Annotated in this window: 54 protein-coding genes; 23 read left to right on the forward strand and 31 right to left on the reverse strand. The window is 71.4% G+C overall.

Going from position 1 to position 51,788, the window contains the following annotated elements; all coding sequences use genetic code 11:
- Positions 1-760 (forward strand): DUF1275 family protein (locus Vgi01_RS26215; RefSeq protein WP_308441816.1); only part of this gene is annotated, 760 nt, incomplete at its 5' end.
- A gap of 79 nt (positions 761-839) precedes the next feature.
- On the opposite strand, the gene Vgi01_RS26220 is transcribed toward Vgi01_RS26215, so the two are convergent.
- Positions 840-1,487: a hypothetical protein gene (locus tag Vgi01_RS26220; RefSeq protein ID WP_102659170.1), complete on the reverse strand. Its 648-nt coding sequence runs from the start codon at positions 1,485-1,487 to the stop codon at positions 840-842.
- Between the two features lie 56 nt (positions 1,488-1,543).
- Entirely contained in the window at positions 1,544-2,872 is a 1,329-nt protein-coding gene (locus Vgi01_RS26225; RefSeq protein WP_204292864.1) for a M20/M25/M40 family metallo-hydrolase, read from the reverse strand.
- A 153-nt stretch (positions 2,873-3,025) separates the two neighbouring features.
- Between Vgi01_RS26225 and Vgi01_RS26230 the strand changes: the two genes are divergently transcribed.
- The 3 genes from Vgi01_RS26230 (at position 3,026) to Vgi01_RS26240 (ending at position 4,957) form a co-directional block, all read left to right on the forward strand.
- Positions 3,026-3,625 (forward strand): hemerythrin domain-containing protein, encoded by a 600-nt coding sequence (locus Vgi01_RS26230; RefSeq protein ID WP_102659169.1) that lies wholly within the window; start codon positions 3,026-3,028, stop codon positions 3,623-3,625.
- A gap of 77 nt (positions 3,626-3,702) precedes the next feature.
- Complete coding sequence (locus Vgi01_RS26235; protein ID WP_102659168.1) at positions 3,703-4,701, forward strand: LysR family transcriptional regulator; 999 nt, start codon at positions 3,703-3,705, stop codon at positions 4,699-4,701.
- Positions 4,702-4,720: 19 nt separating this feature from the next.
- Positions 4,721-4,957: a hypothetical protein gene (locus Vgi01_RS26240; RefSeq protein WP_102659167.1), complete on the forward strand. Its 237-nt coding sequence runs from the start codon at positions 4,721-4,723 to the stop codon at positions 4,955-4,957.
- Between the two features lie 57 nt (positions 4,958-5,014).
- Here the strand turns inward: Vgi01_RS26240 and Vgi01_RS26245 are convergent, their stop codons facing one another.
- From Vgi01_RS26245 to Vgi01_RS26255, 3 genes are read right to left on the reverse strand one after another with little or no spacing between them, the layout of a single operon-like run.
- Positions 5,015-5,365, reverse strand: a complete 351-nt coding sequence (locus Vgi01_RS26245) for a DUF3140 domain-containing protein (protein ID WP_013734360.1) — start codon at positions 5,363-5,365, stop codon at positions 5,015-5,017.
- Positions 5,365-5,529 carry a hypothetical protein gene (locus Vgi01_RS26250; RefSeq protein ID WP_199180256.1) on the reverse strand — a complete coding sequence of 55 codons (165 nt, stop codon included), beginning with the start codon at positions 5,527-5,529 and terminating at the stop codon, positions 5,365-5,367. Before Vgi01_RS26250 ends, Vgi01_RS26245 begins: the two co-directional genes overlap by 1 nt.
- Positions 5,530-5,560: 31 nt before the next feature.
- Complete coding sequence (locus Vgi01_RS26255; RefSeq protein ID WP_102659166.1) at positions 5,561-8,116, reverse strand: ATP-dependent Clp protease ATP-binding subunit; 2,556 nt, start codon at positions 8,114-8,116, stop codon at positions 5,561-5,563.
- 304 nt (positions 8,117-8,420) lie between these two features.
- On the opposite strand from Vgi01_RS26255, the gene Vgi01_RS26260 reads away from it, so the two are divergent.
- From Vgi01_RS26260 to Vgi01_RS26285, 6 genes are all read left to right on the forward strand, one after another.
- Positions 8,421-8,798, forward strand: a complete 378-nt coding sequence (locus Vgi01_RS26260; RefSeq protein ID WP_102659165.1) for a hypothetical protein — start codon at positions 8,421-8,423, stop codon at positions 8,796-8,798.
- A gap of 240 nt (positions 8,799-9,038) precedes the next feature.
- On the forward strand, positions 9,039-9,299 hold the full coding sequence (locus Vgi01_RS26265) for a hypothetical protein (RefSeq protein ID WP_013734364.1): 261 nt from the start codon (positions 9,039-9,041) through the stop codon (positions 9,297-9,299).
- Between the two features lie 9 nt (positions 9,300-9,308).
- On the forward strand, positions 9,309-10,298 hold the full coding sequence (locus Vgi01_RS26270) for a hypothetical protein (RefSeq protein WP_204292865.1): 990 nt from the start codon (positions 9,309-9,311) through the stop codon (positions 10,296-10,298).
- Positions 10,291-12,954 carry an FtsK/SpoIIIE domain-containing protein gene (locus Vgi01_RS26275; protein ID WP_102659163.1) on the forward strand — a complete coding sequence of 888 codons (2,664 nt, stop codon included), beginning with the start codon at positions 10,291-10,293 and terminating at the stop codon, positions 12,952-12,954. The genes Vgi01_RS26270 and Vgi01_RS26275 overlap by 8 nt, the downstream gene beginning before the upstream one ends.
- Complete coding sequence (locus Vgi01_RS26280) at positions 12,951-13,610, forward strand: hypothetical protein (protein ID WP_102659162.1); 660 nt, start codon at positions 12,951-12,953, stop codon at positions 13,608-13,610. The genes Vgi01_RS26275 and Vgi01_RS26280 overlap by 4 nt, the downstream gene beginning before the upstream one ends.
- Before the next feature lie 171 nt (positions 13,611-13,781).
- Positions 13,782-13,976, forward strand: a complete 195-nt coding sequence (locus Vgi01_RS26285) for a hypothetical protein (protein ID WP_239089169.1) — start codon at positions 13,782-13,784, stop codon at positions 13,974-13,976.
- Here Vgi01_RS26285 and Vgi01_RS26290 read toward each other — a convergent pair.
- Both Vgi01_RS26290 and Vgi01_RS26295 read right to left on the reverse strand, forming a co-directional pair.
- On the reverse strand, positions 13,973-15,235 hold the full coding sequence (locus Vgi01_RS26290; protein ID WP_204292866.1) for a cupin domain-containing protein: 1,263 nt from the start codon (positions 15,233-15,235) through the stop codon (positions 13,973-13,975). The genes Vgi01_RS26285 and Vgi01_RS26290 overlap by 4 nt on opposite strands.
- 9 nt (positions 15,236-15,244) lie before the next feature.
- Entirely contained in the window at positions 15,245-15,487 is a 243-nt protein-coding gene (locus tag Vgi01_RS26295; RefSeq protein ID WP_126710797.1) for a hypothetical protein, read from the reverse strand.
- 252 nt (positions 15,488-15,739) lie between these two features.
- Between Vgi01_RS26295 and Vgi01_RS26300 the strand changes: the two genes are divergently transcribed.
- Positions 15,740-16,486, forward strand: coding sequence for a PIG-L deacetylase family protein (locus Vgi01_RS26300; RefSeq protein ID WP_102660566.1), 747 nt, complete (start codon positions 15,740-15,742; stop codon positions 16,484-16,486).
- Between the two features lie 84 nt (positions 16,487-16,570).
- On the opposite strand, the gene Vgi01_RS26305 is transcribed toward Vgi01_RS26300, so the two are convergent.
- From Vgi01_RS26305 to Vgi01_RS26340, 8 genes are all read right to left on the reverse strand, one after another.
- The gene (locus Vgi01_RS26305; RefSeq protein ID WP_013734372.1) at positions 16,571-16,999 is read right to left on the reverse strand and encodes a DUF2267 domain-containing protein; all 429 of its coding nucleotides are present in this window, start codon (positions 16,997-16,999) and stop codon (positions 16,571-16,573) included.
- A gap of 316 nt (positions 17,000-17,315) precedes the next feature.
- Positions 17,316-18,191: a DUF72 domain-containing protein gene (locus Vgi01_RS26310; protein WP_204292867.1), complete on the reverse strand. Its 876-nt coding sequence runs from the start codon at positions 18,189-18,191 to the stop codon at positions 17,316-17,318.
- 43 nt (positions 18,192-18,234) lie between these two features.
- Positions 18,235-18,633 carry a TraR/DksA family transcriptional regulator gene (locus Vgi01_RS26315; protein WP_102660563.1) on the reverse strand — a complete coding sequence of 133 codons (399 nt, stop codon included), beginning with the start codon at positions 18,631-18,633 and terminating at the stop codon, positions 18,235-18,237.
- Positions 18,634-18,755: 122 nt separating this feature from the next.
- Complete coding sequence (locus Vgi01_RS26320) at positions 18,756-19,397, reverse strand: nucleoside/nucleotide kinase family protein (protein ID WP_204292868.1); 642 nt, start codon at positions 19,395-19,397, stop codon at positions 18,756-18,758.
- A 75-nt stretch (positions 19,398-19,472) separates the two neighbouring features.
- On the reverse strand, positions 19,473-20,084 hold the full coding sequence (locus tag Vgi01_RS26325; RefSeq protein ID WP_102660561.1) for a winged helix-turn-helix domain-containing protein: 612 nt from the start codon (positions 20,082-20,084) through the stop codon (positions 19,473-19,475).
- A 260-nt stretch (positions 20,085-20,344) separates the two neighbouring features.
- On the reverse strand, positions 20,345-20,785 hold the full coding sequence (locus Vgi01_RS26330; protein ID WP_199180346.1) for a winged helix-turn-helix domain-containing protein: 441 nt from the start codon (positions 20,783-20,785) through the stop codon (positions 20,345-20,347).
- 132 nt (positions 20,786-20,917) lie between these two features.
- Positions 20,918-21,409 (reverse strand): rhodanese-like domain-containing protein, encoded by a 492-nt coding sequence (locus Vgi01_RS26335; protein WP_102660559.1) that lies wholly within the window; start codon positions 21,407-21,409, stop codon positions 20,918-20,920.
- A gap of 37 nt (positions 21,410-21,446) precedes the next feature.
- A complete protein-coding gene (locus Vgi01_RS26340; protein WP_204292869.1) occupies positions 21,447-21,911 on the reverse strand; it encodes a cysteine dioxygenase in 465 nt (154 codons plus the stop codon).
- A 224-nt stretch (positions 21,912-22,135) separates the two neighbouring features.
- Between Vgi01_RS26340 and Vgi01_RS26345 the strand changes: the two genes are divergently transcribed.
- Complete coding sequence (locus Vgi01_RS26345) at positions 22,136-22,528, forward strand: ankyrin repeat domain-containing protein (protein WP_102660557.1); 393 nt, start codon at positions 22,136-22,138, stop codon at positions 22,526-22,528.
- A gap of 74 nt (positions 22,529-22,602) precedes the next feature.
- On the opposite strand, the gene Vgi01_RS26350 is transcribed toward Vgi01_RS26345, so the two are convergent.
- The 4 genes from Vgi01_RS26350 to secA2 all read right to left on the reverse strand — a co-directional run bounded on the left by Vgi01_RS26350 (position 22,603) and on the right by secA2 (position 27,342).
- Positions 22,603-23,358 (reverse strand): class I SAM-dependent methyltransferase, encoded by a 756-nt coding sequence (locus tag Vgi01_RS26350; RefSeq protein WP_204292870.1) that lies wholly within the window; start codon positions 23,356-23,358, stop codon positions 22,603-22,605.
- 110 nt (positions 23,359-23,468) lie between these two features.
- On the reverse strand, positions 23,469-24,023 hold the full coding sequence (locus Vgi01_RS26355; protein WP_204292871.1) for a DUF2231 domain-containing protein: 555 nt from the start codon (positions 24,021-24,023) through the stop codon (positions 23,469-23,471).
- Between the two features lie 77 nt (positions 24,024-24,100).
- Positions 24,101-24,841, reverse strand: coding sequence for a GAF and ANTAR domain-containing protein (locus Vgi01_RS26360; RefSeq protein ID WP_102660554.1), 741 nt, complete (start codon positions 24,839-24,841; stop codon positions 24,101-24,103).
- 206 nt (positions 24,842-25,047) lie between these two features.
- Positions 25,048-27,342, reverse strand: a complete 2,295-nt coding sequence (secA2, locus tag Vgi01_RS26365) for an accessory Sec system translocase SecA2 (RefSeq protein WP_204292872.1) — start codon at positions 27,340-27,342, stop codon at positions 25,048-25,050.
- 301 nt (positions 27,343-27,643) lie between these two features.
- Between secA2 and Vgi01_RS26370 the strand changes: the two genes are divergently transcribed.
- The 3 genes from Vgi01_RS26370 (at position 27,644) to ctaD (ending at position 31,563) form a co-directional block, all read left to right on the forward strand.
- On the forward strand, positions 27,644-28,660 hold the full coding sequence (locus tag Vgi01_RS26370) for a glucosyl-3-phosphoglycerate synthase (RefSeq protein ID WP_239089170.1): 1,017 nt from the start codon (positions 27,644-27,646) through the stop codon (positions 28,658-28,660).
- A gap of 81 nt (positions 28,661-28,741) precedes the next feature.
- Positions 28,742-29,470, forward strand: a complete 729-nt coding sequence (locus Vgi01_RS26375; RefSeq protein WP_204292873.1) for an ATP-binding protein — start codon at positions 28,742-28,744, stop codon at positions 29,468-29,470.
- Between the two features lie 86 nt (positions 29,471-29,556).
- On the forward strand, positions 29,557-31,563 hold the full coding sequence (gene ctaD / locus Vgi01_RS26380; RefSeq protein ID WP_102660550.1) for an aa3-type cytochrome oxidase subunit I: 2,007 nt from the start codon (positions 29,557-29,559) through the stop codon (positions 31,561-31,563).
- 118 nt (positions 31,564-31,681) lie between these two features.
- Here ctaD and Vgi01_RS26385 read toward each other — a convergent pair whose 3' ends face one another.
- From Vgi01_RS26385 to Vgi01_RS26400, 4 genes are all read right to left on the reverse strand, one after another.
- Positions 31,682-32,560, reverse strand: a complete 879-nt coding sequence (locus Vgi01_RS26385; RefSeq protein WP_204292874.1) for a SigB/SigF/SigG family RNA polymerase sigma factor — start codon at positions 32,558-32,560, stop codon at positions 31,682-31,684.
- Between the two features lie 224 nt (positions 32,561-32,784).
- Entirely contained in the window at positions 32,785-34,197 is a 1,413-nt protein-coding gene (locus Vgi01_RS26390) for a hypothetical protein (RefSeq protein WP_239089171.1), read from the reverse strand.
- A gap of 340 nt (positions 34,198-34,537) precedes the next feature.
- Positions 34,538-35,770 carry a thiamine pyrophosphate-binding protein gene (locus Vgi01_RS26395; protein ID WP_204292875.1) on the reverse strand — a complete coding sequence of 411 codons (1,233 nt, stop codon included), beginning with the start codon at positions 35,768-35,770 and terminating at the stop codon, positions 34,538-34,540.
- Between the two features lie 52 nt (positions 35,771-35,822).
- Entirely contained in the window at positions 35,823-36,941 is a 1,119-nt protein-coding gene (locus Vgi01_RS26400) for a baeRF2 domain-containing protein (RefSeq protein ID WP_204292876.1), read from the reverse strand.
- Between the two features lie 148 nt (positions 36,942-37,089).
- Between Vgi01_RS26400 and Vgi01_RS26405 the strand changes: the two genes are divergently transcribed.
- Positions 37,090-37,629, forward strand: coding sequence for a hypothetical protein (locus tag Vgi01_RS26405; protein ID WP_204292877.1), 540 nt, complete (start codon positions 37,090-37,092; stop codon positions 37,627-37,629).
- A gap of 46 nt (positions 37,630-37,675) precedes the next feature.
- Here the strand turns inward: Vgi01_RS26405 and Vgi01_RS26410 are convergent, their stop codons facing one another.
- Entirely contained in the window at positions 37,676-38,020 is a 345-nt protein-coding gene (locus tag Vgi01_RS26410; RefSeq protein ID WP_102656389.1) for a DUF3817 domain-containing protein, read from the reverse strand.
- Between the two features lie 153 nt (positions 38,021-38,173).
- Between Vgi01_RS26410 and Vgi01_RS26415 the strand changes: the two genes are divergently transcribed.
- Both Vgi01_RS26415 and Vgi01_RS26420 read left to right on the forward strand, forming a co-directional pair.
- Complete coding sequence (locus Vgi01_RS26415; RefSeq protein ID WP_204292878.1) at positions 38,174-39,652, forward strand: glutamate-cysteine ligase family protein; 1,479 nt, start codon at positions 38,174-38,176, stop codon at positions 39,650-39,652.
- 85 nt (positions 39,653-39,737) lie between these two features.
- On the forward strand, positions 39,738-40,859 hold the full coding sequence (locus Vgi01_RS26420; protein WP_204292879.1) for a carboxypeptidase-like regulatory domain-containing protein: 1,122 nt from the start codon (positions 39,738-39,740) through the stop codon (positions 40,857-40,859).
- 8 nt (positions 40,860-40,867) lie between these two features.
- Here Vgi01_RS26420 and bla read toward each other — a convergent pair whose 3' ends face one another.
- Entirely contained in the window at positions 40,868-41,800 is a 933-nt protein-coding gene (gene bla / locus Vgi01_RS26425) for a class A beta-lactamase (RefSeq protein ID WP_373307048.1), read from the reverse strand.
- 35 nt (positions 41,801-41,835) lie between these two features.
- Positions 41,836-42,327, reverse strand: coding sequence for an FBP domain-containing protein (locus tag Vgi01_RS26430; protein ID WP_102656386.1), 492 nt, complete (start codon positions 42,325-42,327; stop codon positions 41,836-41,838).
- Between the two features lie 76 nt (positions 42,328-42,403).
- On the opposite strand from Vgi01_RS26430, the gene Vgi01_RS26435 reads away from it, so the two are divergent.
- The gene (locus Vgi01_RS26435) at positions 42,404-42,991 is read left to right on the forward strand and encodes a TetR/AcrR family transcriptional regulator (protein ID WP_204292881.1); all 588 of its coding nucleotides are present in this window, start codon (positions 42,404-42,406) and stop codon (positions 42,989-42,991) included.
- Between the two features lie 78 nt (positions 42,992-43,069).
- Here the strand turns inward: Vgi01_RS26435 and Vgi01_RS31200 are convergent, their stop codons facing one another.
- The 3 genes from Vgi01_RS31200 to Vgi01_RS26450 are packed head-to-tail and all read right to left on the reverse strand — an operon-like array spanning position 43,070 to position 46,384.
- Entirely contained in the window at positions 43,070-44,788 is a 1,719-nt protein-coding gene (locus Vgi01_RS31200) for a CotH kinase family protein (RefSeq protein ID WP_204292882.1), read from the reverse strand.
- Entirely contained in the window at positions 44,788-45,462 is a 675-nt protein-coding gene (locus Vgi01_RS26445) for a DUF4956 domain-containing protein (protein ID WP_102656383.1), read from the reverse strand. The genes Vgi01_RS31200 and Vgi01_RS26445 overlap by 1 nt, the downstream gene beginning before the upstream one ends.
- 4 nt (positions 45,463-45,466) lie before the next feature.
- Entirely contained in the window at positions 45,467-46,384 is a 918-nt protein-coding gene (locus Vgi01_RS26450) for a polyphosphate polymerase domain-containing protein (protein WP_204292883.1), read from the reverse strand.
- A 226-nt stretch (positions 46,385-46,610) separates the two neighbouring features.
- Here Vgi01_RS26450 and Vgi01_RS26455 point away from each other — a divergent pair, with 226 nt between their 5' ends.
- Genes Vgi01_RS26455 through Vgi01_RS26465 form a run of 3 tightly spaced genes read left to right on the forward strand, consistent with a single transcriptional unit; the run spans position 46,611 to position 48,240 of the window.
- The gene (locus Vgi01_RS26455; protein ID WP_204292884.1) at positions 46,611-47,039 is read left to right on the forward strand and encodes a hypothetical protein; all 429 of its coding nucleotides are present in this window, start codon (positions 46,611-46,613) and stop codon (positions 47,037-47,039) included.
- Positions 47,033-47,266: a helix-turn-helix transcriptional regulator gene (locus tag Vgi01_RS26460; RefSeq protein ID WP_204292885.1), complete on the forward strand. Its 234-nt coding sequence runs from the start codon at positions 47,033-47,035 to the stop codon at positions 47,264-47,266. Before Vgi01_RS26455 ends, Vgi01_RS26460 begins: the two co-directional genes overlap by 7 nt.
- Positions 47,263-48,240, forward strand: a complete 978-nt coding sequence (locus tag Vgi01_RS26465; RefSeq protein ID WP_204292886.1) for an NAD(P)-dependent alcohol dehydrogenase — start codon at positions 47,263-47,265, stop codon at positions 48,238-48,240. Before Vgi01_RS26460 ends, Vgi01_RS26465 begins: the two co-directional genes overlap by 4 nt.
- Before the next feature lie 77 nt (positions 48,241-48,317).
- Here Vgi01_RS26465 and argG read toward each other — a convergent pair whose 3' ends face one another.
- Positions 48,318-49,769, reverse strand: coding sequence for an argininosuccinate synthase (gene argG / locus Vgi01_RS26470; RefSeq protein ID WP_204292887.1), 1,452 nt, complete (start codon positions 49,767-49,769; stop codon positions 48,318-48,320).
- Positions 49,770-49,948: 179 nt separating this feature from the next.
- On the opposite strand from argG, the gene Vgi01_RS26475 reads away from it, so the two are divergent.
- A complete protein-coding gene (locus tag Vgi01_RS26475; protein WP_102656378.1) occupies positions 49,949-50,947 on the forward strand; it encodes a sulfite exporter TauE/SafE family protein in 999 nt (332 codons plus the stop codon).
- Between the two features lie 120 nt (positions 50,948-51,067).
- Here Vgi01_RS26475 and Vgi01_RS26480 read toward each other — a convergent pair whose 3' ends face one another.
- On the reverse strand, positions 51,068-51,655 hold the full coding sequence (locus Vgi01_RS26480) for a hemerythrin domain-containing protein (RefSeq protein ID WP_102656377.1): 588 nt from the start codon (positions 51,653-51,655) through the stop codon (positions 51,068-51,070).
- Between the last annotated feature and the right edge of the window lie 133 nt (positions 51,656-51,788).

Consider the following 51,788-nt stretch of genomic DNA (forward strand, 5'->3'; position numbering starts at 1 on the left):
AGTGTGCGCAATGTCCAGTCGCCAGAACAGAACCGGACCATCGGGCCGGCAGTCACCACAACGGTGGAACCGCACGCAACTCGACTTCCGGTATCCGCTGTTCGCTCTGATGCTGGGCACGGGTCTGGCGGGCGTGGTCGACGCCTTCGCGTTTCTGCGGTACAAGGTGTTCGTCGGGATCCAGACCGGCAATGTGGCCTTCGTCGGCATGGGGCTGGCCGGGCACCTGCCGGCGTGGCCGTCCGCAGTGGCGTCGCTCGTCGCATTCGGCCTGGGCGGTCTGCTCGGTGCCGGGCTGCGGAAGTTCCCCTCGATCGGTCCGCTGCGGCCACCCGGCTGGGAACTGCTCGCGATGCTGGCCCTGCTGGTCCTCTGGGGCCTGGTCGACCGGTCCCTCGACTCGGGTCGGGACTCGTTGACCGAACGCACGATCCTGACCGCCCTGTGCGCCTTCCCCGTCGGCATCCTCGGTGGCCTCGTCACCCGTACCTTCGGGGTGCAGACCGCCACGTCGTTCCAGACCGGCACGGTGCTGCGGACCACCCGGGGTCTCGCCGACTGGATCTTCGAACGCGGCGACACCAGCGGTGCCCGACGCATCGCCGGTCTCGGCCTGCTGTGTCTGGCGAGCTACGCGATCGGCGGCTACGTCGGCGCGGCCAGCGAGCAACGCCCGATCGTCACCTACGTGATCGCCTGGGCGCTGATCGTGGTGATGTTCGTCCTGGCGCTGTTGAAGCGACAGTCGCGAACGTCGTGAATCCCGTACCGCCGGGACGCCCTACCGACGCCGAGCCGACGCCGTCCTCGCGGACGACGCCGGCTCGGTGGTGTCGGTGTCAGTGCGCGTGCTCGGCCTCGTCGTCGAGGAACGGGTGCTCGTCGAGACGCCCGACGAGCCGGTCGTCGGCGGCCGGCTGGAACGGGCCGACCGGGTCGTCGTCGTCGAACGACTCCAGGTCGACCGGGGTGCCGACCTCGCTGACCATGACGACGCCGTCGAGCGGCTCCAACTCGGGCACGTCAAGCGCGGACAGCGAGCCGTCGCCGCTCTGCAGCAGCTCCAGCACCGCCTCGCCGACGCCCTCCACCGGCGGCACCTCCTCCTCGGCGGGGATGCCCTCGCGCCGGGCCGCCTCGGCGACGCGGATCAGCGCGGAGACGCTCGGCACCCGGTAGTCACGCCGCTGGCGTACCGAGATCACCTGGGGGTGCGGGTCGGTGGGCTCGACCCCGTCGGCCCCGGCGATGCGCTGGTCGACCTCGTCCGGGTCGATCGACTCGACATCCCACGGGGTGACCTCGCCGAAGGCGTCCATGAGTTGCTCGTCGTAGGCGAAGGACGCGTTGTTCAGCGCGACGTACGCCCGCCAGACGTCGTCATCGTCGATCCGGCCCTGCGCGGCGCGGACGGCGGCCAGGTGGTGACGGGCCGCTTCGATCACGCGCTCGAGAGCGGCATCCAGCTCACCGTGCTGGTCGGTCATAGGAGGCGTCCCTTTCAGGCTGTTTCCGTGATGTCCTGCCCGAACCGGGCGTGACATCAGCAGGTACGCAGGAACCGGTCGAGAACCCGCACGCCGAACTGTAGTCCGTCCACCGGAACCCGCTCGTCGATGCCATGGAACAACGCCGAGAAGTTCAGGTCGGCCGGCAGTCGCAGCGGCGCGAAGCCGAAGCAGCGGATGCCCAGTTGCGAGAACGCCTTGGCGTCGGTGCCGCCGGAGAGCATGTACGGCACCGGATGCGCTCCCGGGTCCTCGGCGCGCAGCGCGGCCGACATGGCCTCGACCAGCGCGCCGTCGAAGGTGGTCTCCAGCGCCGGCTGGCGTTGGATGTACTCGATCGCGATGTCCGGGCCGATCAGCTCCCGCAGCTGCCGCTCCAGCAGCTCCGACTGCCCGGGCAGGCTGCGGCAGTCGATGGTGGCGCTGGCTCTGCCGGGGATGACGTTCTCCTTGTACCCGGCGGCGAGCCGGGTGGGGTTGGCCGTGTTGCGGATGGTGGCGCCGATGATGTTGGCGATCGGGCCGAGCTTGGCGATCGCCGTCTCCGGGTCCTCCGGGTCCAGCTCGATGCCGAGCAGTTCGGAGACCTCCTCCAGGAAGGCCCGGACGGTGTCGGTGACGACCACCGGGAAGCGGTGTCGCCCGATCCGGGCCACCGCCTCGGCCAGCGCGGTGACCGCGTTGTCGTCGTGCACCATCGAGCCGTGCCCGGGTCGGCCCTTGGCGTGCAGCCGCAGCCAGTCGATGCCCTTCTCGGCGGTCTCGATCAGATACAGCCGCCGTGACTCGTCCACCGAGTACGAGAAGCCGCCGACCTCGCCGATGGCCTCGGTGCAGCCGTCGAACAGCTCCCGGTGCCGGCTGGTGAGGAAGTGCGCGCCGTAGTCGCTGCCCGCCTCCTCGTCGGCGGTGTACGCCAGCACGATGTCGCGCGGCGGACGCACGCCGGTGCGCTGCCAGTGGCGTACCACCGCCAGGACCATCGCGTCGAAGTCCTTCATGTCGATGGCGCCCCGACCCCACAGGTAGCCGTCGCGCAGTTCGCCGGAGAAGGGGTGCACCGACCACTCGGCGGGGTCGGCCGGCACGACGTCCAGGTGGCCGTGGACGAGCAACGCTCCCCGGCTGGGATCGGTGCCGGGGATCCGGGCGATCACGTTTGCCCGGCCCGGCGCGGACTCGTGCAGCACCGAGTCGACGCCGACCTCCGCCAGCTTCTCTGCGACGTACTCGGCGGCAAGCCGCTCGCCCGTACTTGTGGCGTTGTCGCCCGTGTTCGTGGTGTCGATACGCAGCAGGTCCCGGCAGAGGTCGACGACCTCGTCGGTCGGCGCGGGAAGGGCGGGGCGGGCGTCACTCGTCATCGCCTCTTCATACCAGCCGCAGGTCACGCCCATGCAGCGCCGGTCCAGCCCGGACCCCTGGGCGGGACGGTTTCGCATCCGACGGGTGCGGGTACTGCCCCGCGCCGAGATTGCCATATCATCGGCGCTCCACCCGCCCGCCGAGGAGGGACCGTGTCCGTCCACCTGCCGCCGCTACCCCCCACTCCCGGCGACGGCTACCAGCCCGCCGGGCGTAGCATCGCCGCCACCATCGCCGAGGAGCACCAGCAGCTGCTGGAGTTGACCCACCGGCTGGTCGAGCCCGGCCCCGACCCGGCGCACGGGCGGGAGATCCTCGTCGCCGCCCTGTCCCGGCACCTGTCGGCCGAGGAGCAGTACCTGCTGCCCGCCGTCCGCCAGGCGCTGCCCGACGCCGACGGGCCGGTCGCCGAGGTGCTGGCCGGTGACACCGCCCTGCTGATGGCGCTGCGGGGGCTTACCGACGACCGGCTGGCGATGGTCGCCCAACTGGTCGAGGCGCACGTGACGGCGGTCGACGCGCTGGTGCAGCGGTTGTGTGACGCCGCCACCGAGGAGGAGCTGGTCCGGCTCGGCAACCGGCTGGAGATCGCCGAGGAGGCCGCGCCCACCCGCCCGCACCCCGGCGTCCCGCACACCCCGCCGTGGAACCGCATCGTCGAGCCGGCGGTGGCGCTTGTCGACAAGCTCCGCGACGCGGTCACCGGTCGACACACACAGCTGAGCGAGCTGAAGGATCTGCCGCCACGCTGAGTGAGCCACGACATGTTCATGGTCGTTGATTCGTCCAGGCACTACCGCCAACTGCTCCGTGGCCCTACCGTCACGCTATGAATCTGGAGTTGCGCCACCTGCGGGTGGTCTGCGCGATCGCGGAGACCGGGAGCGTGACCAAGGCGGCCTCGACTCTCGGCCTGGCTCAACCGGCGCTCACCGCCCAGCTCCAGCGCATCGAACGGACCCTGGGCGGACCGCTGTTCGAACGGGACCGTCGGGGGGCCCGGCCCACCGCGCTCGGCGAGCTGGTGCTGGCCCGGGCCCGGGTGCTGCTGCCGGCGATGAAGGGCCTGCAGGACGAGGCGGCCCGACTGGCCGGCGCGGGGGACGCGCCGCGCCGCTACCGCTTCGGCGGGGTGAACAGCCCGATCCTGGGCCGGCTGGTGCATCGGCTCGCCGCCGAGCAGCCACAGGCCCAGATCACCACGTACGCGTCGTGGTCGGTGGACGAGTTGGCCCAACTGGTCGCCGGTGGGCGGTTGGACTACGCGTTGACCGGGGTGTGCGGCGATTCCACCCCGTCGGCCGACTACGGGCTGAGCTGGCGGGAGGTCGCCGTCGACCCGGTGATGGTGCTGCTGCCGGAGACGCACGCGCTTGCCGACCGGGACGAGGTGGCGCTTGCCGACCTGCGCCACGAGCAGTGGGTGGCGGCGCCGGGGGACGGTTGCTTCGGGGACTGCTTCGCCGCCGCCTGCGCCCGCGCCGGCTTCACCCCCCGCAAGGTGTACGAGGCCGACGTGCGCGGCTGCATCGACCTGGTGGACGCCGGTGAGGCGGTGGCGTTGTGCCAGGCCACGTTCCGGCCGGTGGCCGGGTTGGTGACCCGGCGGTTGGCCGGTACGCCGCTGCGCTGGCGGCTGATGCTGGGCTGGCATCCCGAGTCCCCGGCCGCCCGGATGGCCGACCTGGTGTTGGAGACGGCGCTGACCTCGTACACCGACTCGCTGGCCCCGCATCCGGCGTACCTGGCCTGGTTGTTGCGCAACCCGTCGTTCGGTTTGCGGTCGACGGTGCCGGTGGTGGTCGAACCGGGGGTGCGAACGGCCTGATGGTGGGTAAAGGGCGGCCATGACCGACCTCTACCCCGCCGCCGACGACCGCGAGGTCCTCCGCGAGGCGGCCGCGCGGCACACCACCGCCGTGCGGGACGTGGAAGCGTTCCTCCGCCGGCTGCCGGAGGTGCCCGACCCGGCCGACCTGACCGAGTACGCCAACCTGATCACCCGCGAGGAGCAGGCCCGCGTCGACCGGCAGGCCGCCGCGGACGCCGCCGGGCTGGACTTCCCCAGCCTGGGCACCGAGTAGCGCCGACGCCGCCGTCGCGGCCCGAGAGGGGCCGTGACGGCGGCGTCGTGGGTCGACCTACCGCTCGACGAGTACGTCGTGTCCGAGGTCCAGCAGGGAGTGCCGCCACTCGTCGTCGGCGTTGCCCCGGCTGGGTCTGGCCGCGGTCAGGTCCCGGATGCGGTCCACCGCCTCGCGCATCACCTCGATGTCCTCCGGCGTCAGGTCGACCTTGCGCTTGCGCAGCACGGCGAGGATCTGCCGGCCCGGTTCGGGCAGGTCCAGGTCCGGGTTCGGGCCGAACGCCTCCTCGCCGGAGCCGCGGGTCAGCAGCCACTGCCGCAGCTGTTCGGACGGCACGTTGACCTCGGCGTGGAAGTCCTCCCAGAGCACTTCCACCTCGGGGTCGAGTCGCTGTTCGCGTACCATCAGCCCTCCTCTGCCGACGGCGACCCGGGTGTTTCCGGGTGCCCTTTGTCGATCCGGCCGTCCGGCCCCTCCGCCGGCACCTGCACCCGGGCGGGGTTCGCCGTCGGCGGCGCCACGATCGGGTCGGCACGGTCGTCGTCGCGGGTCTCCTCCGGTTCGGTCATCTGTACCCTCCCGGTCCAGGGACATTCCGTCTCAGCGCGGATGGGTGGTCGAGGCAGCCGTGTGGGCGCGCGACCCGCTCGACACGTCGAAGCTGAGCTGGCCGTCCTGGGCGTCGACGGTGATCTTCTGACCCGGGGAGAGTTGCTGTTCCAGCAGCATCCGGGAGAGCTGGTTGTCCACCTCGCGCTGGATGACCCGACGTAGTGGCCGGGCACCGAACTCCGGCTGGTAGCCGTGCTCGGCGAGCCAGTCGACACCGGCGGTGGTGAAGTCCACCTCGATGTCCTGGGCGTGCAACCGGCGGCGGGTCTCCTCCAGCAGCAGCCCGGTGATCTGGCGCAGCTGCGCGGCCTCCAACCGCCGGAAGATGATCACTTCGTCGATGCGGTTGAGGAACTCCGGACGGAAGTTCTCCTGCAACCGGCGCATCAGGCGTTCCCGCAGCTCGTCGCTCTCCTGATCGCTGCCGGGCGCGCCGGCACCGAAGCCGACGGATCGCTGACTACCGGTGATCAGCTCGGAACCGAGGTTGCTCGTCATGATCAGAACGGTGTTCTTGAAGTTGACAGTCCGACCCTGACTGTCGGTGAGCCGCCCGTCGTCGAGGACCTGCAACAGGATGTTGAACACGTCGGGGTGCGCCTTCTCGATCTCGTCGAGCAGCACCACCGCGTACGGGCGGCGGCGCACCGCCTCGGTGAGCTGGCCGGCCTCCTCGTACCCGACGTAGCCGGGTGGGGCGCCGACCAGCCGGCTGACCGTGTGGCGTTCCTGGAACTCGCTCATGTCCACCCGGACCATCCGGTCCGCCTCGCCGAACAACGCCTCGGCGAGGGCACGGGCCAGCTCGGTCTTGCCCACGCCGGTGGGTCCGAGGAACAGGAAGCTGCCCATCGGGCGCTGCGGGTCGGCCAGCCCGGTACGCGACCTGCGCACCGCCTCGGCCACCGCGTTGACCGCGTCGTCCTGCCCGATGACCTTCTCGTGCAGGTGGCCCTCCAGGCGCAGCAGCCGGTCCCGTTCCTCCTCGGTGAGTTGGCTGGCGGGGATGCCGGTGGCCCGGGAGACCACCTCGGCGATCTCCTCCGGCCCCACCTCGGGCACCTGGCTGCCGTTACCTTCGTCGCCGCGGGCGCGGCCGACCTGCTCCTCCAACTCGGCGACCCGGTCGCGCAGGGAGGAGGCGCGCTCGTACTGCTCGTCGGCGACCGCCTGCTCCTTGTCCCGGCGTACCTCTTCGAGCTGCTGTTCCAGGTCGCGGACGTCGGCGGCGGGGGTGCGGGTACGCAGCCGGACCCGGGCGCCGGCCTGGTCGATCAGGTCGATCGCCTTGTCCGGCAGGAAGCGGTCGGTGATGTAGCGGTCGGAGAGTTCGGCGGCGGCGACCAGCGCCTCGTCGGTGAACCGCACCTGGTGGTGCGCCTCGTAACGGTCCCGCAGGCCACGCAGGATGGCCACGGTGTCCTCGCCGCTGGGCTCGGGCACGAACACCGGCTGGAAGCGCCGGGCCAGCGCGGCGTCCTTCTCGATGCTGCGCCGGTACTCGTCGAGGGTGGTCGCGCCGATCACCCGCAACTCGCCCCGGGCCAGGGCCGGTTTGAGCATGTTCGAGGCGTCCATGCCGCCCTCGCTGCCGGCGCCGCCCGCACCGACCAGGGTGTGGATCTCGTCCAGGAAGATGATCAGCTCGTCCCGGTGCGCCCGGATCTCGTCGATCACCTTCTTCAACCGCTCCTCGAAGTCGCCCCGGTAGCGGGTACCGGCCACCAGACCGGCCAGATCGAGTTGGACCACCCGCTTGCCGAGCAGGGTCTGCGGCACGTCACCGTCGCAGATCCGCTCGGCCAGGCCCTCCACGATCGCGGTCTTGCCCACGCCGGCCTCACCGATGAGCACCGGGTTGTTCTTGGTCCGCCGGGACAGGATCTCCACCGCCTGCTCGATCTCGGCGGACCGCCCGATGACCGGGTCGATCTGGTCCATACGGGCCAACTCGGTGAGATCCTGGCCGTACTGGTCCAGGGTGGGGGTGCCGCGATCCGGACGCGGGTTGGTCATCGGGCCGCGCTCGGCGTTGGCGGCCTGCAACGACTCCGGCTGGATCCGGCCCGCGGCGAGCATCCGCCCGGCCGGCGACTCCGGGTTCAGCGGCAGCGCCATCAGAATGTGCTCGGGGCCGATGTAGTTCGCGCCCATCGCCCGGGACAGCTGGTGGGCGTCCAGCAGGGCACGCTTGGCCGCCGGGGTCAACGACAGGTTCGGCGGCACCTCACCCTGTGGTGCGCCGTCACCGCGCCCGCCCAGGGCGTTGACCAGGGTGTCCGGGTCCGCGCCGGCACGGCGTACCAGGTCCCGCAGCGGTTCGCGTTGCAGCGCGGCCCAGAGCAGATGGTCGGTGTCCAGGTCGTTGCTCTTCTTCTGCGCCGCCCGGCGTGCCGCGTCGGCCAGCATCTCCCGGGCGTCGGCGGTCATCAGCCGGGTGATGTCGACCCGGTGCGCGGGCCGCCGCCCGCCCTCGCCCCGGCCGAAGTACCGGGCCAGGAACTCGTCCCACGGGTCCGAACCGAAGTCGCCGGGTCCAATCATGTCTGTCCTCCGCGGTCGGGCGCGAGACGGTCGGCACCGGCTACCCGGCCCTCGGCCGGACAAACGCCCCCCGCCCGCACCACCCGCACGAGCGAGGCCGCCGGCAAAAGTCTTGATCGACTCCCCGCCGACGAGCGCGACAGCGGGCCGTGGACGCGGCAGCGAGCCTGATCGACTCGGTTTCGGCGTAGTGGCGGTATCGACGGCAGCGGGATATCGCCACTACGCCGAAACCGTCTGGGCGGGGACGGTCGCTCGGCGCGGCGGTCGCGCGGGACGACCGGCCGGGTGGCATGGTGGGCCGATGGACGCGACTCCGCTGCTCATCGTGGACGCCGCCAACGTCGTCGGATCCCGGCCGGACGGCTGGTGGCGGGACCGTGCCGGGGCGACCGCCCGGCTGCGGGACACCCTGGTGCCGGTGGGTGGGCAGGGCGTGCCGCCGGAATTACCCCCGCCGGTCGAGGTGGTGCTGGTGGTGGAGGGCGCGGCCCGCGAGGTACCCGGGGTCGACGGGGTGCGGGTGGTCTCCGCCGCCGGCTCCGGTGACGACGCGGTGGTCGAGTTGGTCGCCGGAGCCGGCGACCGCCGTCGCCTGGTGGTCACCGCAGACCGGGCGCTACGGGACCGGGTCACCGTGCTCGGCGCCGAGGTGTACGGCCCGCGCTGGCTCCGCCCCTGACCCGGCCACTGCCACTCCGGCCATCACCAACTCGGTCCATGGGTGGTGCCGCTGGAACGGCCCGCCGACCATATGTCGATCACTGTTGGTGATCTTCCGACCGCGGGTCCCACGAATCGGACTCACGTCTCCCGTGGTCGACAACCGGTCAGCTGGGCAGCAACACTGACAGGGCGGATGTTCGTTCCCCAACCGGCATAGGCTCTAATGGAGTCCTCCCCGCCCCCAGGAGGTTCCCGCGTGGCGAGCGTCGCCGAGCTCAAGGCAGCCATCGACATAGCGCTCCAACAGATCGGTGACGGCCAGAGCGCCGTGCAGGCTGCCGGCGAGAAACTGGCCGAGGCGCAGCAGACGCTCGCCGGCGCGTTGGAGGGCAGCGGACACACCACCGTCGAGGCGGCGCAGGCGTCGCTGACCCAGGCCAGTCAGGAGCTTGAGGAGTGCCTCGCCGCGACGCTCGTCGCGGTCGAGCAGGCCCAGCAGTACGTCGCGACGCTGTAGGGGCCGGGCGTGTCCATCGTCGAGGATGTCGGCGCGCAGGTCCGGGCCGCTGCCGAGGAACTGCCACTGGGTCTGCTGACGCAGGCGTTGGAGAAGTTCGGGCTGGCCACCGAGCGGCTGCGCTGGGTACGCCAGGAGTCCGCCAACCCGATGGGGGTGCCGGAGCTGTCCGCGGCCACCGAGCACGCCGAGACCGCCGGCTACGCGCTGCGGGTCGCCCAGGAGCAGCTGACCGCGTACCTGGCGGCGATCGGACTGGCACCCGACGGGGCCGCACCGCCGGCCGGGGCACCGGAGCGCAGACCCGTGCACGACGATCCGCGGGCGGCAGGGCCGGTGGCCGACGCCGCGCCGGAGGCGGCCGGCGACGTGCGGCTGCGCCGCTGGTGGGCGGTACGGGTGGCGGAGTTGACCGGTGGACGCGAGGGCCCGGCCGAGCAACCCGACGATCGGGTCACCGACTCCCAGGAACTGCTGCGCCGGGTGGTGCGTGGCGTACGCGCCGGCGACCGCGACCGGCTGCACCGGGAGCTGCGCGGGGCCCACGCCGACGTGGGCATGGGTCTGGCCGCGGTGGCACCGCCGCTGCTGCGCGACCTCGCCGGGCAGTTGCTCGGCCACCCGCCGCGCAGCGATGATCTGCCCCGGCTGCACCGCGAGCTGGACGGCCGGGTCCGCGACCTGCTGCCCGGCCTGCCCCCTCCGGTGCTGGACACCCTGCTGACCCGGGTCTGCCGGATGCCGCCGCCACGGCGCGGCAACGACGACCAGCCGCACGCCGCCGATCCGGCGGTCACCGCCGGTGTGCTCACCGGCGTGCTGCTCGACCGGCTCGGCCGGGACCTGCCGGACACGGGCGGCACCCCGCCGACACCGGACGCGACCGGGTCCGCCGACCACCGCCCGCCCCGCCGCGGGGCACCGTGGGTCGGGCCGCCGAGACGGCCTACCGCCGAGCACGGGATGTCCGGCCGGCACGGGAACGGGATCGATGGCTGACCGGCGCAACCAGCTGGTCGCCCGGGTCCGGGAACTGCTCGCCGACGCACTCGGCGCGTCCCGGAACAGGTCGGCCGCCGCACAGACCGCCGTGGCGACCGCCCGGGAACGGGCGGTCCGCGTACGCCGGGCCGCGCTTGGCGTACCGCAGCGGGTGGGTGCCGAACGCGACCGGCGGCTCGCCGAGATCGACGCCCAGCACACGTCGCGGCTCGCGGCCCTGGCCCGGCAGGCGGCCGAGGCCGCGACCCGGGAGGCGCCCGGGGCGGGCTCGGCCCCGTGGGCGCAGTGGCGACCGACCCCCGCCGGGCGGGGTGAACAACCGGGCGCGACCCGCATCGGTACGGTGCTGCTGCCCGAGGCCGAGCCGGTGCCGGCGCTGGTGGCGCTGCTCGACGGCGGCCACGTCGCCCTCGACGGGGACGCCGAGGGCTGTGCCGCCGTGGTGTCCGCGTTGCTGCTGCGCAGTCTCGGTCGGGCCGCGCCGGGCGAGGTGCGGGTGGTCGGCTACGACCCCGATCATCTGGGCGGTGGACTGGCCGGATTCGCCCCGCTGGGCACCGCCGGGCTGCTCACCTTCGTCGGGCCGGGTGGACTGGGCCGGCTGCTCGACGACCTGGTGGAGCAGATCCGCCGGATCAACGAGACGGTGCTCGCCGGGGAACACGCCACGCTGCGCGAGTTGGCCGCCGCCACCGGTCGCCGACCGGAGCCGTGGCGGGTGGCGGTGCTGCTCGGCGGGGAGGAGTTGTCCCGGCACGAACGCGGGCAACTCGACCGGGTGGTCCGGGCCGGTGCCGCGTGCGGCGTACACCTGATCGTGCGGGGGGTGCCGCTGCCGGAGGATCCGACGGTCACCCGGGTGCGGGCCACCGGGGCCGACGCCCGGATCGGCACCCTGCCGGTACGCCTGGACCCGCCCCCACCGGCCACCCTGGTCACCGAGACCTGCCGTCAGATCGCCACGGTGGTCAGCGCCGGTCCCGCCCCCACCCCGTTCACCGACCTGCTGCCCGCGCCGGAGCAGATGTGGCGGGAGGACTCGGCGACCGGGCTGACCGCGCCGATCGGTGAGGGGCCGCACGGGCGGCCGGTGCTGGTCACCCTCGGCGACTATCCACCGCACGCGCTGATCGGCGGCCCGTCCGGCACCGGCAAGACCAACCTGATCTTCGCCTGGATCGGTGCGCTCGCCGCCCGCTACTCCCCCGCCGAGCTGGAGTTCTACCTGCTCGACTTCAAGGAGGGGGTGTCCTTCGCCCGGTTCGCCCAGGGCCGACGGGACCCGAGCTGGCTGCCACACATGCGACTGGTCGGCATCAACGTCAACACCGACCGGGAGTTCGGTCTGGCGCTGCTGCGGTTCCTCGCCGAGGAGCTGCGCCGACGTGCCGATGCGGCGAAGAAGCACGAGGTCACCAAGCTGGCCGAGCTGCGTGCCGTGGACCCGACCGGCCACTGGCCCCGGATCGTGGCGGTGGTGGACGAGTTCCAGATGCTGCTGGCCGGGCGGGACGCGGTGGCCCGGGAGGCGGCCGACCTGCTGGAGGACCTGGCCCGGCGGGGTCGTTCCCAGGGCATCCACCTGGTGCTGGCCTCCCAGGACGTACGCGGCATCGAGGCGTTGTGGGGTCGCCCCGCGTTGGTCGCCCAGTTCACGCTGCGCATCGCGCTGCCCAAGGCGCTGCGGATCCTGGCCGAGTCCAACGACGCCGCGCAGTCGCTGCCGAAGTTCCACGCGGTGGTCAACGCCGAGTCGGGCCTGCCCGACGGCAACGAGGTGGCCCGGATCCCGTCGGCAAGCGACTGGGAGACCTGGAGCGAGCTTCAACACCGGCTGTGGCGGATGCGGCCGGCCGAGGCGGCGCCGGCGCGACTGTTCGACGGTGACGCGATCCCCCGGTTGGCCGACGCGCCGGATTTCCGGGCGTTGACGGCACCGGAGGTCGGCACGCCCCGCAACCCGGTCGCGCTGCTCGGCGAGATCATCGACGTACAGGCGCGGTCGGCGGCGTTGCGACTGCCTCGCGCTCCCGGACGGAACCTGGCCGTGCTCGGCACCCGGGTCGACGAGGCGTGCGCGGTGCTGGACGCGGCCGCCCGGTCCCTGGCCCGACAGCACCGCCCCGGTACGGCCCGGTTCTCCATCGCCTGCCTGGACCAGGACGCCGACCCGGCGACCCGAGCCCTGTACGAGGACCTCGCCGATGACGCCGCCTGGTACGACGAGGAGAGCGTGGCCGAACTGTTGGCCGAGACCGCCGACGGGCTGGGCGCACCGGGATCCAGCAGCACACCGCACTACCTGCTGCTGTTCGCCGTCGACGCGGCGGCCGGCGCGCTGGCCGCCCGCACCGGAAGGGCGACCGGTGCGGCACACCTGCGCCGGATCCTGCACGACGGCCCCGAACGGCGTACGCATGTGCTGGCGTGGTGGCGGGGGGTGGCCCGGATGCGCGCGGACCTGGGCGGACCGACCGCCCGCATCGACCAGATCGGGGCCTGGGTGGCGCTGGACACCCACGGCGGGGAGTTGGGCTCGCTGTACCCCGGCACGGGGCCGGACTGGTATCCCCGGCCGTGGCGCGGGCTCTTCTTCGACCGGGCGGTCCACCGCACCGGGCAGACCATCATCCCCTACGGACCGTCCCGATGAACGAACCGGTGACCAGCCAGACGTACGCGGCCCAGCTGCGGCGGCTCGCCGAACTGAGCGCGCGGGTGCAGCAACAGCGGGACGAGGCGCACGCCTGGTACGAGCAGCAGTGCGCGGCGGCCGACCGGGCGGTGGCCGAGTCGGCCGAGGAGGTCAACCGGGCCGAGCGGGAACTGGCCGCGGCGCGGGAGACGCAGGAGCGGGTCGACGCCGAGGTCGCGGTGCTGTGGCAGGAACTCAACGCCCGGCTGGGCGGTGGCGGACGACGGGCGGGCGCGCCGCCGGCACCGACACCCGACGCCACCGGTGACCCGTTGCCGCTGGTGGAGGGGGCACGCGATCTGCTGCGCCGTACCCGTCAGCGGGGCGAACTGCCGGGCAACGTCAACCCGCTGATGCTGCTGTGCGGGCTGGGCGGCGCGGTGCTGGCGTACGCCCTGGGGGCCGGCGCCCGTGCCCTGGGCGACCGCACCGACGGTGAACTCGCCGTCGGCCTGCCCGTGCTGGCCCTGGTGATCACGCTCCTCGGACCGGTGCTGGGCCTGATCCCGGCCCGCCTGATCGCCGACCGCCGCCACGCCACCCTCACCCCCCGCCCCGTCCTCCTGGTCGTAGCCGCCGGCCTGACCACCACCCTCCTCCTCCTCACCCTCTGACCCCACCCCACCCCCGCAGCGCCCCGGCCCCCACCCCCGCGCCCCGTCGATCTTGCACTTTGTGTCGCCGCGAAAGGGGCATACGGGGGCAAGTCGGCGACCGAAAGTGCAAGATCGGCGCGCGATTTGCCGAGGAGGGGTGGGTGGGGAGAGGGTGGGGAGGTTCGGCTTGTGCGCGAGGCTGCCCGCCACCGTGACGCACCCGATCATCTGCACGCGTTCCCGTCGGTCGAGAACGCCGCCTCCAACGCACTCTGCCGTCGCCTCGGCTTCACTCTCCTCGGCCCGTGCGATTTCGAGTACCCGCCGGGCAGCGGCATCCTGCTGCGCAGCAACGATTGGCGGATCACCCTCACCGGCCCCTAGCCGGGGATCAGGGCGGCTTCTTGCAGGAGGCGGCGGGCGAGGGTGAGACGATCGGCGTCGGTCTCGAGGGCGGGTAGGTCGCCCACGCGGGTGATCTCGCCGGTGAGCAGGGCGCGTACGGCGGGTTCGCAGTACGCGGGCAGGGTGACGGTGCGGTCGAACAGACGCAGGGTGACCTGGTCGCCGGTGACGGTGAGCTGCCAGCGCAGGCCCGGCCGGACGGTGACGTGACTGTCGACGGTCAACGCGGCCAGCGCGGCGGCCTGCGCCAGGGGACGGATCGGGGCGGGACGCGACGCCGACCAGGCCCGCTGCCGCAGCCGGCCCGCCACCGCAGCCGGGTCGGCGTGCGACAACCAGTCGCGCAGCGCCTCGACGGTCTCGGTGAGTTCCGGCTCGATCGCCTCGGGGTCGGCCAGGTCGATGCCGAAGGGCAGGGTGGCCCGCAGCCGGCGGTCCTCAGTGGCCAGCGCGAGCAACTCCTCGACCAGGGCGTACCGGGTCAGTGCCCGGATGCCGACGGTGAGGTGCAGCGAGCTGGACTGCTGGGCCTGGGCGCTGTGCAGCCAGCCGCGCGGCAGGTAGAGCGCGTCACCCGGTTCGAGCACCACGTCCAGGGCGGCCGGTCCCAGGGCGGTGGCGGTGACCTCGTCGGCCCGCCCGCCCCACGGTTGGCGTTCCAGCGGGTCGGGCAGCACCGGCGGGTGGATCCGCCAGTGTTTGCGCCCGTCGACCTGGAGCACGAACACGTCGTGGGTGTCGTAGTGGGTGGCGAAGCCCTGGCTGCCGGGCGGAGTGAGGTAGGCGTTGACCTGCAACGGCTGCCCCACCGCGAGGCTCAACTCGCGGGTGAAGTCGACAAGTGGTGGCCAGTTGCGGTGCAGACCCTGAAGCACCAGGGTGGCGCCGCCGGCGTACAGCTGAAGGATCTTCTCGTCGAGGACCTGGTCGCCGATCTCGGCGCCGGCCCCGCCGCCGCCGGTGTAGCGCGCCGCCGGCAGCACCTGGCCGTCCTTGGCAACCCGCAAAAACGGGGTACGCAGACCACGCCGGCTGAGCAGTTCGTCGGCGTCGTCCGGGCTGAGCAGGTCGGTGAAGCCGGCCGGATTGGGCAGCTCGGCGGCGCGGGACAGCAGGGGTGTCTGTCCCCAGTGGGCGGCGGCGAACTTCTCCGGCTCGACGCTGACACAGCGCGCCAGCGCGGACGGGTACGCCACCGCCGGGCGGACCGTGCCGCCCGGCGGATCGAGTTGCGTCATCGTGCTCGGCTACCGGGCGGCACCGTCGGCGCCACCGTCGTGCTGACCCGGCGTCGCACCACCATCGGCCGGACCCTCGGCGCTGCCGTCCGCACCACCGTCGTGCTGACCCGGCGTCGCACCACCATCGGCCGGACCCTCGGCGCTGCCATCGGCGCCGCCGTCGTGCTGGCCGGGGGTCGCACCGCCGTCGGCCGGGCCTTCCAGGCCGCCGCCGCTGGTGCTCTGGATGTCGTCGTCGTTGAGTGGCATCGTGCTCCCTCGGATGAACCCGACCCCGCCATCGGTGGGGTGTGCCGTGCCGCGCGTGGTACCCCGCGCGCGATCTTCTCTAAACCAGTGCAACCCACCGTAGACGCCGGTGCCCCGCGACACGCCCGCTTCGCCGCGCTCGGCACTACCGGGCGATGCCACCCCGGTGGGCTCCCGCCACCAGGCCGCCGGGCTGCTGCGGGCCTGACCCGGTGACAAGATGGGACCGAGCCGATCAAAACGGAGGTGGCGATGACCGAAGCACTGGAACCGCTGGAGCCGGTGACCGAGGACTGGCAGCGCGCCCTGGCGATCGTGGCTCATCCCGACGACCTCGAATTCGGTGCCGCAGCCGCCGTCGCGCGCTGGACCGGACAGGGCAAACAGGTGGTCTACTGTCTGGTCACCAGCGGCGAGGCGGGCATCGACGGGATGCCACCGGCACGCGCCCGACAGGTACGCGAGCAGGAGCAACGCGACTCCGCCGCGCTGGTCGGCGTGGACACGGTCGACTTCCTGGGCCTGCCCGACGGGATTCTGGAGTACGGCGTGGCCCTGCGCCGGGAGTTGGCCGCGGTCGTCCGTCGACACCGTCCGGACATCGTGATCACCAACAACTTCCGGGAGACCTGGGACGGCGGGCTCACCCTCAACCAGGCCGACCACATCGCGGTCGGGCGGGCCACCCTGGACGCCGTACGCGACGCCGGCAACCGGTGGATCTTCCCGGAGCAGCTGATCGACGGCGTCGAGCCGTGGAACGGCGTACGCCAGGTCTGGGCGGCTTCCTCGCCCCGATCGAAGCACGGGGTCGACACCACCGAGACGTTCGACAAGGGTGTGGCGTCGTTGCTGGCGCACGAGGCGTACCTGACCGGGCTGGGTGACGGCAGCTTCGACGCGCAGGAGTTCCTGGAGGGCGGTGCCCGCCCGGTCGGCACCCGGCTGGGCGTGCGCTACGGCACCTCGTTCGAGGTGTTCCACTTCGACCTCTGGTAGGCCGGGTCGATACGGCTGAGCTGGGCCGGGGTGCCGGGCGCGCCGTCCGGATGAGCCGGACGGCGCGCCGCGAACCCGCGACGGTCAGGGCATGATCTGGACAAGGTCGTCGGGCATCGTGGCCCGCACGTCGTCCCATTCGCCCTGGGTGATGTGCCGACGCAGGGTTTCCAGCACCACCTGGACCACCCGCTGCGGGCCGCCCTCCGCGTCGTAGGGGAAGCCCTGCCGGACCTCGTAGAGGAAGTCGTCCCGGTTGAGCTTGATCGGTACGTTCTCCGGCTGCCAGCCGTCGAAGTAGATGCCCCGCACCAGCATCGGCAGTTGTGCGGAGAACTCCACGCTCTCCTGCACCGGCATCCGGTCGCGCAGCAGGTGCAGCACGGTGCGCAGCGCCGCGTACGACTGGTTGCGCTGTGCCTTCGGCCAGCCGTACGCCTGCTCGATGTCCTTGAGGATCAGGTTGGTCTTGTCCACCGAGGACTCAATTGCCGACTGGAACTGCTCAGCCATCTGTCCACCCCCGTAGGTCGGTCTCCCAGCGTCGGTCGGTCTCCCAGCGTCGATCGTCGTGACGTCGCGGCGGACCCACCGGACCGGGCCGTGGCCGGATCGGGCTGGCCCGCCCGAAGCGTGGTGCCCGCCGAGCCTGGTCGCGGTCCCCGACGACGCGCAGGACGGCGTCGCGCCGTCGATGCGGTACCACCGTCATCGCCATCCACCTCCGGTCGTCTCGCGCGGACGATCTCCGCTACCACCACCTTCCGCCTGTCGAAGGTGACCCATCCTCACCCTGCGCGGGTGAGATGACAGCGGTGGCGCGGGCGGTTCAGTCGGGCTCGGTCAGCAGCGCCTGGAGTTGCTGGGCGTTGACCTGGGCGTAGTCCCGGTAACAGTTGTTCATCAGGACGTGGGTCTGCTGCGTCTGGTCGGCCAGTTCGCGCAGTCGGGGCGCCCAGTCGGCCAGTTCACGCTTGGAGTAGCGGTAGCCGAACTTCTCGTGGATGTCCCGACTGGTCCACTTGTCGCTGTGGCCGTGGAAGCGGACCACCGCGAGATCCGAGGTGGCCGCCAGCACCGGCGGTACGGACGAGCGGTGCCCCTGCGGCATGTCCACGCCGACGTACGCCAACTGGTGCTCGCGCAGGAAGTCGAGGGTCTCGGTGGCGTTGTCCCCGTCGAACCAGGAGGCGTGCCGGAACTCGAAGACCGGACGCAGCGGCGCGCAGCGCCGGGTCACCTCCAGCAGGTACTGCTTGTTGTCCCGGCGAATGGTGAACCAGGGCGGGAACTGGAACAGCAGCGCGCCGAGCTTGCCCGCCTCGACCAGTGGGTCCAGGGCGCTGAGGAACCGGGTCCAGACCTCCTCGTACGCCTGCGGCGGCAGGTCGTCCGGGTAGAGGTTGCGTTTGTCGGTGGCCGGCCGCAGGTCCTTGTAGATCGCACTGACCTTGGTGGGGTGGCCGGTGAGCAGGCTGAACGCCTTGATGTTGAAGGTGAAGCCGGGCGGGGTGCGTTCGGCCCAGAGCCGGGCGGTGCGTTCGGCCGGCGGCGAGTAGTAGGTGGCGTCGACCTCGACAAGCGGAAACTGCCGGGCGTAGTAGGCCAGCCGCTTCTCCGGCGTGTCCGCCGTCTGCGGGTACCACCCCGAGTCGAGCAGCGTACGGTCGGTCCAGGAGGCGGTACCCACTGCGATCTCGCCCATGGGTAAAGTGCACCGCGTCCCGGACCGACCGGCAACCTGCGGCTCAAGCGGCCCGACGCTCCCGGGTCTGCTTGCACGTCACACAGGTGGTCGCCGACGGGAAGATCTCCAGTCGTTCCACCGGAATGGGAGCCGAGCAGCCCTCGCAGAAGCCGTAGGTGCCCTCGTCGAGCCGGGTCAGCGCATGCTCGAACTGCGCCCGCCGGTCCAGGATGGTGCGCAGCAGCGACTGCGCGGTGTCCCGCTCGGCGGTCTTGGTGCCGCTGTCGGCCTGGTCGTCGCCCGCGGTGTCGCCGACCTCGACCAGCCGGAGCACCTGGCTCTGCTGCACGGCCTGCTCGTACTCCTCGGACAGTTCGGCGTAGCGGGCCTGAAGGGAGAGTCGAATCTGGTCGATCTCCGCCTGGGATCGGCCCGTGCCGACCGTGTCGTGGACGAGCATGGCTGCCTGCCTTCCTGGGCATCATCGTCATCACGGGCGGGACCACCCCACCCGGTCATACCGCCCAGGCGGGTGATCACCCGGGCGCTGTGAGCCCCGCGATTACCCCCGCTCCCCGGGGATCAAACCGGGTCGTCGGCGGATTCCACGATCGCCGGGTGACGCGGGTCGTCCACCCGGATCACCAGATCGGCGAAGGTGGCCGGTGCGACCTCCTCGGCGTACCGGGCGTACGCGGGCAGGGTCCAGGCCAGTTCGGCAGTGGTACGTCGACTCAGCGCGGCAGCGGACATCTCCAGATGCACGGTGACGTCGAAGGGCAGTCCTCCGCCGAGCAGGAAGGCGCCACTGATCAGGACCACCCCGCCGGGCGGCACCTCGACGTACGCCGCCCGGCTGGCCCGGTCGGCCCGGGCATCCCAGAGCGAGGGCAGGATCCGCCCGTCACCCGCCGGCCCCGCCGGGTCGAGCACCTCCCGATGTAGCCCGGCCTCGTCGACCCAGCCTTCGTAGTAGGCGTCCGGGTTGGTCCGGCCATGTTCCAGGCGTACGGACGCCGGGCGCAGGAAATCGTCGGTGCGGATGTGCCGGGTCGGACGGCCGTACGCCCGCAGCGGGTCGACCAGGGCGGCGGCCAACTCCTCGGGACGGGCGGCGGCGGGACCGTCCACAGCGACCCGCAGCCGCGCCGCCGACTCGGTGTCGGCGAGTCGCTGCGCCAGCTCGGTGACCAGTCGCTGCGGTGAGATGGGACGCACACGCATCCGACAATCGTGCCCGGCGTCCGACCGTCACCGCCGCCGACCGCCCGACGCGACCGCTCAGCCGGTCCGGTCGCGTCAGCCGGTCTGGTCGAGGGTGACCCGGGCCTCGTCGGCCAGCCGGTAGCCGACGCCGTAGACCGTGGTGACCAGGGGTACGTCCACCCCGACCTTGCCGCGCAGCCGGCGCACGTGCACGTCGACCGTACGCACCCCCGCGTGTTCGTAACCCCAGACCGCGTTGAGCAGCTGGAGCCGGGTGAACACCCGGCGCGGATGCACCACCAGATGCAGCAGCAGGTCGAATTCGAGCCGGGTCAGCGGCAGTGGCTCGCCGTCGCGCAGCACCGATCGTGAGGAGGCCAGAATGTGCAGGCTCGGGATGGTCGGCGCGAGCGGCCGGGCCGGTGTCCGCCCCGCCGGCACGACCTCGGTGCGCCGCTCGGGCACCACCGGGCCACCGCTGATGATCGTGCCCTCGCCGTGCTCCAGCAGCTCCCGGGCCGCCTCCAGCAGCTGACGCGCGGCCGGTGTCAGCGACTCCTCACAGGCCAGCGGAATCGACAGGGTGACGGTGATGACCGGGGCGGCTGTGCTGGTCGGACGGCGTTGGCCGCCCGGTGGCCGACCGGGGACCGCTGGTTGGGACGTATGCCATCCGGCGCGCGACGAAGCGGGGCTGACCGACATGGTCCTCCTAGGCTGGTCCGGGTTTTCCCCACGGCCCCGGGACGCCGCTCTATCGATGCTTCCCGGCGTCGGTGTGCGGGTCAAGGGGCGGCTGCGTTGTGTGAATGTGACAATTGACCGACACTTCGGAGCCGGATGCTCGCTCTGCGTACGAGGCCAGATGATTACAGCAGAGTCGCCAACTTGACCCGATACGGGGGGTCGACACCGGAGTTCACCTTTCGTGCGGGACGGCGTGGCACGGCCCACCGCGGCGGAAATCAGCGTTCGACGCTCACCCGGGCCTCGTCGGCCAGGCGGTAGCCGACACCGTGGACGGTGGTCAGCAACGGCGTGTCGACACCGAGCTTGGCGCGCAACCGACGGACGTGCACGTCGACGGTGCGCGCCACCGCGTGGTCGTAACCCCAGACCTGGTTGAGCAACTGGAGCCGGGTGAAGACCCGCCGGGGCCGCTCGGCCATGAACAGCAGCAGGTCGTACTCGATCCGGGTCAGCGGGACCACCCGGTCGCCCTGCTGGACGCTGCGGGGTCCGGTGAGGATGCGGATGACGCTCGGATCAGCCGTGATCGGCGGGTGGTCGGCGGCGTCGTGTGACAGCCTTCCCTCGCCCGAGGCGGCCAGTTCGCCGAGCAGTTCCAGCAGCCGATTCAGTCGCGGGCTCGTCGCTGCGGCGGCAAGGTCGACGGTGATGGTCAGGGTCGGGTTGGCGCGCCGCCGGACGAGGCGGTTACGGCTGGTACGGCCGGACGGGTGTGGGCGCGGGCTGATGGCGACGACGGACACGGCGGCCTCCTGGGGGACTCCGCCACGCCGGGTGGGCGTGGCTGATCAATGGGACACCCGACCGGCGGTCGCCGGGGGCGCGGGAGTGGACGGGCGGATCGGTGGGGTGGGGCCCAGCACCGGCAGGCCGGCGATCCGCCAGGCGGCGAAGCCACCGATCACGTCGGTGGCCCGGAACAGGCCGAGATCCTGCAACGACGCGGCGGCCAGGGACGAGGTGTAGCCCTCCTGACAGAGCACCACCACGGGCAGGTCGTAGCCGACCGCCTGCGGCAGCCGGGCTGGGCAACGCGGGTCGAAGCGCCACTCGAGCACGTTGCGCTCGACGGCGAGGGAGCCGGGCACCGTCCCGTGCGCGGCCCGTTGCGCGGCCGGCCGGATGTCGACAAGCAGCGCCCCCGCCCGGTACGCCAGGTGCGCCTGCTCCGGGTCGAGGCGGTCCAGCCGGGCCCGGGCGGCGCGGAGGATCTCGTCGATCCCCCGGGAGCCCGGCGGCGGTACCGGACAGTGGGCGGCGGGGTCGGTCTGCGGCATCATCGTTCCTTCCAGGTGTGTCGGCTGGCGCCAGGGGGGTTCACCATGCCACGCCGGCCTCGGCCACCTCGGCAACCCTCAGCCGACCCTCGTCGAGGTGGTAGCGGGTCATCCGACGCAGGGCCGGGCGGTAGACGTGCACGCTGACCGCCGGTTCGGCGTGCCGGTTGGTCACCACGTGCACGTGTCGAGGGCCGAAGCGGCGGCCGAAGCCGGCGTCGAGCAGATGCGGGCGCAGCCGCCCGCCGCTGACCGTCTCCTCGGTGAGCACCCCCGAGGCGACCAGAAAGGCACCGGACGAGCCCCCGTGGTCGTGCAGATCGGTGCCCTGGCCGGGCAGCCAACTCAACGCCCACACCTCGTGGTCGTCGTCGGCGGCGAGCCGGGCGTACCACCGACTGGCCGGGTCGAAGCGCAGCGGCACCGGCCAGCTCGCCGGGTCGCCGGCCCAGCGCCGGGCGACGGCGAGCAGGTCCGACCGCTCGGAGACAGGCTGAGCGCGCATGACTTCCTCACGAGGTTCAACGGCTGTGGTCACCCACCAGCCTAGGCGGTAAACCCTATAGGCTTAGTAGGTAATCTTACATGTTGGGACACTCCTTCATGATCGCGCTCGATCCGGGATCGAGTGGCTTGGTGGCGCGACCGGGGCCACTCGATCCCGGATCGAGCGCGACCTTGCGTCCACTCGGGATGAGGGAGGGTGCCGACGCCGACTAGCCTGAGCCGGTGAGCGAGGAACTCGACGCCGAGACCCTGGAGTTCGCGCACCGGATGTTCGACCTGGCGCGCGACGGCGCGACCGCCGAACTGGCCGGATACGTCGATGCGGGGCTGCCGGTCAACCTGACCAACGAGAAGGGCGACACGCTACTGATCCTGGCGGCGTACCACGCCCACCCGGAGACGGTGGCCGCGCTGCTCGATCGGGGCGCCGACCACACCCGGACCAACGACCGGGGCCAGACCGCCTTGGCCGCGGCGGTCTTCCGCAGCAGCGGTGACGCGGTACGCGCCCTGCTCACCGCCGGCGCAGACCCCGACCACGGCAACCCGTCCGCCGTCGAAACCGCCCAGTTCTTCGACCTGTCGGAGATGCTCACCCTGCTGCGCCCCGCTTGACCAACGCGGCTGACCCTGATCAACGCGGCTGGTTTATGACCGACTGAGCCCTGTCCCCGTCCGTCGGTGCCGGGCTAGCGCCGGGCCTCGACGAGGAAACGTTGGGCGTGGGCGACGAACGGGCCTTCGGTGCGGATGCGCTCGTGCAGCCGGGCCAGCGCCGGCCGGTGCGCCGCAACCGTGAAGCCGGGCACCGTCCAGATCACCTTGCGCAGGAACCAGACCACGGCGCCGACGTCGTGGAACACGGTACGCAGGGTGGCCGTACGCAGGTCGACAACGGTCAGCCCGGCCGCCTCGGCGTCGGCGACCGCCTGCTCCGGGTGCCGGTGGGCCGGTGGCGGCAGCGGCCCGAGGATCGCCTCGCTGAGTTCGCGTACGGTGCCCGGCCCGATCTGCTGGGACAGGAACGTGCCACCGGGCCGCAGCACGCGCGCCACCTCGGGCCAGTCGGTGTGCACCGGATGCCGGCTGACCACCAGGTCGAAGGTGGCGCTGCGCAACGGCAGCGGGGCGTCGGGGCTCACCGCGACCACGGTCGCCCCGATCGGGCGGAGCCTGGCCCGGGCCACCGGCACGTTGGGCGGCCACGCCTCGGTCGCCACCAGCAGCCGGGGCGGGTGCGGCACCTCGGCGAGCACCTCTCCCCCGCCGGTGTCGATGTCCAGCGCCGCGTCGACGGTCGCCATCCGCGCCGCCATCAGGCGGGCGTACCCCCAGGGTGGACGCTCCTCGGTGGCCCGCCCGGCGAGCCAGTCGAAGGCCCAGCCGTCGACCGGCGCGGCGGCACCGTCGGCGACCAACTCGTCGAAGCTCGCTTCCCCGGACACGGGCTCAGCTTCTCCGGCATGCCTCGACTGTGGCAACGCCTTTTCCCGGCCGCGTTCACGGCCCGGCCGCGTTCACGACCAAGCCGCGTTCACGGACCGGGCGCAGCGCGCTACGGGCGGGGGCGGACGATCTCGACGGTCCGGGCGTCGACGCCACCCAGGACGGCGGCACCACGGGGCGCGGCGGCGCTGCGCGGCCTGCCGGTGCCACGGAGGGCGTCGAAGCTGGTCGGCTCGGCCCGACCGGGCTCGTAGTGGCGCATCAGCCGCGCGCCCAGCGCCACGCCGAGACCGCCGACGGCCAGCGCGAGCAGCTCGACGACGAGCAGTACGGCGGTGGCGCCCCGGTTCGGCGCGTCCGCCCGTACCAGGCAGGAGAGCAGGAACAGCCCGGCCATCCCGGCGTTGACGAGGTTGAAGCTGATCGCGGTGCGACGGGTCCGGTCCGGCGGCACGTCCCACAGGTCGACCATGCCGGCCATCGTGGTCAGTCCCGCCGCCACCAGAGCGGCCACCACCGTCCAGTAGCCGACCTCGCCGAGTAGGGCGGGGCCGCCGACCACCTGGGCGAAGTCGAAGATGGTCGCGCAGACGAAGAGCCCGTACGGGAACGTCACAAGCATCGGTTGAATGGGGTGCCCCTGCACCCGCAGTCGGCTCTGCATCGGTCCCCCTGGATTGGAATCAGCTCACCAGTCCAGGGTGCTACCCGGGTGCCACCGCGGCGAAACGAGAGCGCTGCTCAGTTGTCTCGTGGTCGGGAGACGGTGCTGACCAGCCGCTCGGCCACCTGCCGCAGTGGGATCGACAACGACGATGCCGCACTGCGCAGCACCTCGAGGGCGTCCTCCGGCGGGCAGCCGCGCTGCGTCATGATCACCCCGATGGCCTGGCCGATCACGCCGTCACCGAGCAACGCGACGTCCTGGGCGTCGGCCTGCGCGCTGCGGCGCTGCCGGTCCCGTACGGCGGCGAGCAGCAGGCCGGCGTGTTCGGCGAGGAGCATGGCGGTGAGCTGGTGGCCGGTGGTCAGCTCGTCCGGCCGGCTGGCGTAGAGGTTGATCGCGCCGATCACCTGCTCGTCGACGTCGACCGGTGCGGAGATCACCCCGAGTACGCCGAACTCCCCGGCCCGGGCCGTCCAGTCCGGCCAGCGGCGTTCGGTGGCGAGGTTCTCCGCGCGGACCATCTCCCGCAGCCGGATCGCGTCCATCGCCGGGGTGTCCGCGCCGTAGCGCAGGTCGTCCAGCCCGCTCATCGGCGCGTCGGAGGCGGCCACTCCGGCCGCTTCACCGGCCCGCAGGGCGGTGAACCCGCACCAGTTGACCCCCGCGATGGCGTCCCGGGTGATGCGCACCAGGGCGGACAGCGCCTCGTCGAAGTCGTCCAAGGCGATCAACCCGGCGGTCAGTTCCCGCAACAGGGCCGCCGTCTCCAGCACACCGAGGGTCTCCGCCAGCGGTGGACTCGTTTCCAGGTTCACCGACCCGAAGCCCCCGTACGCCTGGTCAGCGTCCTCACGGTCTCCTCCTCGCTACGGCCGGGCACGAGGGCAGCTCCGACGGCAGCCCTGACGTGACGACCCGCCCTACTACCCGCTGCAACAACGGTCGAAACGGTGCAAAGCGGGGCCCCTCCCAGGGTACGGGTACCGCTGGGAGGGGCCGCGACCGGATCAGTGGGTACGGGTCAGCGCCCGCCGCCCCCGCTGAGCCGCCGACCGACCGAGGCGATCAGCCGGTCCAGCTCGGAGCCGAACGGGTTGTCGTGCACCAGGTAGGTCCAGGTGGCGCTCGGCCGGACCAGCTCCGCCGCGTCCGGCTGCCAGTCCTCGTCGAACTCGGTCTCGGTGAAGGTGGCCAGGGTGCGCGCCTCGATCTCCGGGACCAGGTTGGTGAAGGCCGGCACGGCCGACCGGTGGAACTCGTCCAGCGGGTCCAGTCGGCCCAGGGCGCGCAGGTGTACGCCCTCGCGGACCTCCGACAGCTCGGCCAGGTGGTCGGCCCAGAGCCGGTCGAGGTGGTAGAGGGCGATCGACCGGGCCACCCGGGCGAGCAGGTCCTCGTCCATCTCGCCGGCCTTCTCCGGCATCTTGTCCAGCAGCATCAGCGCCGCGACGTCGCTGGTCAGCAGTCGTTCCCGACGCTCGGCCAGCGCCTTGCGCTGCTGCTCGATCACCACGCTGTAGCGCCAGGTGTTGCGGTGGATCTCGTGGTTGACGCCCTCGGCGACCCGCTGGGCGTGCTCCACGGCGTAGTCGACCTGCGGGTCGGTGACCAGACCGTCGGCGTTCATCCGGGGCGACGGCGGAACGGTGTCGCCGGCGTGCCGCACGACCAGGTCGTCCTCCAGGCTGACGAAGAAGACCGAACCACCCGGGTCACCCTGCCGGCCGGCCCGCCCGCGCAGCTGGTCGTCGACCCGGCGGCTGTCGTGCCGGCCGCTGCCGATGACGTAGAGGCCGCCGAGTTCGGCGACCTGCTCCCGGTCGACCTGGTCGCTGCCGCCGAGCCGGATGTCCACGCCCCGGCCGGCCATCTGGGTGGAGACGGTCACCGCGCCGTGGGCACCGGCCTCGGCGATGATCGCCGCCTCCTCGTCGTCGTTCTTGGCGTTGAGCACCACGCAGGGCACCCCGACGGCGTTGAGCCCGGCGGCCAACTGTTCGGACTCCTTGACGTCCAGGGTGCCGACCAGCACCGGCCGCCCGGCGGCGTGGCAGCGCTGGATCTCGTCGATCAGCGCCTCCTCCTTCTCCGCCCGGGTGGCGTAGATGCGGTCCGGCTCGTCCACCCGTACACACGGGGTGTTCGGCGGGATCACCGCGACCTCCAGCCCGAAGAACTCCCGCAGCTGGTCACCGACCAGCACGGCGGTGGCGGTCATGCCGCACACGGTCGGGTAGAGACCGATGTACGCCTGCACGGCGATGGTGCCCAGCACCTCACCCTCGGCGGTGGCGTCCAGGCCCTCCTTGGCCTCGACCGCCGCCTGGAGCCCGTCGGGCCAGCGGCGGCGCTGGGCCACCCGGCCGCGCATCTCGTCGATCAGCTCGACGGTGCCGTCGCGGACGATGTAGTCGACGTCGCGGTGCAGCAGGGCGTGCGCGTGCAACGCTACGTTCACCGCGGAGAGCTGCTCGACGTTCTCCTCGTCGTACAGGTCGATGCCGAGCTTGGCCTCGACGGCGGCCAGGCCGGCGGAGGTGAAGGCGACACTGCGGCCGTCCTCGGCCACCGTGTAGTGCTTGCCCTTGCGCAGGCCGCGCACCAGCGCGGCGGCGGCGTGCACCGGGTCCTGCTCGCTGGCGACCGAGCCGGCGAGGACCATCGGCACCCGGGCCTCGTCGATCAGGATCGAGTCCGCCTCGTCGACGATCGCGGTGCGCAGCGCCGGCTGGACCCGGTCGGCCACGTCGGTGACGAGCTGGTCGCGCAGGAAGTCGAAACCGGCTTCGCTGACCGCCACGTAGGTCACGTCGCAGGCGTACGCGGCCCGCCGCTCCGCCGGGGTCGAGGCCTCGTTGACCCAGCCCACGGTGAGCCCGAGGAGGGTGTAGACCGGCTCCATCCACTGCGCGTCGCGGCGGGCCAGGTAGTCGTTGACGGTGAGCACGTGCACCGGGCCGTTGCCGAGCCGTACGTGCCCGTACGCGGCGATCGCCGCGGTCAGCGTCTTGCCCTCACCGGTGGCCATCTCGGCGACCTTGCCGGACAGCAGCGACATCGCGCCGAGCAGCTGCACGTCGTACGGCCGCTGGTCGAGCCCGCGGCGGGCGGCCTCGCGGCCGAGCGCACAGATCTCCTCGTAGGTCGATGCCACGGCTGCCGCCTCGGTCAGCTCCGCGTCGTCGAAGGCCTGAACCTTCTCCTCGCGGGCCTCGATGGCCGGCAGCAGCTTCTCCAGCGGGGCCAGATCTACCGTGGTTCCCGGGCGCTGGAGGAACCGGCGGAACCTGGTCTTCAACCGTTGCGACACACCCATGAGCGGCAACGGTACGCGACCGACGGCCCCTTTCGCGCCCTCCCCGGCGTGCCTTCCGTTCCGCGCTGTCCGCCGGGCCGTCCCGCCGCACCGCCGACCGGCGCCGTGATCGGCGGCCGATGCCGCCGTGGTGGTTCGATGAGCAGGGCCGAAGCTTCGCGGTGGCAGCACCGCAATCAAACGTTCATCAAGCGGGAACGTGCCCGGCGCAGGGCCGTGATCAAGCTGGTGGGATCGATCCGGTTAGCTAGCCGAGTGCCGGGAAATCCCACTCCCGGTCTTCGGCGCGATGGGGGTGCCTGTGCGGAACACCGAATCTGCGGTCTCGCCGGTGGTCGAGGCCTGGGCCACCTATCGGACCAGCTCCGCCGCCGACTGGCCGACCCGGCGGCTGCTGAGGGCAAAGGGGGACAGCCGGGTCAGCGTGGTGTTGCCGGCCCACAACGAGGAGGCCACCGTCGGGGCGATCGTGTCGACCATCCGCGAGCACCTGGTGGACCGGGTGCCGCTGGTCGACGAGTTGATCGTGGTGGACTCCCGCTCGACCGACCGGACCACGCAGGTGGCCCGGGCCGCGGGCGCGGAGGTGGTCAGCCAGGACGCGATGACCCACGGGCTGCCGCGGCTGACCGGCAAGGGCGACGCGCTCTGGGCCGGCCTGGCCGCCGCCGAGGGCGACGTGGTGGCCTTCGTCGACGCCGACCTGCGGGAGTTCCGTCCGCACTTCGTCACCGGGCTGCTCGGCCCGCTGCTCACCGACCCGTCGGTGGACTTCGTGAAGGGCTTCTACCATCGGCCGCTGATCGGCACGACCGGGGTGGAGGCCGACGGTGGGGGCCGGGTGACGGAGCTGATGGCCCGTCCCATGCTCAACCTGTTCTGGCCGGAACTGGCCGGTTTCGTCCAGCCGCTTGCCGGTGAGTACGCGGGCCGCCGCGAGGTGCTGGCGCAGGTGCCGTTCGTCTCCGGCTACGGCGTCGAGACCGCCATGCTCATCGATCTGCTCGAACTCGTCGGCCTGGACGCGCTGGCCCAGGTCGACCTGGGCGAGCGCAAGCACCGCCACCAGGACACCGCGGCGCTGGGCCGGATGTCCGCCCAGATCATGCTCACCGTCTGGTCGCGGTTGCAGCGGCGGGGCTGGGCCAGCCCGGATGTGCTGCCCAGCGCCCTGCTGACCCAGTTCCGCCGGGGTGGCTCCGAGGCGCTGCCGAACCTCGACCGGGAGATCGTGGTCAGCGACGTGACCGTCGAGGAGCGTCCGCCGCTTGCCGAACTGCGGCACCGGCTGCCGCGCCGTCGGGTCGCCGCGGCCTGACCAGCCGGCAGCGCGGGCTGTTTCGGCCGGCCGGACGCCGGGTAGTTGGCAGCTCTGCGACACCGGCGGAAGAGGGCGGAGATGACGAGCCGGATCACCTGCGATGTGGACGACGCGACCCCGGTCACCGTCGTCCGCGTCGCCGGCGGCCTCGACCTGACCACCACCCGCCAGGTGTACGCCGTGCTGGAGCGCTGCCTGGCCGCCCAGCCCGATGCGCTCGTGGTCGACCTGACCGGGCTGACCGTGCACGACCAGTTGGCCGTGGCGGTGTTCGCCGCGGCGGCGCGCCGGGCCGAGGGCTGGCCGGTGGTGCCGCTGGTGATCTGCGCGCCGCATCCGCATCCGGCCGCGTCGCTGGCCACCTCCACCGCCGTGCGGGTGGTGCCGGTGCGCCACGACTGCGACGAGGCGGCCCGGGTGGCCGACGCCTCGGCCGTACCTCGGATGCGGGTCCGACTCGAACCGGTCGCGGCGGCCTGCCGGCGCGCCCGGGAGCTGGTGGCCGACGCCTGCGCACGGTGGGACCTGCCGGCGGCTGTCGAACCGGCCTCGGTGGTGCTCAGCGAGCTGGTCGGCAACGTGGTCCGGCACGCCGGCACCCCGATGCAGGTGACCGTGACGCTGCGCCGGCCGTGGCTGCACCTGACCGTGGTGGACGGCAGCCCCGCGGCGGCCGAGCCCGGCCGGCCCGGTGAGCACGACGAGGGCGGTCGGGGCCTGCTGCTGGTGCGCGAACTTGCCGCGCGGTGGGGTAGCGCGCCGGCCGGTGACGGAAAGGCCGTCTGGGCAACACTACCGGCGAATTGACCGAAATTACCGCTGTCGCCTGGTTACATGGTCGGAAGGTCGGGTAGTCACGCCCGTCCTTTCCGTCGTCAGCGGGGTGAGAACTGATGCCCAAGCGGGTACCCACCGAAACCGGACAGGATCGGGGGCCGGCCATCCTCGCACCGGCCAGGTTCGGCGGCTATCCCGGCTCCCTGAACAAGCCGCTGCCCGGCAGCAAGCTGCTCCGGTTCCTGGCCACCACCGATCACAAACAGATCGGCCTGCTCTACCTGATGACCTCGTTCGGCTTCTTCGTGGTGGCCGGGATCGAGGCGATGCTGATCCGTGCAGAGCTGGCCCGGCCGGGCATGCAGTTCCTCGCCCCCGAGCAGTACAACCAGTTGTTCACCTCGCACGGCGCGGTGATGCTGCTGCTGTTCGCCACCCCTGCGGCGTTCGGGTTCGGCAACTACATCGTGCCGATCCAGATCGGCGCGCCGGACGTGTCCTTTCCCCGGCTGAACGCCCTGGCCTACTGGCTGTACCTGTTCGGCGGGCTGATGGTCATCGGTGGATTCCTCACCCCGCAGGGCACCGCCGACTTCGGGTGGACCGCGTACACGCCACTGAGCACCGCCCAGCACTCCCCCGGTGTCGGGGCGAACATGTGGGTGATCGGCCTGGTCGTCTCCGGTCTGGGCACCATCCTCGGCGCGGTCAACCTGATCACCACGATCCTGACCCTGCGGGCACCCGGCATGACCATGTTCCGGATGCCGATCTTCACCTGGAACATGCTGTTCACAAGCGTGCTGGTGATCCTGGTCTTCCCGCTGCTGGCCGCCGCGCTGCTGGCGTTGAGCGCCGACCGGCTGCTCGACGCGCACGTCTACAGCCCCGCCACCGCCGGGCCGATGCTGTGGCAACACCTCTTCTGGTTCTTCGGCCATCCCGAGGTCTACATCATCGCGCTGCCGTTCTTCGGCATCATCACCGAGATCATTCCGGTCTTCTCCCGCAAGCCGCTGTTCGGCTACACCGGTCTGGTACTGGCCACCGCCGCGATCACCGTGTTGTCGATGACGGTGTGGGCGCACCACATGTTCACCACCGGCCAGGTGCTGCTGCCGTTCTTCGCCATCCTCAGCTATCTCATCGCCGTACCGACCGGGGTCAAGTTCTTCAACTGGATCGGCACGATGTGGAAAGGACAGATCACCTTCGAGACGCCGATGCTGTTCGCCATCGGCTTCCTGGTGACCTTCCTGCTGGGCGGACTCACCGGCGTACTGCTGGCCAGCCCGCCGGCCGACTTCCACACCCACGACAGCTACTTCGTGGTGGCGCACTTCCACTACGTGCTGTTCGGCACGGTGGTGTTCGCCCTCTTCGGCGGCTTCTATTTCTGGTGGCCGAAGATGACCGGGCGGCTGCTCGACGAACGGCTCGGCAAGCTGCACTTCTGGACCATGTTCATCGGCTTCCACGGCACCTTCCTGGTGCAGCACTGGCTGGGCAACGAGGGCATGCCCCGCCGGTACGCCGACTATCTGCCCAGCGACGGCTTCACCACGCTGAACACGATTTCCAGCATCTTCTCCTTCGTGCTCGGCGCATCCACCCTGTTCTTCATCTGGAACGCCTGGAAATCATGGCGATTCGGTGCCCAGGTCACGGTGGACGACCCGTGGGGCTTCGGCAACTCGCTGGAGTGGGCCACCACCTGCCCGCCACCGCTGCGCAACTTCGACCGGATGCCCCGGATCCGGTCCGAGCGCCCGGCGTTCGACGCCAAGTACGGTGAGCTGGTCTCCGACCTGGGTCGGGACCTGCCGCAGCGGACCACGAGACCCCCGCAGGGTTTACGCGACGAGCTGCACCGCGAGAAGCACCACCGCGAGTCGCCGAGCGCCGAGGGGGCGCACGGCGCGCCGGAAGCCACCGCCTACCACCCGGCGCCACAGTCCGGGGCCCGACCGGTCGAGGTGCCGGACCCGCAGGACGTGCGCCGGCCCAGCTTCGACGACACCGACGAACCGGAGGGCAACCCACTGGGCGCCGAGCGTCGCTCGGAGGCCGGCGACGACCGGTGGCGGCATCCGCGCAGCGGAGGCGACACCCCGGAGAACTGATCCGGGTGTACGACCTGATCCGGGTACGAACGACCGGGGCGGCACCGATCGGTGCCGCCCCGGCTGCGTCCAGTGGTCAGCGCGTGTGCCCCATGGTCAACGCGTGCGTCCCGTGTGGTCAGCGGGCCCGCGCGGAGGCGGGACGTGTCTGGTTCGCCGTCGTCGACTCGGACTCGGCGGCCCCGTTCTGCCACGGTGGCGGCGCATCGGCGAGCATCGCCTGACGCAGCCAGGTCAACGCCCGCGACAGCAACCGCGACACGTGCATCTGGGAGATGCCGAACCGGGCGGCGATCTCGGCCTGGGTCTGGTTGCCGTAGAACCGCATGGCCAGGATTCGCCGCTCCCGCCAGGGCAGACGGTGCAACAGCCCGCTGACCGTGACCCGGTCGTCGACCGATTCCAGCGCGATGTCCGACTCCCCCACCAGGTCACCGAACTCGGCGGAACTCTCCCCGCCCACCGGCGCGTTCAGCGACGCCGGGCTGTAGCCGGCAGCCGACTCCAAGGCGGCGAGGATCTCCTCCTGCGGCGTGTCCAGCCGCTTGGACAGCTCGGCGACCGTCGGTGCCCGGGACAGCTCGCTGGTCAGCGCCGCGGTCGCCTGTCCGACCTCCAGGATCAGGTCACGCAGCCGGCGTGGCACGTGCACACCCCAGGTGCGGTCCCGGAAATGCCGTTTGATCTCGCCCACGATGGTGATCGCGGCGTACGCGGTGAACGAGCCCCGTTCCGGGTCGTACCGGTCAACCGCGTTGACCAGACCCAATCGGGCCACCTGTTCCAGATCCTCCAGCGGCTCACCGCGCCCCCGGTAGCGGCGCGCCAGGCGCCCGGCGAACGGCAAGGCGAAACGCACCAGGTCGTCGCGCGCCTCGTGGCGGCGTTCCGGTGGCATTCCCGCGATCCGTGCCGCGTACGCCAGTGCCGCCGCGTCGAGGTCCTCCAGACCTCGATCGGTGGATGGTGGTGTGGTCGTGGTGGTCTGTCCGAACATCCGCGCCTCCCTCAGGAAGGACCCCGCCCGGATTCGGCCGGCACCGGACCCCGTGCGTGGACACGCACAGGCCGGCTCAGTGGGTTACATGACTGGGATGCGAAACGGGCGTCGGCGCCGTGCCACGCCAAGGTGATCAGCCTGTCGCAGCCGGCGGTGTTCCCGCTCCGTAGGTACTCAATCACGGGATCGCGGCTTCGCGAGGATGTTTCGCCAGCCCGGTGTCAACAGACCAGCAGGCCGTGCGGGGCGCCGCTGTCCCGCAACGCGGCGAGGGCGTCCGTCACCTCGATCCGCGGCGGGGTGGGCAGGTCGTACGGCTGGGCACGGAGCACCTCGGTGGCCCGGCGGGTGGGTACGGAGGTGACCGGGTACCCCCGGGCCGCCGAGCGGTCCAGGGCCCGACGGCGGTGTCCGAAGCCGGCGACGGCCAGCCACTGCGGCAGCCCGGCGAGCGCCGGTGACCGGACACCCGGCGGCTCCGGCAGGACGTCCACCGAGCTGAACGCTTCGCTGCCGGCCAACCACCACTCGGCCTGCTCGACGCACCGGCGGGTCGCGTTCTCGCACCAGTACGGCACCAGGCCGGCGCGGATCACCTGCCAGGGGTCGAGCAGCCGGCCGCACTCGACCACCAGCCGGTTCCCGGTCTTACCGGCGGCCCGTAGCCAGCGGCGGTACAGGTCGGCGGTGGCCGCGCTCAACGCGGCCGGCGCGGGAACGACGACCTGGCGCAGGGGATGTCCCTCGCGGGTCGCCCACTGCGCGACGTCGCGGTCGAAACCGGACTCCACCCCGTGCTCGGCGACCCCTGGCGGCGTGGAGATCTCCGGCGGTTCCCAGTGCGCCCCGTCGCCGCCGGCGGAACGCAGCACCTTACGCAGGGTGTGACTGTCGGGGTGGAAGTCCACCGGATCGAGTCCACTCGCCGGGCAGCCCACCTGGAAGCTGTGTCCGTCGGCGGCCTCGTACACCGGCCAGGTGCGCGTGTCGCGCAGCACCACCACCGGGGCACCTGGTTCCAGCCGGTCGGCGAGAAAGCGCCGGTACGCCTGCGGCAGCCGGTGCCACCGCCCGGCCAGCGCCACCGTCGCCGCGGCCAGGGCACCACGGCTGGCCGGGCAGTGCACCTGCCGTAGGTGCAGGTCAGGGTTGCCGGCGAGCATCCGACCGGCGAGCCCGGCACCGTGGTCCAGGGCGGCGAGGGGCCGATCCACGGACCCCTTCGGCCAGTGCGCGATCATCTCGAACCCGGCGGGCAGCCACGGCACCCCGAGCGCCACCGCCAGGTGAGCGGCGGCACCGTGCGGCGAGCCCAGCAACACGCCCGGATAGCGACCGCTCGGATACTGTCCGACGAACCACTCGGCGACCTGGCCCGCGTCCAGTTCCGCCGCCTGCCCCGCAGTCAGGGCGACCCGACCGGCCGAGCGGATGGCCACCGCCCGACGGACCGGATCGGGAGTGCCGACGAACCGCGACGCCGGCCCGACATGACTGATATCGGCGCAGTCCGCCCCACGCAGGGCACGCGCGATGGCCGCGACGAGGATCCGGGCGGTACTGCCCGTCGCGACGATCCGGTCGCCGGTCAATCCGGCGCCCCTCGCCGTGATTTCCCGGCGCACCTTACGCACCGGCCCCACGCTGCCCCGTTCGCTCACGCAGCCGGGCTTCCCGCCCACTTGCCGGTTAAACAGGGCATCCCCCCACCGACCGACACCAACCATCTGATCTTGACTGTTCCCGACAACACCGACAAACCCCTCCCCGCACCCCCCTCTATGCGGCGATCATGCACTTTGTGTCGGGATAAAGGGTGTGAATGACGCGAAAAGGCGACCACAAGTGCAAGATCGCCGCGTAGAGGGGGTGTGGGGGCGATGGGACGGTGTGCGGGGTGGGGTTGCGCGCGTGGGTGGGGAAGGTAGGGAGGGAAGGAAGGGTGTTCGGGGCGGGTGGGGGTGGGGGGTGGGGTCAGGGAGGGGGGTGGGGGGTGACGACCAGGTCGAGGAGGCAGGGGCGGTTGGCGGCGAGGGCTTCGTCGCAGGCTGCGCCGACCAGCTCCGGTCGGTCGACGCGTACGCCGTGCAGGCCCAGCAGTCGGGCCCAGCCCGAGTACGGCACGTCGTCGGCCACCTGCCGTCCGGGGTAGCCGGACCGGGTGTTGAGTACCAGCACCACCAGCCGCGGATCGGGCCAGTGCGGCCAGTCCCGGGCGATGGTGACCAGCTCGGACAGGCCGTGTGACCGCATGCCGTCGTCGGTGAGCAGTGCGAGCACCGGCCGCCGCGGGTCAGCCAGTTTGACGGCCACGGCGTACGGCAGCGCGGCGCCCGCCACCTCGTGGGCGTCACAGGCCAGTACGGCGATGCCGGGTGGCAGGCGACACGCATGGCGGCTGAGGCCGCAATCACCATCGATCGTCACGGCGGCCTCCGGCGGTACACGGGCGGAAAGCTCGACGACGACCGACCCAATGTCGACCCCCGCAACGACGGACGGTCGCCGCGGCTCCGTGACGTCAGACGCAGTGTCAACGTCCGGAACGGCCGACGGTCCGACCGAGTCGACGAAGAGCATCCCGGCACCGACCTGCGGAACCGCCGACGGTCGACCCGGATCGATGGCAGCGCTTTCGACACTGACCTGCGTGCGGGCCGGGGGCCGACCCGACTTGCCGGTGAGCAGCAGGCAGGCCGGGCCGGGCCCGGCCAGCGCCGCGCGAACCGCCGCGTCCACCAGGGCCGGAGCACGCCGCAGGTCATCGACGTGCCACACCTGCCGGCACAGCCCGGCGAACGTCTGGTAGACCCCACCGACCCCATCGCCCTCGTCCACCGCCCCGATGATCGCCAGTACGGGCAGCGTGGCCCGCCGGGCGGCGTCGAGGCCGGCCAGCAGGCCGAACGCGGCCGGGCCGGCGGGGCTCAGGCAGACGCCGATCCCGCCGGTGAGCCGGGCGTGCCCGATCGCCATGGACGCCGCGGTCTCACCGTGGCGTACAGACACGAACTCCGGTTCCCCGCCGGCCGAGTGCAACGCCTCGACCAGCGTGGCGACCGGCTCCCCCGCGACGCCGAAGACCCGTGGCACCCGCCAGGCCGCGAGCCGCTCGACAACCGTCTCCGCCAGGTACGGGTCGGGCACGTCCGTCTCCGCCAGGTACGGGACGGGCACCGCCGTCTCCGCCAGGTACGGGACGGGCACCGCCGTCTCCGTTAGGTGCGGGACGGGCACCGCCGTCTCCGTTAGACGCGGGTCAGGCACCGCCCCGTCCCGGCGTGGACGGGTCGACGTACCGCAGCACCGCGCCGACCCCGTCGGTCAACTGCGGGGCCTCGTCCGGGCCGAGCACGGTCAGCTCGGCGTCGGTGCCGACCAGGGCGCGCACCAGCGCCGCGTCGGCGCGTACCCGCTCGGGGTCGCCGACGCCGGGTAGCTGACCCGGCGCGGTGGCGATGTCGGTGGCGGCGGGGCCGATCCACAGCTCGCCGTCGGCGGACGGGTCGTCCACGATCAGCATGGTGTCGACCTGGTTGCGTTGCAGCGCGGCCACCACGGCGTCGAGTCCGGCCCCGACGTCCTCCTGCATGCCGAAGCGGTCCAGCGCCGCGTTGATCCGCTGGTCGGCGACCTCAGCGATGGTCTGCACGGTGAGGTCGTCCAGCAGGGTCTGGTCCGCGCCACCGGCTCGCGAGCCGGCGTCGGTACGCACCACCATGTCCTGCCATCGCTCCGGCATCTGTGCCGCGATCATGCCGGTGGCGCGGACATCGCCGGCCACCACGACCACCTCGGCGCCGACCCGTTCGGCCAGTTCCACTGTCGCTGCGGTGACGTCACCGGCGTTGTGGTGCCACGCCTCCATCGCCGCCCGTTGGTAGCGCGACTGCGACCAGCCGCCGGGCTGGACCCGACGCAGCTGGTGACTCTCCCGGCCGACGACGTGGGCCCGACGCGGTACGCCACCGGCGCTTACCGACATCGCGTCGGCACCGGTGCGGTCGGCCACGACCCGTACCCAGGCCACCTGCTCGCCGCGCTGGGCCAGCAACGGCATCACGTGCGGCAGCGGGGCGTACGCGGCCAGGTCACGGCGCGGCGGGGCGGCCAGGTACTCGGAGAGCACCACCCGGCCCCGGGTGCCGAAGACGGCCAGCCCGTAGTCGCCGGGCATCGGGTCGTGACCCCGGATCACCCGGTCGATCGCGGCGACGGTCGGCTCGTCGGCACCCTGCTCGGCCAGTCGCCGTTGCAGGTCGCGCCAGCGCAGATCGAGCGCCGCGTGTGCATCCTCCGTGTCCAGGGATGCGTCCAGATAGACCGAGCACCACGGCCCGGGACGGTCGTAGAGCGGGCGCAGGAAGGACAGCTGCATGCTCGACCCCTTTCCAGCTCGGCCCTGCGCTTACCCGCCTCACCCGGCTTGTCACCTGCCTGTCATCGCGTGACCGGATTTCATTCACGCCGTTCAACCCGGAGGATCGATACGATCTGTGCACGGATGCGGACTCAGGGTGGTGGAAATGGACGTGACATCGTATTCCCGGCGCAGCCTCCACCCCACCGGCCGCATCCTCACAGCCCGGGTCGCCCGCCTGATGGACGGCTATCCCCGGGAGGTACGGGTGGGCCAGCCGGTGCTGGTGATGGTGCTGGCCGCGGCGGGGGTGGTCGGCCTGCTCGCCAAGCTGGTGCGCGCCGCGCTCTCCGCCGGTTCGGGCACCGGCCGACGCAAGTTCAAGGAGCTGAAAAAGGGCCCGGAGTACCTGGTCACCCCGATCCGGCTGCGCGACGAGAACGGCCGGCTGTACGAGGTCGAGCTGCACGGGCACCTGCCGCAGAGCGCGCTGCATCCGGCCGACCTGGTCCAGTTGACGCTGCGCGACCAGGGCGACCCCGACCTGCCGCCGAAGATCGAGCGGATCGTCAACCTGACCACCGGTCAGCTGCTGCGTCCGCGTACCGCCACCATGTGGTCGCATCTCGGGCCGCCACTGCTGTTGCAGGCCGTGCTGGGCGCGCTGCTGCTGACCGGGTTGGCCGCCTGCACCGCTCTCACCTGAGCCCTCGCTGCCGCCGAAGGAGGCCGGGCAGCCGACCGGGGCAGGGTCAGCCGACCGGGGCAGGCTCGCGGACCGGCTCGGTGGTGTCCAGCATGCCGCGCCGGCGGGCCCAGCGCTCGAAGGCGATGGTGGCGAACGGCGGCACCGCGCAGGCCAGCGCCACGACGGCGGCCAGCAGGCTCCACCGGCGTACCCGGGCCACCGCGAGCACCAGCGCCCCGTAGATCACGAAGAGCGCGCCGTGGAGCGGGCCGAAGATCTGCACCCCCAGTTCGTTGCCGGGCGGGCCGTACTTGACCGCCATGCCGGCGAGCAGGCCGGCCCAGGAGATCGCCTCAGCGATCGCCGCCACCACGAACAACCGGGTCACCTTGTCACGCACGACGGCCATGGTAGTGCCGGCGGCGGGGGCGGCTCATGCTGCCGTGCGCAGAGGCGACGCCGGTCACCGCCTACCGGATGGTGGGTAACCGGACGTCAGGACTTTTCACAGAGTGCATGGACATGCGACGTTGGGGGTACCAGTGGTGACAAGGTGGTGACCATGGGCGAGGAAGTCGGCGTGCAGACGTTCAGCCGCCAGGATCGGGCTCGCTACCGGGACAAGGTGCGCCGTTGCCTCGACGTCTTCGCCGAGATGCTGCGCGAGTCCCGCTTCGAGCTCGAACGACCGATGACCGGGTTGGAGATCGAGCTGAACCTGGTCGACGACGACTCGATGCCGGCGATGCGCAACTCCGACGTGCTGCGGGCCATCGCCGATCCGAGCTTCCAGACCGAGTTGGGCCAGTTCAACATCGAGATCAACGTGACGCCCCGCCGGCTGAACGGCACCGGCACGGTCGAGTTCGAGGAACACCTGCGGGCCACCCTCAACGCCGCCGACCAACGGGCCCGTACGGTCGGCGCGCACCTGGTGATGATCGGCATCCTGCCGACCGTGCTGCCCGAGCATCTGACCGCGGCCACCCTGTCGGCGAACCCCCGGTACGCACTGCTCAACGAGCAGATCTTCGCGGCCCGTGGTGAGGACCTGCGGATCGCCATCAACGGGGTGGAGCGGTTGGCGGTCACCGCCGACACCATCACGCCGGAGGCGGCCTGCACCAGCACCCAGTTCCACGTCCAGGTCGGGCCGAGCCAGTTCGCCGACTACTGGAACGCGGCCCAGGCCATCGCCGGGGTTCAGGTGGCACTCGGCGCCAACTCGCCGCTGTTCTTCGGTCGGGAGTTGTGGCGCGAGACCCGCATCCCGCTGTTCCAGCAGGCCACCGACACCCGCGCCGAGGAGATCAAGACCCAGGGCGTACGCCCTCGGGTGTGGTTCGGTGAACGGTGGATCACCTCGGTGTTCGACCTGTTCGAGGAGAACGTGCGCTACTTCCCGGCGCTGCTGCCGGTCTGCGATGCGGAGGACCCGTCGGAGACCCTCGCCAGCGGTGGCGTACCGACGCTTGCCGAGTTGCGGCTGCACAACGGCACCGTCTACCGGTGGAACCGGCCGGTCTACGACGTGTCCCGGGGTCGCCCGCACCTGCGGGTGGAGAATCGGGTGCTGCCTGCCGGGCCGACCGTGCTGGACACGGTCGCCAACGGGGCGTTCTACTTCGGACTGGTTCGGGCGCTGGCCGAGGCCGATCGGCCACTGTGGTCGCAGATGTCGTTCAGCGCCGCCGAGGAGAACTTCAACACCTGCGCCCGGCACGGCATCGACGCGCACATCTTCTGGCCGGGCCTGGGCTACCTGCCCGTCACCGAGCTGGTGCTGCGGCGGCTGTTGCCGCTGGCGCAGTACGGCCTGGACCGGTGGGGTCTGGATCCGGACGAACGGGACCGCCTGCTGGGCATCATCGAGCAACGGTGCCTGACCGGACGCAACGGCGCGACCTGGCAGATCGCCACGCTGCACCGGCTGGAGTCGGCCGACCAGCTCGACCGGCCGACGGCGTTGCGCGAGGTGGTCCGGCACTATGTGGAGCTGATGCACAGCAACCGTCCGGTGCACGAGTGGCCGATCCCCTGACCGACTCCTGACACTGCGCGCAACGGCGCGGATACAACGATTACGGTGAGTGCGTTTCCCTCCGCCGGGTCGAGAGGATCCGCCGATGTCGCTGCCACGTCCGGCCGTCGCGTTCACCGCCCTCGCACTCCTCATCGGGCTCGGCCATCCGCTGCCCGCTGCCGCCAGCCAACCCGCCACCGCCGCCCCCGCCAGCCAACCGGCCAGCGCCGTCCCCGGCAGCCGACCTGCCACCGCCGCCCCCGCCAGCCAACCTGCCAGCGCCGGGAAACCCGGCACGGTCGGCACCGGCGAGGTGCGTACCGTCGTGCGGGACGCTGTCACCGGCGCCGCCGTGCGGGCCTGCCTCAACCTGGTTCCCGCCGACCGTGACCCGCTCACCGTCGTGGGCCTGGGCGAGGTGCAGCAGGGCCGGTACGCCGGCTGCACCGACCTCGACGGTGGCCCGGTGGCCGCCACCGGCGTGGCACCCGGCCGATACCACCTGCTGGTCCGCCCCTACGACAGCGTCCGGTACGGCGCGCAGTGGGTCGGCCCGCACGGCGGCACGGGTCAGCGGGAGCGGGCGGCGATCGTCCACGTACGACCGGGCCGGGTCGTCACCGCACCCCGGGTACGCCTCGACCCGCCCGGCACGGTGACCGGCCGAGTGACCCGGGTCGCGGACGGCACCCCGGTGTCCGCTGCCGCCGTACTGCTGCTGCCGGAGATCCAGCACCCCAAGTACGGCAGTCAGGGCGTGCTCACCGACGACGACGGCCGCTACACGTTGACCGGCCTCGGGCCGTACCGTTGGCCGTTGTACTTCAGCGGTTACGGGCTGGCCAGCCAGTGGTCCGGGGCGACCGCCGACCGGCTGCGCGCCGCCACGGTGCGGGTACGCGCCGGCGGCACCGCCACCGCCGACACGGCCCTCACCGCCGGCACGGTGGTCAGCGGCACGATCACCACCGCCGAGATGCCGTTCTACTCGCAGGTCGTCGCCTTCCACGCGCGCACCGGCGACGTGGTGGGTGTGGCCGACGCCGCCGAGAACTACCTCCTGCGGCTGCTGCCCGGGCAGCGGGTGCTGCTGCGCTGCGACTGCGCGTACACGCCGAGCCGCTGGTATCCGAACGTCGCCGGCATCGACGACGCCCGGACCCTACGGGTGCGCAACTCGCCGGTCACCGCGCACTTCGACCTGACCGGCCCCGCCGCGCCCTGATCCGCGCCTCAGCGCAGGGCGTTCAAGCTGAGTTCGGCGGCACGGGCGAGGAGGGCGTCGTCCGTGCCGGCGTCCTCGGCGTCCCGGCTGGAGAGCACGGCCAGCACGATGGGCGCCCGGTCCGGCGGCCAGATCACCGCGATGTCGTTGCGGGTGCCGTAGCCGCCGGAGCCGGTCTTGTCGCCGACCACCCAGCCGTCGGGCGTGCCGGCCCGGATCACCTTGTCCCCGGTGGTGTTGCGCTTGAGCCAGTCGACAAGCACGTCCCGGTCCTCGGTGGTGAGCGCGTCGTCGACCGCGTACGCCCGCAGCGAGGTGGCCAGCGCCCGGGGCGTGCTGGTGTCGCGGACGTCGCCCGGGGTGCCCTCGTTGAGCGCCGTCTCGATCCGCGCCGGCTCGGTGACGTCGTCGCCGATGTCGCGCAGTGCCTGCTTGAAGCCGGCCGGACCGCCGAGGCGGTCGAAGAGCAGGTTGCCGGCGGTGTTGTCGCTGTAGCGCACCGCCGCGTCGGCGATCGCGCGCAGCGTCATGCCGGTCGCCACGTGCTGCTCGGTGATCGGCGAGTAGGTGACCAGGTCGTCGCGGGAGTAGCGGACGACCTGGTCCAACTCCTCGGCGGTGGTCGCCTTCAGCACCGCGGCGGCGGCCAGGGCCTTGAACGTCGAGGCGTACGCGAAACGCTCGTCGGCCCGGTGCTCGATCGTGCGGCCGGTGCCGGTGTCCACCGCGTACACGCCGAGGCGGGCGTCGAACTCCTGCTCCAGTGGACCGAAGTCGACGGCGACCGGCGCGGCCGACGGGGTGCCCGGCGGGGTGGCCGACGGGGCGTCCGGTGAGGAGGGTGCGGCCGGGGTGTCGGTCGAGCAACCGGTGAGCAGCGCAGCCGTTACTACGGCGGCGAGCACACCGGCACGGGTACGGCGGGTGGTGCTGAGCAAAATCGCATCCTTCCAGCTAGCCGGTGATGACGAACCGGTCAGGCCATCACCTTCGCTATGAAGCCTGCCAAATTGGTGGTGGTGCGGGCAATTTTCTCGTCCAGGCTGATCGTCTCGTGCAGCCGCGCGCCGGCCCCGGCGTCCTTCTTGCCGCGCAGGTAGAGCGAGCAGGACAGGTCGCTGCACAGGTAGGTGCCCACCGAACTGCCGTCCCGGCCGGCGCGACCGGCCCTGGGGGCGACGAGCAGGCTGACCCCGGCCTCCGGGGAGGTCAGGCAGATCGAGCACATGTTGCGGCTGCCTCGCCCCGCCGCCGCGCTCGGACTGCGCAGGACCAGCGCCGTGGGGCGGCCGGCCTGCTCGGTGACCAGGTAGGCGCGGTCCTCCGCCTTCGGATCACGCCAGCCCAGGTAATCCAGGTCGGCCCAGGGCCGGGTGGCCAGGTCCCGCGGCACGAACAGGCGCTTGGCCTCCCCCTTGCTGCAGTTGACGAAAGCGGCACGGATCTCTGACTCGGTCAGTGCTTCCATAACGCCATGGTATTTTTCCTAAAGACTTTAGGCAAAGTCATTAAGAGTGTCATGACACACGGACCCTGGAGGGAACATGGCACGGCTGGGACTGACCCCGCAGCGCCTGGCGGCCGAAGGTGCGGAGCTGGCCGACGAGGTCGGCTTCGACCGGGTCACCGCCTCCGCGCTGGCGCAGCGCTGCGGCGTCAAGGTGGCCAGCCTGTACGCGCACATCCGCAGCACCCAGGACCTGAAGGTACGCATCGCGCTGTTCGCGCTGAACGAGCTGGCCGACCGGGCCGCCGAGGCCGTGGCCGGCCGGGCCGGCAAGGACGCCCTGGTCGCGCTCGGCAACGTCTACCGCGACTACGCCCGCGAACACCCCGGCCGGTACGCCGCCAGCCAACTGCGACTCGACTCGGCGACGGCGGCGGCCAGCGCCGGCCCCCGACACTCCCAGCTGGCCCGCGCGGTCCTGCGCGGCTACCACCTGGGCGAGCCCGAGCAGACCCACGCGGTACGCCTGCTCGGCAGCGTGTTCCACGGCTTCGCCAGCCTGGACCTGGGCGGCGCGTTCAGCCACAGCGTCCCCGACAGCGAGGAGTCCTGGTCGTGGACCCTCGACGCCCTGGACGCGTTGCTCTCCTCCCAGTCACCCAGCAACCGCCGGCCACCACACTGACCAGCGCCCGATCCGCCACCAGCCCCGAGGAGCAGCAGCGAGGGCTGGGTCCGGTCCTGGCCGCCACGCCTCGGCCGGTCAGCTCCGGGTGATCACCTCGTTGCTGGCAAGGCTCTCGGTGCGCTGGCCGATCAGCGTGCGCAGGCTCTCCGCATCCCTGCCGGCCGCCGCCGCGTCGTATCCGTCGACAGTGGCCAGCACGCTTGTGATGGCGTCGACCGCGCCCAGCGCCGCACCGCTGGCGTACACCTCCTGGTAGAGGTCGCGGTAGGCGTCCTCGTACACCTGGGTGAACTTCTCACTGGCGAGGAACCGCTCCTTGAGCTTGTGTCCGCCGCCACCCGGTCCGCCGTTCCCACCCGGTCCGGCGTCCCCACCCGGTCCAGCGTTCCCACCCGGTCCAGCGTTCCCACCCGGTCCAGCGGTTCCGCCGGGCGGTGTGAAACCTTCGGGTGGCGTGAAACCTTCGGGCAGCGTGAAACCGTCAGGCGGCGTGAAACCGTCAGGCGGCGTGAAACCGTCGGGCGGGCCGGTGGTGTCCTGTTGCGCGCCGCCCGCGCGGTCCGGACCGCCCTGGTTCGCGCCGCCCCGGAAGGCACCGCCCCCACCGAAGCGGCCCTGCTCGTGGGGCCCCTGGGCGGCGTCCCCGCTGAACGTCAGGTTGTAGTCCCAGCCGATGACGCTGAACTTCTTGGAGGTCAGGTCGTACCAGAGGTAGTAGTTGCGACCGGGACCGGACATGTCGTCGAAGTTGAGCAGCAGGTTCTGCCAGGCCACGTACCTGGCGAAGGACGTCACGTCGAGCCGGTCGGCGAGCTGGGTGTCGAACTCGGCGTCACTGGCCGTGTCGACCCACCTGATCAGGTCGATGACGGGTTGCAGGTCCTGGCTGCCCTTCATGGTGATCTGCTTGAAGTCGTCGGCGTACGCGGTCTGGTCGTCACCCTGGTCGGTGAATCGACTGGTGGCCAGCGACTTGTACAGCACCCCGGGAGCGTCGAAGTCCTCGGCGAAATGCTCGTCGGGATGTTCCACGACCAGCCGCGCGGTGGTCGGCCGATCGTTGACAGTGAAGCTGGTGTACGCGTACTCCTGGGCCACCTCGCCGCCGGCGGCGAGCAGATTGAGGGCGACCGCCTCGTTGAGCACGGTGGATCCGCCGCCCATGCCGGCCACCCGCACCGCGATCTCCCGATGGCCCTGGTACCGGCGGCCGTCGACGTACTCGTCGAAGCGGATCAGCCAAGGCAGCGTCTCCGGCTCCTCGGCCCGCAGTGACGTCCGCGAGAATCCACCCGGCCCGCCGGCACCACCTGGCCCAGCCTGACCATCGGGCCCAGCCTGGCCGGGGCCTCGACCATCCGGCCTGTTCGGAGCGTTCGGGCCTTGCGGGCCGCCGCCGCGCTGTGAGGTCTGCCCGTTGCGGGTCAGGCTGCGCAGGGTGGAGTTGCCCTTGAGTCGGATGCCGACGCTGGGGATGGCGGTGCCGTCGATGACCAGGTCGGCCTCCAGGTACTCCTTCTCCCCCTCGGCGTAGAAGGCGTCCAGCATCCGTTCGTAGTCGGCGTCGCGGAAGACCAACTCGATGCGGTGCGCGACGGTCTCGTCGAAGAGGTCGATGGTGCCGGCGATGTCCTGGGTGACCAGGTCACCGCCGCTGGCGCTGGTGCTTGTCACGTACGGGCGGATCGGCACCGAGCTGAGCGTCACGGCGAGCACCAGCGCGAACGCGAGGCAGCCCGCGAGGAACTTCCAGTAGTGCCGGATCCGGACCGGGATGCGATGCCGCCAGCGCATCACAGGTCCGTCTGGTCGTAGCCGGTCAGCACGGTCACCCGCTGGCCGCCGGTCCGCTCGGCCAGCGCGTTGATCAGGTCGGCGGGCTCGGTGCCCTTCTTCAACCGCACCGTGTACATGATCTCGGTAAGCGCGCCGCCCCGGATGGTCTCCATGCTGACCAGTTCGAATTCGCTGGTGAAGCGGATCAGCACGTCCTGGATGTGGTCGGTGTGGCTGCCGGGTGGCACCTGCACCTTGACCACCTGGCGTTGGACGTTGGAGGCGAACCAGTTGAAGCGGTACATCAGCACGATGATCAGGCTGATCGTCACGGCGGCGACCACCGCCAGCAGGTAGAACCGGGTGCCGCAGGCCATGCCCACGCCCATCACCAGGAAGATGAAACCGACGTCACGGGTCTCCTTGATGGCGTTGCGGAACCGCACCACCGACAGCGCGCCCACCAGGGCGAAGGCGCGGGCGATGTTGGAGCCGACGACAAGCATGATCAGCGAGATGAGCATGCCGAGGATGACAAGTGTCTGCACGTACGACTGGCTGTACGACACGTTGCGGTGGGTGAACCGGTAGACCCAACCGATCATGGCGCTGAGCAGGAACGACAGCGAAAGGGCCAGGGCGATGTCGCCGACACTGAAGGTGCCGGACAGATCCTGGAACTCGAACGGCATGGGTTCAGACCTCACTTTTCAACGGGCTGCCGGCGGCAGCCGACTCGGCGTCGTCGGGGACGTGGAAGAGGGAGCGGGGGGCACGACCGAACGCCTCGACGCTCTGGCAGTACTTCGACATGCGGACGATTGACAGGTTCGTCCGGGCGGCCAGGTCGGTCAGCCAGTACGGCACCCGCTCGTTGGCCTTGATCTCCAGCACGGAGAACGTGGCCGGCACGATGAGTCGGTTCTCGGCGTCCGCACCGAGGTGGAAGTCGCGGTCCCGGCCGCGTACCCGGTGGTCGAGGGTGACCCGCAGGCCGAGGTCGGAATCCCGGCCGATGAACGCCTCCCGCTGATAGCCGGTCATCGCCACCGGCCGCAGGTCCAGGCCGCAGAGCAGTTCCAGTACCTCGTCGAGGAAGGCCCGCTGCTCCGGGGTGTGCTCGACCAACTGGCGCCGGTCGCACAGGTCGCGGGCCAGGTGGTACGGCAACGCCACCCGACGTTTCTGGGTGACCCGGTTGACCCGCTGTTTGATCTCGACGTGCACGATGCTGTCGTCGGTGACTGTGGACGCCTCGCCGTAGTGCCGCACCCGCAGCTTGCGGCGGAACTTCAGCCCTTCGATCTTCTCCCAGTAGAAGCGCAGATCGGCGGTGTCGTAGTAGACGCTCCAGACGCCGTACCCGGTGTCGCCGCCGTGGCTGTCGCGGTCCATCCGGGCGGCGAAGTGCTCGCGCAACGCCGGGACGTCGCCGGTCGGCACCAGATACTTGATCTCGTACCGGTTGAAGGCGTGCAACCTGCTCGGCGCCCGCAGCGCGTGCCCACCCCGGTCGTCACCGGTCTCCGGCCCGCCCTGCGGGGTCGACTGTGGCCGGGAGGACGACTGCGGGTCTGGGGCCTGGGACGCAGCCCGGCGGAGCCAGGAACGCATACGACATGGCCGATCTCTGTGACGACGGGGACCAGCACATCCAAGCGGACGAGGCTATGAATCAGCTTTGCGTACCGGGTGAGCCAGCGGTGAACCGGCAGCACCAAGTCCCCCGCGACGTGGTCTCGCCCGCCCACAAGATCGGCTATGTAAAGTTTTCTAGACATGATGTCAAGAAGGCCTTACTCTGAGGATGTCAAAGATTCTTTACCTCGGGGAGGCCGTCGTGACGCACGAGGAGAAACGGGCGTGGATCATGCTGGTGGTCAGCGTGATCGCGTACGCCGGCTATGTGGCGGTCGTGCTGGGCCGGCAGGACGGCGGGTCGCTCACCGCGGTGCCCTACGTCGGCGCGCTGCTCTGGACGGTGGGCGGTGCGATGGTCGCGAGCATCGTGGCCGAGATCGTGATGGGCATGGCCAACCCGCGGGCCTCGCGGGTCAAGGACGTCCGCGACCGGGAGATCGGGCGCCTCGGTGACCACGTCGGCCAGGCGTTCGTGATCATCGGCGCGGTGTCGGCGATGTTGATGGCGATGGCCGAGTGGGACTGGTTCTGGATCGCCAACGTCATCTACCTCTGCTTCGTCCTGTCGGCCGTGATCGGCTCGCTGGCGAAGGTGATCGTCTACCGCAGGGGTGTCCCGCAGTGGTGAAACCGACACGCGTCACCAACACCATCCGGGCGTTGCGCTTCGCCCACGACGAGATGACCCAGGCCGATCTCGCCGAGCGGATCGGGGTGACCCGGCAGACCGTGATCGCCATCGAGCAGGGCCGCTACTCCCCCTCCCTGGAGATGGCCTTCCGGATCGCCCGGGTGTTCGGCGTACGGCTCGACGACGTCTTCCAGTACCCCGACTCCGAGGAGGTGGCACCGTGAGGGCCATCGTTCAGGACAGCTACGGCCCGGCCGACGTACTGCGGCTGGGCGCGGTCGACCGGCCCCGCGTGGGTGACGACGAGGTGCTCGTGCAGGTGCGCGCGGCGGCGGTGGATCCCGGAGTCTGGATCTTCATGGTCGGTCAGCCGTACCTGGTACGCCTGGCCAGCGGGTTGCGCCGGCCCCGGGTGCCGGTACGCGGCCGGGACCTGGCCGGGGTGGTGGCCGAGGTCGGCGCCCGGGTGACCCGGTTCCGGCCGGGCGACGAGGTGTTCGGCACCTGCCTGCGCGGGTCGTACGCCGAGTTCGCCAGCACCTCTGCGCGGCGGTTGGCCCACAAGCCGGCGAACGTGTCCTTCGCCCAGGCTGCCGCGGCTCCCGTCTCCGGGTTGACGGCGCTGCGCGCCGTACGCGACAGCGGCGCGGTGCGGCCGGGGCAGCGGGTCATGGTGATCGGCGCTTCCGGCGGCGTCGGGTCCCAGGCGGTGCAGATCGCCAAGGCGTACGGCGCCACCGTGACCGGGGTCTGCGCCCCCGCCAGGGCCGACCTCGTCCGCTCCCTCGGCGCCGACGACGTGCTCGACTACACCCGCGAGGAGGTCGACCGGGATGGTCCGGTGTACGACGTGGTCATCGACACCGGCGGTGACCGTCCGCTGTCGTTGATGCGTCGTGCGCTCACCCCGCACGGCACCCTGGCGCTGGTCGGTGGCACGTACACCCGGGGTGGGCTGCTCGGCGGGTACGGCCGGCAGATGTTCGGGGCACCGCTGCTGTCCCTGTTCGTCGGCCATCGACTGCGCAACGTCAGTGCCGTGGAGCGCAGCGAGGACCTCGACGAACTGCGTGACCTGATCGCCTCGGGCGCACTCACCCCGCCGGTCGACAGTTGCTATCCGCTGGCCGAGGCGGCCGACGCTCTCCGCCATCTGCGCACCGGGCACCCAGCGGGCAAGATCGTGGTCACCATCTGACGGTCTCGCTCACCGGCGACTTCACCGGTCAGCCGCGACAGGGCTGACCGGTGACGAGTCGGTCCCGGCGGTGACGGTCAGTCGACGCCGAACTCCATGGCGGCCCGGTCGAGGGCCTCGTCCTCGGCCGGGGCCACACCCCGGGAGGCGATCGCCTCGGCGCCACCCTGCGGCATCGCGCCGATCAGCCCGGTCGAGGCCGCCTGCGCGGCGCCGACCATCCGCTGCGGCGATCCGCCGCCGACCATGCCGAGGTTCGCGTACTGCTCCAGCTTGGCCCGCGAGTCGGCGATGTCCAGATTACGCATGGTGAGCTGGCCGATGCGGTCGGAGGGGCCGAAGGCCGAGTCCTCGGTACGCTCCATCGACAGCTTGTCCGGGTGGTAGCTGAACGACGGGCCGGTGGTGTCCAGGATCGAGTAGTCCTCGCCGCGGCGCAGCCGCAGCGTCACCTCCCCGGTGACCGCCGTGCCCACCCAGCGCTGCAACGACTCGCGCAGCATCAGCGCCTGCGGGTCCAGCCAGCGGCCCTCGTACATCAGCCGACCCAGGCGGCGCCCCTCGTTGTGGTAGTTGGCCAGGGTGTCCTCGTTGTGGATGGCGTTGACCAGCCGCTCGTACGCGGCGTGCAGCAGCGCCATGCCGGGGGCCTCGTAGATGCCCCGGCTCTTGGCCTCGATGATCCGGTTCTCGATCTGGTCGGACATGCCCAGGCCGTGCCGGCCGCCGATGGCGTTGGCCTCCAGCACCAGGTCGACCGCGCTGGCGAACTCCTTGCCGTTGATCGTCACCGGGCGACCCTGGTCGAAGCCGATGGTGACGTCCTCGGTGGGGATCTCCACCGACAGGTCCCAGAACCGGACCCCCATGATCGGGTTGACCGTCTCGATGCCGGTGTCCAGGTGCTCCAGGGTCTTCGCCTCGTGCGTGGCGCCCCAGATGTTGGCATCGGTGGAGTACGCCTTCTCGGTGCTGTCCCGGTAGGGCAGGCCGCGTTCCAGCAGCCACTCCGACATCTCCTTACGCCCGCCGAGTTCGGTGACGAAGTCGGCGTCCAGCCACGGCTTGTAGATGCGCAGCTGCGGGTTGGCCAGCAGGCCGTAGCGGTAGAACCGCTCGATGTCGTTGCCCTTGAAGGTGGAACCGTCACCCCAGATCTGGACGTCGTCCTCGACCATGGCCCGCACCAGCAGCGTCCCGGTGACCGCCCGGCCCAGCGGGGTGGTGTTGAAGTAGGCCCGCCCGCCCGAGCGGATGTGGAAGGCGCCGCAGGTCAGCGCCGCCAGCCCTTCCTCGACCAGGGCGGCTCGGCAGTCGACCAGCCGGGCCAGCTCGGCGCCGTAGTTGAGCGCGCGGCCGGGCACCGAGGCGATGTCGGGCTCGTCGTACTGGCCGATGTCGGCGGTGTAGGCGCACGGAATCGCGCCCTTGTCGCGCATCCACGCGACCGCGACCGAGGTGTCGAGGCCGCCGGAGAAGGCGATGCCGACACGTTCACCGATGGGCAGGGAGGTCAGAACCTTGGACACAAGGAAGAGTATGCACCACGGCGCATACCCATGCAAGCCAGGGGTGGGTGGTGCCACCACCTCGACCGACCCCACCATCAGCCGTTCCGGCATTACATAGAGCAATCAGGGAGAAAGGCACGCTCGAATAATCCAGCATCATCAATTCCTCACCCTCCGTGATGCTGAGGAGTCTTTCCGTGACACAAGCAGAACGTCGTACCCGCCGCCCGCAGGCCGCCGACAAGATCCAGCTACCGTCCGACTCCCGCGCCACCTCCCTGTTCGCTCCCGGAGACGTCCCCCGCCGACGCGGGATGATCATCCTGCTCAGCCTGCTTGGCGGTTTCCTGCTCACCGTCGTCTGGTCCGCCGAATTCGTCGATTCGACAATCGGCGACAACGTCGCCAACACCCTCCTGGGCCACGACGCGAAGGAAACGCCGATCAGCGGGGCGGTGGCGGGCGTGATGTTCGCTTTCGTCTCCGGGATCGCCGGCACCTTCACCGCCTGCAACATCGCCGCCTTCGGCGCTCTCGCTCCCCTGACCGGCACGGCCGACAGCCGGATGAGCCGCTTCCTGGCGCCGCTGCGTCCACTCGGCTGGATGGCGGTCGGCATGATCGCGGTCTCCGCCCTCTACGGTGCGATCGTCGGCCTGGTCGGCACCGCGATGCCGCAGTTCTCCACCGCGCCGAACGTGCCCGGCTCGCTGTCACCGCGCAGCATCCAGTCCATGGTGGTCTACGGCATCATCGGCCTGGTCATGATCTACCTGGGGCTGGCCGCGTTGAAGGTGGTGCCGGACCCGTTCGCCCGGATCTCGCAGCGCTACCCGAACGCCCCGCTTGTCTTCATGGGCGCGCTCATCGCCGGCTTCCTGATCGGACGGCCGTTCCCGCTGTTCCGGCAGATGTTCCGCGACGCCGCCGAGAGCGGCAACCCGCTGTACGGCGCGGCCGCCTTCACCCTCCAGTCGATCGGCAACATCGTGATCATGGCGATCCTGTTCCTGCTGCTGAGCTGGTTCGTCGGCAGCCGACTCCAGCGCTGGTTCGCCGCCAAGCCGACCCGACTGGCCGCCACCATCGCGGTGGCGTTCATCATCGCGGGCGCCTTCATGTTCCTCTACTGGGACGTCCGCCTGCTCGCCCGCCGCGAGATCATCCCCTGGTACCCGACCGCCCCCTGGGTCTAGCAGCCACCTGGCCACTCCCACTCTCACGCTCGATCCCGGATCGAGTGGCCTCACCTTTGTAGGGATGCCACTCGATCCGGAATCGAGCACGACCGTGCCCCCGCACGCCCGACCCTCAGGTCACCTGCCGTGCGACTGATGCTCGCTGTCGTGGGACTGGCGCCAGTCACGGACCGCGTCCCGCATCCGGTCGAAGACCGCCACCGGCGGCCCGAGCAGCATGTTGCTCACCGGCGACTCACCCGCCGCCGGATGCGGCCGGGTGGGCGAGATCGCCTCGGCGGCCCGCACGGCACCGGCCATCTGACGCAGCCGCTGCGGATCGGTGTCGCGCCGCAACTGCGGGAACTCCTCCTGCTCCTCGTGCCGCGCATGGTCCAGCACCGCCTGCTCGAACGCGGCGAACCGGGCGTCGAACCCCGGCGCCGAGGTGCCCATCTCGTACAGCTCGGAGAGTTCGCGCTTGGCCTCACTCTCCTCACGCAGCCGCGCGTCGACCACCGCGTCCCCCGCGTCGGCCCGCGCCGCCGGATGCACCACCTGCTCCTCGGCGCTCTCGTGCACGGCCAGCAGGCGTACGAGATCCTGGAAGGCCTGCTGCTTGGCCTCCCCCTCGCTCTCCCTGACCTCCGCGAACAACGACCTGATCTGCTCATGCTGGTCGACGAGCAGATCAATGACATCCTGGTCCGGCTTGGTTGCGGTCATGATCAACCTCCCGCTGTCGAACTCGTCCTTGTCGTCACCCCTACCCGACCTGGACGAGCCCACACGCGATCATGGTCACGCTCGATGTGGAATCGAGTGGCCTCAGCACGACGGTCAAGCACTCGATCCGACA

The organism is Micromonospora gifhornensis (assembly GCF_016863515.1).
In the GTDB taxonomy this organism is placed as follows: domain Bacteria; phylum Actinomycetota; class Actinomycetes; order Mycobacteriales; family Micromonosporaceae; genus Micromonospora; species Micromonospora gifhornensis.

Coding starts and splice junctions, on each gene's coding strand:
- Vgi01_RS26220 (WP_102659170.1), bottom strand. CDS start 1,487: ATGACCGACCAGCACGGTGAGCTGGATGCCGCTCTCGAGCGCGTGATC.
- Vgi01_RS26225 (WP_204292864.1), bottom strand. CDS start 2,872: ATGACGAGTGACGCCCGCCCCGCCCTTCCCGCGCCGACCGACGAGGTC.
- Vgi01_RS26235 (WP_102659168.1), top strand. CDS start 3,703: ATGAATCTGGAGTTGCGCCACCTGCGGGTGGTCTGCGCGATCGCGGAG.
- Vgi01_RS26240 (WP_102659167.1), top strand. CDS start 4,721: ATGACCGACCTCTACCCCGCCGCCGACGACCGCGAGGTCCTCCGCGAG.
- Vgi01_RS26245 (WP_013734360.1), bottom strand. CDS start 5,365: ATGGTACGCGAACAGCGACTCGACCCCGAGGTGGAAGTGCTCTGGGAG.
- Vgi01_RS26250 (WP_199180256.1), bottom strand. CDS start 5,529: ATGACCGAACCGGAGGAGACCCGCGACGACGACCGTGCCGACCCGATC.
- Vgi01_RS26255 (WP_102659166.1), bottom strand. CDS start 8,116: ATGATTGGACCCGGCGACTTCGGTTCGGACCCGTGGGACGAGTTCCTG.
- Vgi01_RS26260 (WP_102659165.1), top strand. CDS start 8,421: ATGGACGCGACTCCGCTGCTCATCGTGGACGCCGCCAACGTCGTCGGA.
- Vgi01_RS26275 (WP_102659163.1), top strand. CDS start 10,291: ATGGCTGACCGGCGCAACCAGCTGGTCGCCCGGGTCCGGGAACTGCTC.
- Vgi01_RS26280 (WP_102659162.1), top strand. CDS start 12,951: ATGAACGAACCGGTGACCAGCCAGACGTACGCGGCCCAGCTGCGGCGG.
- Vgi01_RS26290 (WP_204292866.1), bottom strand. CDS start 15,235: ATGACGCAACTCGATCCGCCGGGCGGCACGGTCCGCCCGGCGGTGGCG.
- Vgi01_RS26295 (WP_126710797.1), bottom strand. CDS start 15,487: ATGCCACTCAACGACGACGACATCCAGAGCACCAGCGGCGGCGGCCTG.
- Vgi01_RS26300 (WP_102660566.1), top strand. CDS start 15,740: ATGACCGAAGCACTGGAACCGCTGGAGCCGGTGACCGAGGACTGGCAG.
- Vgi01_RS26305 (WP_013734372.1), bottom strand. CDS start 16,999: ATGGCTGAGCAGTTCCAGTCGGCAATTGAGTCCTCGGTGGACAAGACC.
- Vgi01_RS26310 (WP_204292867.1), bottom strand. CDS start 18,191: ATGGGCGAGATCGCAGTGGGTACCGCCTCCTGGACCGACCGTACGCTG.
- Vgi01_RS26315 (WP_102660563.1), bottom strand. CDS start 18,633: ATGCTCGTCCACGACACGGTCGGCACGGGCCGATCCCAGGCGGAGATC.
- Vgi01_RS26320 (WP_204292868.1), bottom strand. CDS start 19,397: ATGCGTGTGCGTCCCATCTCACCGCAGCGACTGGTCACCGAGCTGGCG.
- Vgi01_RS26325 (WP_102660561.1), bottom strand. CDS start 20,084: ATGTCGGTCAGCCCCGCTTCGTCGCGCGCCGGATGGCATACGTCCCAA.
- Vgi01_RS26335 (WP_102660559.1), bottom strand. CDS start 21,409: ATGATGCCGCAGACCGACCCCGCCGCCCACTGTCCGGTACCGCCGCCG.
- Vgi01_RS26340 (WP_204292869.1), bottom strand. CDS start 21,911: ATGCGCGCTCAGCCTGTCTCCGAGCGGTCGGACCTGCTCGCCGTCGCC.
- Vgi01_RS26355 (WP_204292871.1), bottom strand. CDS start 24,023: ATGCAGAGCCGACTGCGGGTGCAGGGGCACCCCATTCAACCGATGCTT.
- secA2 (WP_204292872.1), bottom strand. CDS start 27,342: ATGGGTGTGTCGCAACGGTTGAAGACCAGGTTCCGCCGGTTCCTCCAG.
- Vgi01_RS26375 (WP_204292873.1), top strand. CDS start 28,742: ATGACGAGCCGGATCACCTGCGATGTGGACGACGCGACCCCGGTCACC.
- ctaD (WP_102660550.1), top strand. CDS start 29,557: ATGCCCAAGCGGGTACCCACCGAAACCGGACAGGATCGGGGGCCGGCC.
- Vgi01_RS26385 (WP_204292874.1), bottom strand. CDS start 32,560: ATGTTCGGACAGACCACCACGACCACACCACCATCCACCGATCGAGGT.
- Vgi01_RS26400 (WP_204292876.1), bottom strand. CDS start 36,941: ATGCAGCTGTCCTTCCTGCGCCCGCTCTACGACCGTCCCGGGCCGTGG.
- Vgi01_RS26405 (WP_204292877.1), top strand. CDS start 37,090: ATGGACGTGACATCGTATTCCCGGCGCAGCCTCCACCCCACCGGCCGC.
- Vgi01_RS26410 (WP_102656389.1), bottom strand. CDS start 38,020: ATGGCCGTCGTGCGTGACAAGGTGACCCGGTTGTTCGTGGTGGCGGCG.
- Vgi01_RS26415 (WP_204292878.1), top strand. CDS start 38,174: ATGGGCGAGGAAGTCGGCGTGCAGACGTTCAGCCGCCAGGATCGGGCT.
- Vgi01_RS26420 (WP_204292879.1), top strand. CDS start 39,738: ATGTCGCTGCCACGTCCGGCCGTCGCGTTCACCGCCCTCGCACTCCTC.
- Vgi01_RS26430 (WP_102656386.1), bottom strand. CDS start 42,327: ATGGAAGCACTGACCGAGTCAGAGATCCGTGCCGCTTTCGTCAACTGC.
- Vgi01_RS26435 (WP_204292881.1), top strand. CDS start 42,404: ATGGCACGGCTGGGACTGACCCCGCAGCGCCTGGCGGCCGAAGGTGCG.
- Vgi01_RS31200 (WP_204292882.1), bottom strand. CDS start 44,788: ATGCGCTGGCGGCATCGCATCCCGGTCCGGATCCGGCACTACTGGAAG.
- Vgi01_RS26445 (WP_102656383.1), bottom strand. CDS start 45,462: ATGCCGTTCGAGTTCCAGGATCTGTCCGGCACCTTCAGTGTCGGCGAC.
- Vgi01_RS26450 (WP_204292883.1), bottom strand. CDS start 46,384: ATGCGTTCCTGGCTCCGCCGGGCTGCGTCCCAGGCCCCAGACCCGCAG.
- Vgi01_RS26480 (WP_102656377.1), bottom strand. CDS start 51,655: ATGACCGCAACCAAGCCGGACCAGGATGTCATTGATCTGCTCGTCGAC.